The organism is Pseudactinotalea sp. HY158, from assembly GCF_009660225.1.
Lineage (GTDB): Bacteria > Actinomycetota > Actinomycetes > Actinomycetales > Beutenbergiaceae > HY158.
The window spans coordinates 3,213,663-3,271,333 of sequence record NZ_CP045920.1 but is presented as its reverse complement, the minus strand read 5'-3'; the positions used below and the strand labels follow the sequence as shown (position 1 = coordinate 3,271,333).

Annotated in this window: 50 protein-coding genes, 2 tRNA genes and 1 pseudogene (2 of these 53 cut by a window edge); 36 read left to right on the top strand and 17 right to left on the bottom strand. The window is 72.4% G+C overall.

Annotated elements, in window-relative coordinates; genetic code table 11:
- Positions 1–235: the 5' end (the start) of a LysR substrate-binding domain-containing protein gene (locus GCE65_RS14430; RefSeq protein ID WP_153878854.1), read on the bottom strand. Its footprint begins 725 nt before the window's first position; 235 of the gene's 960 nt are visible here — the first part of the coding sequence; its start codon is at positions 233–235; the stop codon falls past the left edge of the window.
- 393 nt (positions 236–628) lie between these two features.
- Between GCE65_RS14430 and GCE65_RS14425 the strand changes: the two genes are divergently transcribed.
- Positions 629–1,012, top strand: coding sequence for a hypothetical protein (locus GCE65_RS14425; protein WP_153878853.1), 384 nt, complete (start codon positions 629–631; stop codon positions 1,010–1,012).
- Positions 1,013–1,083: 71 nt separating this feature from the next.
- Here GCE65_RS14425 and GCE65_RS14420 read toward each other — a convergent pair.
- Both GCE65_RS14420 and GCE65_RS14415 read right to left on the bottom strand, forming a co-directional pair.
- Positions 1,084–1,156: transfer RNA gene (locus tag GCE65_RS14420), tRNA-Lys, on the bottom strand.
- Between the two features lie 97 nt (positions 1,157–1,253).
- Positions 1,254–2,585: a D-arabinono-1,4-lactone oxidase gene (locus tag GCE65_RS14415; RefSeq protein WP_153878852.1), complete on the bottom strand. Its 1,332-nt coding sequence runs from the start codon at positions 2,583–2,585 to the stop codon at positions 1,254–1,256.
- 84 nt (positions 2,586–2,669) lie between these two features.
- Here GCE65_RS14415 and GCE65_RS14410 point away from each other — a divergent pair, with 84 nt between their 5' ends.
- From GCE65_RS14410 to pstB, 9 genes are all read left to right on the top strand, one after another.
- Positions 2,670–3,863 (top strand): alanine racemase, encoded by a 1,194-nt coding sequence (locus GCE65_RS14410; RefSeq protein ID WP_228759978.1) that lies wholly within the window; start codon positions 2,670–2,672, stop codon positions 3,861–3,863.
- 297 nt (positions 3,864–4,160) lie between these two features.
- Entirely contained in the window at positions 4,161–4,784 is a 624-nt protein-coding gene (locus GCE65_RS14405; RefSeq protein WP_370460140.1) for a hypothetical protein, read from the top strand.
- Positions 4,784–5,767: a mycothiol synthase gene (mshD, locus tag GCE65_RS14400; RefSeq protein WP_153878850.1), complete on the top strand. Its 984-nt coding sequence runs from the start codon at positions 4,784–4,786 to the stop codon at positions 5,765–5,767. Before GCE65_RS14405 ends, mshD begins: the two co-directional genes overlap by 1 nt.
- A gap of 79 nt (positions 5,768–5,846) precedes the next feature.
- Positions 5,847–8,066, top strand: coding sequence for an RNA degradosome polyphosphate kinase (locus GCE65_RS14395; protein ID WP_227993639.1), 2,220 nt, complete (start codon positions 5,847–5,849; stop codon positions 8,064–8,066).
- A gap of 23 nt (positions 8,067–8,089) precedes the next feature.
- Positions 8,090–9,049 (top strand): NUDIX hydrolase, encoded by a 960-nt coding sequence (locus tag GCE65_RS14390; protein WP_228759977.1) that lies wholly within the window; start codon positions 8,090–8,092, stop codon positions 9,047–9,049.
- Positions 9,050–9,186: 137 nt separating this feature from the next.
- On the top strand, positions 9,187–10,335 hold the full coding sequence (gene pstS, locus GCE65_RS14385; protein WP_228759976.1) for a phosphate ABC transporter substrate-binding protein PstS: 1,149 nt from the start codon (positions 9,187–9,189) through the stop codon (positions 10,333–10,335).
- A 19-nt stretch (positions 10,336–10,354) separates the two neighbouring features.
- Positions 10,355–11,335, top strand: coding sequence for a phosphate ABC transporter permease subunit PstC (gene pstC / locus GCE65_RS14380; protein ID WP_153878848.1), 981 nt, complete (start codon positions 10,355–10,357; stop codon positions 11,333–11,335).
- Entirely contained in the window at positions 11,335–12,303 is a 969-nt protein-coding gene (pstA, locus tag GCE65_RS14375) for a phosphate ABC transporter permease PstA (protein WP_153878847.1), read from the top strand. The genes pstC and pstA overlap by 1 nt, the downstream gene beginning before the upstream one ends.
- 11 nt (positions 12,304–12,314) lie before the next feature.
- On the top strand, positions 12,315–13,094 hold the full coding sequence (gene pstB, locus GCE65_RS14370; RefSeq protein WP_153878846.1) for a phosphate ABC transporter ATP-binding protein PstB: 780 nt from the start codon (positions 12,315–12,317) through the stop codon (positions 13,092–13,094).
- 57 nt (positions 13,095–13,151) lie between these two features.
- Here the strand turns inward: pstB and GCE65_RS14365 are convergent, their stop codons facing one another.
- From GCE65_RS14365 to GCE65_RS14355, 3 genes are all read right to left on the bottom strand, one after another.
- The gene (locus tag GCE65_RS14365; protein ID WP_194165047.1) at positions 13,152–13,589 is read right to left on the bottom strand and encodes a septum formation family protein; all 438 of its coding nucleotides are present in this window, start codon (positions 13,587–13,589) and stop codon (positions 13,152–13,154) included.
- A 193-nt stretch (positions 13,590–13,782) separates the two neighbouring features.
- Complete coding sequence (locus GCE65_RS14360) at positions 13,783–14,775, bottom strand: inorganic phosphate transporter (RefSeq protein ID WP_153878845.1); 993 nt, start codon at positions 14,773–14,775, stop codon at positions 13,783–13,785.
- A gap of 9 nt (positions 14,776–14,784) precedes the next feature.
- Positions 14,785–15,423 (bottom strand): DUF47 domain-containing protein, encoded by a 639-nt coding sequence (locus GCE65_RS14355; RefSeq protein ID WP_153878844.1) that lies wholly within the window; start codon positions 15,421–15,423, stop codon positions 14,785–14,787.
- Between the two features lie 437 nt (positions 15,424–15,860).
- Between GCE65_RS14355 and GCE65_RS14350 the strand changes: the two genes are divergently transcribed.
- From GCE65_RS14350 to GCE65_RS14305, 11 genes and pseudogenes are all read left to right on the top strand, one after another.
- Positions 15,861–16,592 (top strand): hypothetical protein, encoded by a 732-nt coding sequence (locus GCE65_RS14350; RefSeq protein WP_152909644.1) that lies wholly within the window; start codon positions 15,861–15,863, stop codon positions 16,590–16,592.
- 165 nt (positions 16,593–16,757) lie between these two features.
- Positions 16,758–17,348, top strand: a complete 591-nt coding sequence (locus GCE65_RS14345; protein WP_152909645.1) for an FABP family protein — start codon at positions 16,758–16,760, stop codon at positions 17,346–17,348.
- Between the two features lie 2 nt (positions 17,349–17,350).
- A complete protein-coding gene (locus tag GCE65_RS14340) occupies positions 17,351–18,487 on the top strand; it encodes a folate-binding protein YgfZ (RefSeq protein WP_153878843.1) in 1,137 nt (378 codons plus the stop codon).
- 156 nt (positions 18,488–18,643) lie between these two features.
- Positions 18,644–18,922 (top strand): annotated as a pseudogene (locus GCE65_RS16715) (DUF2516 family protein); the annotation flags it as partial.
- Between the two features lie 129 nt (positions 18,923–19,051).
- Complete coding sequence (gene dtd / locus GCE65_RS16710) at positions 19,052–19,474, top strand: D-aminoacyl-tRNA deacylase (protein WP_152909648.1); 423 nt, start codon at positions 19,052–19,054, stop codon at positions 19,472–19,474.
- 57 nt (positions 19,475–19,531) lie between these two features.
- Positions 19,532–20,449, top strand: a complete 918-nt coding sequence (locus GCE65_RS14330) for an Fpg/Nei family DNA glycosylase (RefSeq protein WP_153878841.1) — start codon at positions 19,532–19,534, stop codon at positions 20,447–20,449.
- A 94-nt stretch (positions 20,450–20,543) separates the two neighbouring features.
- Positions 20,544–23,066 (top strand): ATP-dependent Clp protease ATP-binding subunit, encoded by a 2,523-nt coding sequence (locus tag GCE65_RS14325; protein WP_153878840.1) that lies wholly within the window; start codon positions 20,544–20,546, stop codon positions 23,064–23,066.
- Positions 23,067–23,358: 292 nt separating this feature from the next.
- On the top strand, positions 23,359–24,702 hold the full coding sequence (locus GCE65_RS14320) for a DEAD/DEAH box helicase (RefSeq protein ID WP_153878839.1): 1,344 nt from the start codon (positions 23,359–23,361) through the stop codon (positions 24,700–24,702).
- A 155-nt stretch (positions 24,703–24,857) separates the two neighbouring features.
- The gene (locus GCE65_RS14315; RefSeq protein ID WP_153878838.1) at positions 24,858–25,526 is read left to right on the top strand and encodes a uridine kinase; all 669 of its coding nucleotides are present in this window, start codon (positions 24,858–24,860) and stop codon (positions 25,524–25,526) included.
- A gap of 5 nt (positions 25,527–25,531) precedes the next feature.
- Positions 25,532–25,813, top strand: coding sequence for a hypothetical protein (locus GCE65_RS14310; protein ID WP_153878837.1), 282 nt, complete (start codon positions 25,532–25,534; stop codon positions 25,811–25,813).
- Positions 25,814–25,945: 132 nt separating this feature from the next.
- Positions 25,946–26,869 (top strand): MIP/aquaporin family protein, encoded by a 924-nt coding sequence (locus tag GCE65_RS14305; RefSeq protein WP_228759975.1) that lies wholly within the window; start codon positions 25,946–25,948, stop codon positions 26,867–26,869.
- Positions 26,870–26,963: 94 nt separating this feature from the next.
- On the opposite strand, the gene glpK is transcribed toward GCE65_RS14305, so the two are convergent.
- The 3 genes from glpK to GCE65_RS14290 all read right to left on the bottom strand — a co-directional run bounded on the left by glpK (position 26,964) and on the right by GCE65_RS14290 (position 31,097).
- Positions 26,964–28,478, bottom strand: a complete 1,515-nt coding sequence (gene glpK, locus GCE65_RS14300) for a glycerol kinase GlpK (RefSeq protein WP_153878836.1) — start codon at positions 28,476–28,478, stop codon at positions 26,964–26,966.
- Positions 28,479–28,526: 48 nt separating this feature from the next.
- Complete coding sequence (locus tag GCE65_RS14295) at positions 28,527–29,276, bottom strand: MIP/aquaporin family protein (RefSeq protein WP_152909656.1); 750 nt, start codon at positions 29,274–29,276, stop codon at positions 28,527–28,529.
- A gap of 87 nt (positions 29,277–29,363) precedes the next feature.
- A complete protein-coding gene (locus GCE65_RS14290) occupies positions 29,364–31,097 on the bottom strand; it encodes a glycerol-3-phosphate dehydrogenase/oxidase (RefSeq protein WP_228759974.1) in 1,734 nt (577 codons plus the stop codon).
- Positions 31,098–31,204: 107 nt separating this feature from the next.
- Between GCE65_RS14290 and GCE65_RS14285 the strand changes: the two genes are divergently transcribed.
- From GCE65_RS14285 to GCE65_RS14275, 3 genes are all read left to right on the top strand, one after another.
- Entirely contained in the window at positions 31,205–32,179 is a 975-nt protein-coding gene (locus GCE65_RS14285) for a sugar-binding transcriptional regulator (RefSeq protein WP_152909658.1), read from the top strand.
- Between the two features lie 56 nt (positions 32,180–32,235).
- Positions 32,236–32,754 (top strand): amino-acid N-acetyltransferase, encoded by a 519-nt coding sequence (locus tag GCE65_RS14280; protein WP_228759973.1) that lies wholly within the window; start codon positions 32,236–32,238, stop codon positions 32,752–32,754.
- Positions 32,755–32,830: 76 nt separating this feature from the next.
- A complete protein-coding gene (locus tag GCE65_RS14275) occupies positions 32,831–33,076 on the top strand; it encodes a hypothetical protein (RefSeq protein ID WP_152909660.1) in 246 nt (81 codons plus the stop codon).
- Here GCE65_RS14275 and GCE65_RS14270 read toward each other — a convergent pair.
- Together GCE65_RS14270 and GCE65_RS14265 are read right to left on the bottom strand one after the other, a co-directional pair.
- On the bottom strand, positions 33,073–33,648 hold the full coding sequence (locus tag GCE65_RS14270; protein WP_152909661.1) for a hypothetical protein: 576 nt from the start codon (positions 33,646–33,648) through the stop codon (positions 33,073–33,075). The genes GCE65_RS14275 and GCE65_RS14270 overlap by 4 nt on opposite strands.
- A 1-nt stretch (position 33,649) precedes the next feature.
- Positions 33,650–34,669, bottom strand: a complete 1,020-nt coding sequence (locus GCE65_RS14265) for an A/G-specific adenine glycosylase (protein ID WP_370460135.1) — start codon at positions 34,667–34,669, stop codon at positions 33,650–33,652.
- Between the two features lie 52 nt (positions 34,670–34,721).
- Here GCE65_RS14265 and GCE65_RS14260 point away from each other — a divergent pair, with 52 nt between their 5' ends.
- Positions 34,722–35,399: a hypothetical protein gene (locus GCE65_RS14260; RefSeq protein WP_153878834.1), complete on the top strand. Its 678-nt coding sequence runs from the start codon at positions 34,722–34,724 to the stop codon at positions 35,397–35,399.
- Positions 35,400–35,402: 3 nt separating this feature from the next.
- Here GCE65_RS14260 and disA read toward each other — a convergent pair whose 3' ends face one another.
- Entirely contained in the window at positions 35,403–36,482 is a 1,080-nt protein-coding gene (gene disA / locus GCE65_RS14255) for a DNA integrity scanning diadenylate cyclase DisA (RefSeq protein WP_228759972.1), read from the bottom strand.
- A 73-nt stretch (positions 36,483–36,555) separates the two neighbouring features.
- Between disA and GCE65_RS14250 the strand changes: the two genes are divergently transcribed.
- From GCE65_RS14250 to radA, 3 genes are all read left to right on the top strand, one after another.
- Positions 36,556–37,422 carry a 3-methyladenine DNA glycosylase gene (locus GCE65_RS14250; protein ID WP_153878833.1) on the top strand — a complete coding sequence of 289 codons (867 nt, stop codon included), beginning with the start codon at positions 36,556–36,558 and terminating at the stop codon, positions 37,420–37,422.
- Positions 37,423–37,658: 236 nt separating this feature from the next.
- Positions 37,659–40,916, top strand: coding sequence for an HNH endonuclease signature motif containing protein (locus tag GCE65_RS16900; RefSeq protein ID WP_305071542.1), 3,258 nt, complete (start codon positions 37,659–37,661; stop codon positions 40,914–40,916).
- Between the two features lie 107 nt (positions 40,917–41,023).
- Positions 41,024–42,445, top strand: coding sequence for a DNA repair protein RadA (radA, locus tag GCE65_RS14240; protein WP_152909667.1), 1,422 nt, complete (start codon positions 41,024–41,026; stop codon positions 42,443–42,445).
- A 34-nt stretch (positions 42,446–42,479) separates the two neighbouring features.
- Here the strand turns inward: radA and GCE65_RS16895 are convergent, their stop codons facing one another.
- Positions 42,480–44,633 (bottom strand): M3 family metallopeptidase, encoded by a 2,154-nt coding sequence (locus tag GCE65_RS16895; RefSeq protein ID WP_228759971.1) that lies wholly within the window; start codon positions 44,631–44,633, stop codon positions 42,480–42,482.
- A 34-nt stretch (positions 44,634–44,667) separates the two neighbouring features.
- Between GCE65_RS16895 and fdnG the strand changes: the two genes are divergently transcribed.
- From fdnG to nrfD, 3 genes are read left to right on the top strand one after another with little or no spacing between them, the layout of a single operon-like run.
- Positions 44,668–47,901 carry a formate dehydrogenase-N subunit alpha gene (fdnG, locus tag GCE65_RS14230; RefSeq protein ID WP_153878832.1) on the top strand — a complete coding sequence of 1,078 codons (3,234 nt, stop codon included), beginning with the start codon at positions 44,668–44,670 and terminating at the stop codon, positions 47,899–47,901.
- A complete protein-coding gene (locus tag GCE65_RS14225) occupies positions 47,901–49,013 on the top strand; it encodes a 4Fe-4S dicluster domain-containing protein (RefSeq protein WP_153878831.1) in 1,113 nt (370 codons plus the stop codon). The genes fdnG and GCE65_RS14225 overlap by 1 nt, the downstream gene beginning before the upstream one ends.
- Positions 49,010–50,122, top strand: a complete 1,113-nt coding sequence (nrfD, locus tag GCE65_RS14220; RefSeq protein WP_153878830.1) for an NrfD/PsrC family molybdoenzyme membrane anchor subunit — start codon at positions 49,010–49,012, stop codon at positions 50,120–50,122. The genes GCE65_RS14225 and nrfD overlap by 4 nt, the downstream gene beginning before the upstream one ends.
- Positions 50,123–50,293: 171 nt before the next feature.
- Here the strand turns inward: nrfD and GCE65_RS14215 are convergent, their stop codons facing one another.
- The 3 genes from GCE65_RS14215 to selD form a co-directional block, all read right to left on the bottom strand.
- Positions 50,294–50,563 carry a hypothetical protein gene (locus tag GCE65_RS14215; RefSeq protein ID WP_153878829.1) on the bottom strand — a complete coding sequence of 90 codons (270 nt, stop codon included), beginning with the start codon at positions 50,561–50,563 and terminating at the stop codon, positions 50,294–50,296.
- A gap of 5 nt (positions 50,564–50,568) precedes the next feature.
- Positions 50,569–50,790, bottom strand: coding sequence for a hypothetical protein (locus tag GCE65_RS14210; RefSeq protein ID WP_228759970.1), 222 nt, complete (start codon positions 50,788–50,790; stop codon positions 50,569–50,571).
- Positions 50,791–50,859: 69 nt separating this feature from the next.
- Positions 50,860–51,885, bottom strand: coding sequence for a selenide, water dikinase SelD (selD, locus tag GCE65_RS14205; RefSeq protein ID WP_153878827.1), 1,026 nt, complete (start codon positions 51,883–51,885; stop codon positions 50,860–50,862).
- 118 nt (positions 51,886–52,003) lie between these two features.
- On the opposite strand from selD, the gene GCE65_RS14200 reads away from it, so the two are divergent.
- From GCE65_RS14200 to GCE65_RS14185, 4 genes are all read left to right on the top strand, one after another.
- On the top strand, positions 52,004–52,243 hold the full coding sequence (locus GCE65_RS14200) for a hypothetical protein (protein WP_153878826.1): 240 nt from the start codon (positions 52,004–52,006) through the stop codon (positions 52,241–52,243).
- A 41-nt stretch (positions 52,244–52,284) separates the two neighbouring features.
- Positions 52,285–52,380, top strand: a tRNA-Sec gene (locus GCE65_RS14195).
- A 35-nt stretch (positions 52,381–52,415) separates the two neighbouring features.
- On the top strand, positions 52,416–53,843 hold the full coding sequence (selA, locus tag GCE65_RS14190) for an L-seryl-tRNA(Sec) selenium transferase (RefSeq protein ID WP_228759969.1): 1,428 nt from the start codon (positions 52,416–52,418) through the stop codon (positions 53,841–53,843).
- Complete coding sequence (locus GCE65_RS14185; RefSeq protein ID WP_153878824.1) at positions 53,840–55,852, top strand: selenocysteine-specific translation elongation factor; 2,013 nt, start codon at positions 53,840–53,842, stop codon at positions 55,850–55,852. The genes selA and GCE65_RS14185 overlap by 4 nt, the downstream gene beginning before the upstream one ends.
- 21 nt (positions 55,853–55,873) lie before the next feature.
- Here GCE65_RS14185 and fdhD read toward each other — a convergent pair whose 3' ends face one another.
- Positions 55,874–56,701 (bottom strand): formate dehydrogenase accessory sulfurtransferase FdhD, encoded by an 828-nt coding sequence (fdhD, locus tag GCE65_RS14180; protein ID WP_152909678.1) that lies wholly within the window; start codon positions 56,699–56,701, stop codon positions 55,874–55,876.
- Positions 56,702–57,022: 321 nt separating this feature from the next.
- On the opposite strand from fdhD, the gene fdhA reads away from it, so the two are divergent.
- On the top strand, positions 57,023–57,671 hold the 5' portion of the coding sequence (gene fdhA, locus GCE65_RS14175) for a formaldehyde dehydrogenase, glutathione-independent (protein WP_152909679.1). It continues 563 nt past the right edge of the window; only the first 649 of its 1,212 coding nucleotides appear in the window; the start codon lies at positions 57,023–57,025; its stop codon lies off the right edge, out of view.

Below are 57,671 nucleotides of genomic sequence, written 5' to 3'. Positions count from 1 at the left end.
TCCGCGCCTGGCTCAGGAACACCGCGCCGGACGGCGTGAGCCGCACGTGATGGGTCGTGCGCTCGACCAGCACGACCCCGAGCAGGCGCTCCAGCCGCTGGATCTGCTGGCTCAGGGCGGACTGCACGATGTGCTCGCGCGCGGCGGCGCGGGCGAAGTGGAGTTCCTCGGCCAGCGTCACGAAATAGCGCAGCTGGCGCAGTTCGATCCCACGATCCCCGCCGCGAGTGCTCATCCGAACATCTTCGTCGCGGCCCGGTGCCGTGGCAATGAGCCCGGGCCCGGGCGAGTTCGCTCTCGACCCTGAGCACGAGCTGCCCGTCACGCGGCGAGCGGACCCGTCCAGCGAACATCGGACCGTTCCCGGCGCCGGGGCATGCGCCCTGTGAGCCGATTGTGAGCGCCGGCCGGTACCGTTCGATGCCACGGCACCGTCGGCGCACCTACAGCGCCGCCCCGATCACCGGATCGGGCTGCCCGCAACCGCGCGAGCGGGGTGCGGGGGCGAATGCCGATGACACGGGAGGTCACGATGGGGCGAGGGCGCGTCGCGGGGTTCGTATGCGCGATGGTCGTGCTGGGAGGATGCTCGGGGGCCGACGCGCCCGAGGAACCGACCGCTGACACGGTGGACACGGCAGCGGCAGGGGATGCGGCCGGGCAGACCGAGCCGCCCGAGTCGGGCGAGGGCCCGCTCCGGGCCGGGCTGGCGGACCTCGGGTGGGAGTGCGAGGACCAGTCCTTCGACGCGGAGCTGCTGTCGGACGCCTTCTTCTGCTCGATGGACGAGGAGTTCTTCCTCGGCGCGGGGAACTTCCTCGAGGCGGGGGCCATGCAGGACTACCTCGACGAGGTCGTGATCGCGCTGCACTGCGAATCCTTCCCCGAGGACGAGGTCATCCACTGGGGGATCAAGGACTCGTGGCTCTTCGACGGCCACGACGGCACGGTCCCGGTGATCGCCGAGTCCCTCGACCAGCTGGGCGTGGAGCAGTTCAGCACACCGTGCTGAGGCCGCCGATCGCCCGGCCCCGCTCGAACGGCGAAGGCCCGCCGAGGCCGAATAGCCCCGGCCGAATGCGGTAGGCCCCGCGGGGCTCGAACCCGCAACCCACGGATTAAAAGTCCGTTGCTCTACCCATTGAGCTAGAGGCCCGCGGCCCACCCCGGAATCCGCCGGTGCGGCCACCCGAGAAGTGTAGTCGCTCGCGGCTCGCGGGCGAACGCGCGCACCCGGGCCGCGAGCGTCGTCCTCACGCCGTGTCGAACACCCGGCCGGTGTACCGGTTGGCGAAGACGCCGTGCGGATCCACCCGGTCGCGCACGGCGAGGAAGTCCCCGAACCGCGGGTACAGCTCCGCGAGGTCGGCGCGGCGGAGCCAATGGATCTTGCCCCAGTGCGGGCGCCCGCCGAAGTCGGCCATGATCGCCTCGACCGCCCGGAAATACTCGCGGAACTCCAGGCCGAGGTTCTGGTGGACGGCGACGTACGCCGTGCGCCGTCCAAAAGCCGTGGACAGCCACACGTCGTCGGCGGCGGCGAAGCGCACCTCGATCGGGAACGGCACGGCCGCGCGCCGTCGATCCAGCCACGCGCGCACCCGGGCGAGCGCCGGCGCGAGATCGGCGGCCCCGATCGCGTACTCCATCTCCCGGAAGCGCACCCGCCGCGGGGTCACGAACACCGCGTGGCTCGGGGCGGTGTAGGTGCGCTCGCCCAGGGCCCGCGCGGCGATCCGGTTGACCCACGGTGTGAGCCCGGGGGCGAGGGTGCACAGCTCGTTCGTCGCCGCGAACAGGCCGTTCGAGAGGAGCTCGTCGTCGAGGAGTCGGCGCGTCGTGGGCAGCGGCAGATCGTCGGCCGCGGCCAGGTTGTTCGCCTTGGTCAGGGCGAGGTCGGTGTGCGGGAACCAGTAGAACTCGAAGTGATCGTTCGAGCGCACGGGCCCGTCGGGATCCGCGAGACCCTCGAGCACGGCCGCCAGGGGCCGCGGGGCCTCGTGCGCGTGGAGCACGAAGGCGGGCACGGCCCGCAGCGTGAGCGCCGTGATCACGCCGAGCGAGCCCACCCCGAGGCGCGCGGCCTCGAACAGGTCGGGCTCGGAGTCGGGCGTCGTGTCGCGGATCGCCCCGTCGGCGGTGACGATCCGCACGTGCTCGACCATCCCCGCGAACCCGGTGAAGCGCTCGCCCGTGCCGTGGGTGCCCGTGCTCACCGCCCCCGCGAGGGTCTGGGCGTCGATATCGCCCATGTTCGCCAGCGCGAGGCCCCGCTCGGCGAGCTCGACACAGAGCCGCCGCAGCGTGATCCCAGCGCCGATCCGCACGGGCCTCGACCCGTCGGGGGACGGCGGTCCCACCCATTCGATCCGGTCGAGGGCGCTCAGGTCGACCGACGTGCCCGTGGTCACCGCACAGTCGGTGAACGAGTGGCCGGAGCCGACGGCGCGCATCCGCCGGCCCCCGGCCGCGGCCTCGCCCACGAGGCGGGCGAGGTCCTCGTCGGTGCGGGGGCGGGCCACCGCCCGCGGATGTGCCGCGGCCGTCGAGGCCCAATTGCGCCAGCGCGTGTCCGTCGTGGTCATGGTGGCGTCCAGTCTGCCGGAATCCCGCATCGGCAGGGGAGGAATTCCAGCGCGACGATGCGCGGCGTGGGCGACAATGAGCCCATGCCGCCCGCTCCCACCCCCGCGCCGTGGGCTCGGGTCACCCGCGACCTGCCGGCGCCGCTCGCCGTGGTGGACCTGCCCACGTTCGACCGCAACGCCGAGGATCTATCGCGCCGTGCCGGCGGCGTGCCCATCCGCGTGGCCTCGAAGTCCGTGCGCGTGCCCGAACTGCTGCGCCGCATGCTCGAGCGCCCCGGGACCATCGGCGTCATGGCCTACTCGCTGCGGGAGGCGATCTGGCTCGTGCGCGCCGGCCTGACCACCGACGTGCTGCTCGGCTACCCGGCCGTGGACCCGGCCGCGCTCGCCGAGCTCGCCGCCGATCCCGGGTTGCGCCGGGCGATCACGTTGATGATCGACGACGCAGCTCACCTCGACCTCATCGCTCGCGCCGCCGCGGGCGCGGCCGGGCAGGACCTGGCCGCGCAGCCGGTGCGGGTGTGCCTCGACATCGACGCCTCGCTGCGGATCGGACGCGTGCACATCGGCGCCCGGCGCTCCCCGCTGCGCACGCCCGAGCAGGCGCGCCGGCTCGCCGCGGACGCCCACGGGCGGCCCGGGATCGCGGTGCGCGGCCTCATGTTCTACGAGGCGCAGGTCGCCGGGGTGGGCGAGGCGGGCTGGCGGGGGCCGATCGTGCGCGGGCTCAAGCGGCTCTCCCTCGCCGAGCTGGCCACCCGGCGCGCGAGCGTGGTCCGCGCGGTCGAGGAGGTGACCGGGCCGGGTCTGCTCGTCAACGGCGGCGGCTCGGGGTCGGTGGCGCAGACGACCGCCGATCCGGTGATCACCGAGGTGACCGCGGGCTCCGGGCTGTTCGTGCCCACCCTTTTCGATCACTATGCGGCGTTCACCCCGCGCCCGGCCGCGTTCTTCGGCCTCGACGTGGTGCGCCGTCCGGCGCCCGGATATGCGACGGCGTTCGCCGGTGGCTACATCGCCTCCGGTGCCGTGGGCAGCGACCGCTGGCCGGCCCCGCTCGCGGGCCGGCTCACCGGTTCCGAGGGTGCCGGTGAGGTGCAGACCCCGCTGCGATTCGGGGTCGGCCGTGAGCCCGCGATCGGGGACCGGGTGTGGTTCCGGCACGCCAAGGCGGGGGAGGCCATGGAGCGCTTCGACCGGGTGCATCTGGTGGACGGCGCCGACCTGCTCGCCACCGTGGCCACCTATCGCGGCGAGGGCCTCGACTTCGGATGACGGATCGAGCAGGGCGGTGGCCTTGATTCCCGCGTCGAGCAGGGTCGTCGGGTTGAAATGTGTCGGCGGACCAACGATTCGGCCCTGGTCGCCGGCGGATAGGGCCGCGGATGGGGCGGGAAGAAGGACCCTCCGCCGACTCCCCGTGAGCCGGCTCAGAGGGTCGCCAATGCCGGTGCGCCGCGGTTCGCGGCGCGGATTCGGCCGCGTCTCCCGCGCTGACGGATCGTTGGCGCATCCCCGACCGGAGAACTATCGTGGGCGGGGTCTTTCCCACCCGAGCTCGAAAGGATGCCCGTGACCGCACGGTTCCGACGCCCCGCGATGCTCTCCGCCCAGCGCGCCGAGGAGATCGTCGGCGACGTCGACCCCGCCAGCCGATCGGAGGCGGCCCACGCCACCGCCGTCGCCCTCGTGGTGCGCGGGCGCGCCGCGGCCCACGACGACGACCTCGTGGCCCGGCTCGTGGAGCTCGTGGACAACGAGGGAATCGACGACCTGGCGATGCTCTGGTCGAACGCCCCGGCCACGACCCTGCCCGGTGCCCTGTGGCGGCTCTATCAGCTGCGGGAGTGGACGAGGAACGACGCCCACCGGGTCGCCGAGCACTTCCGCCTCGGCTCCCGCGCCGCCCAGGTCGACGAGGTGGTGGCGGGAGTCGCACCGCTGCCCGGGCCGAGCGAGGTACGCGACCTGGCGGACGCCGTCCTCACGGGCGTGTACCGGGGCGACTTCGCGGTCGCGCTCGAACGGGCGGGCGCCTTCTGCCGGGTGCTCGCGGCCGGCTGCGCGCTCGACGCCGACACCCTGACCGACGACGCCGAGGCCTCCCGCCTCACGCGCCAGGGCGCCACGCTGCAGGCCGTCGCGGAGGAACTCACGGTGGCCGCCGGCCTGTGGCGGGCGGAGAAGCTCGATTGATGGACCCGAGGCCGCCGACACCGCCGACACCGCCGACGCTGCACACCGGCGTGCCCGACGCGGGCGCCGTCCGCGCCCTCGCCGCCGCCGCGAGGCAGGCCGACGGCATCGACCCCTACGACGAGCAGACCCTCCTCAACCTCGACTCGGGCGCGGTGACCCACCTCCAGCTGGCCGGCCCCACCGGATCCACCGGACCGGTGGGTTATGCCCAGATCGACCGGGGCTCGGCCGAACTCGCGATCCATCCGGACTACCGCCGCGCCGGCTGCGGTGCCCACCTGCTCGCGGCCGTGCTCGAGGCCGGTCCGCCCGAGCTCGCGATCTGGGCCCACGGGAACTTCCCGGGCGCCGCCGCGCTCGCCGCCCGGCGCGGCCTGCGCGTCACCCGGGAGCTGCTCTACCTCACCGCCGAGCTCACGCCCACGGTGCCCACAGTGTCCGAGGCGCCCACGGTGCCCACAGTGTTGACAGCGCCCACAGCGCCCGAGGTCCCGGCGGGGATCGAGCTGGCGACGTTCGCGCCGGGCACCCGCGACGAGGCGGACTGGCTCGCCCTCAACGCGGCCGCCTTCGCCGACCATCCCGAGCAGGGGCGCCTCACGGCCGCCGACCTGCACGCCCGCATGGCCCAGCCGTGGTTCGACCCGAGCCTGTTCTGGCTCGCGCGCGCGCACGATACCTCCGCCCTCCTCGGGGCGATGTGGGTCAAGCCCGCTGTGCCGAGCGGGCCCGCCGAGCCCGATGAACGGAGTGGGCAGAACGTCGGGGGAACGGCCGAGATCTACGTGCTCGGGGTGCACCCCGAGGCGCAGGGACGGCGCCTGGGCACCCTGCTCACGCGCGTCGCCATGGCCGAGGCCCGCCGGCGCGGGTATGCGCGCATGGACCTGTACGTCGAGCGCGAGAACCACCCGGCGGTCGCGACCTACGCCCGCCACGGCTTCGTCACCGCCCAGCGCCACGTGCAGTACTCGCGCTGACCCGGCCCTCGCGCCGACCCGGCATTCACATTCGGCCGATCCCGTGCACGTCCCCAGGATGTGGTGCGAGCATTGGGCCATGACCGAGATCGCGACCGATGACGTGCGCGCCGAGACGGACCTGCCCGAGGGCCGCTTCGGCGACCGGGAACTGAGCTGGCTGGCCTTCAACGAACGAGTGCTCGAACTGGCCGAGGACTCAGGCCTCCCGCTGCTCGAGCGGGTGCGCTACCTGTCGATCTTCGCCTCGAACCTCGACGAGTTCTTCATGGTGCGCGTGGCCGGCCTCAAGCGCCGGATCGCCACCGGCATGGCCGTGACCGCGGCCTCGGGCCTGCAGCCCCGGCAGGTGCTCGAGGCGATCGGCGAGACCGCCCACCAGCTCACCGACCGGCACGCCCGGGTGTTCGCGGCGGACGTGGCGCCGGCGCTCGCCGCCGAGGGGATCACCCTCGTGCGCTTCGACGACCTCGCGGGGTCCGAGCAGGACCGGCTCCACAAGTACTTCCGCAAGATGATCTTCCCCGTGCTCACCCCGCTCGCGGTCGACCCGGCCCATCCGTTCCCGTACATCTCCGGGCTGTCGCTCAACCTCGCCGTCGTCGTGCGCAATCCCGGCACGGGGCGGGAGCACTTCGCCCGCGTCAAGGTGCCGCCGCTGCTGCCCCGGTTCATCGCGGTCGACGCCCGCGGCCGCCCCCACGACCCGGCCGACATCGAGGGGGAGGAGAGCTCCTTCGTGCCGATCGAGGACGTGATCGCCCACTTCCTCGACTACCTGTTCCCCGGCATGGACGTCGTGGAACACCACGTCTTCCGGGTCACCCGCAACGAGGACCTCGAGGTGGAGGAGGACGACGCCGAGAATCTGCTCAAGGCCCTCGAACGGGAGCTGCTGCGGCGCCGCTTCGGCCCGCCGGTCCGCCTCGAGCTGGCCCGCGGGTTCACCCCGAAGGTGCGCGACATGCTCGTCTCCGAGCTCGGCATCGTGGAATCGGACGTGTACGAGCTGCCCGCCCCGCTCGACCTGACCGGCCTCAATCTCATCGCCGACCTCGACCGGGCCGAGCTGTCGTTCCGGCCGTTCGTGGCCGGCACCGCCCGCGGCCTCTCCCAGGTCGAGAGCGCGAACCCCACCGACGTGTTCGAGGCCATCCGGGACGGGGAGATCCTGCTCCACCACCCGTACGACTCCTTCGCCACGAGCGTGCAGCAGTTTCTCTCCCAGGCCGCGGCCGATCCGCAGGTGCTGGCCATCAAGCAGACCCTGTACCGCACCTCGGGCGACTCGCCGATCGTCGACGCCCTGATCGACGCCGCCGAGGCCGGCAAGCAGGTGCTCGCGGTCGTGGAGATCAAGGCCCGATTCGACGAACAGGCGAACATCTCCTGGGCCCGCAAGCTTGAACAGGCCGGGGTGCACGTCGTCTACGGGATCGTCGGCCTCAAGACCCACTGCAAGCTCACCCTCGTGGTGCGCCAGGAGGCCGACGGGCTGCGCCGCTACTGCCACATCGGCACCGGCAACTACAACCCGAAGACGGCCCGACTGTACGAGGACTACGGCCTGCTCACGTGCGATCCGGACGTCGGCCAGGACCTGACCCGGCTGTTCAACCAGCTCTCCGGTTACGCGCCCAAGGCGAAGTTCCACCGGCTGCTCGTGGCCCCGCGCTCCGTGCGCTCCGGGCTCATCGAGCGGATCGAGCGGGAGGTCGCGCACCACCGCGACGGTCAGGAGGCGTGGATCAAGTTCAAGGTGAACTCGATCGTGGACGAGGAGACGATCGACGCGCTCTACCGGGCCTCCCGGGCCGGGGTTCCCGTCGACCTCCTCGTGCGCGGCACGACCGCCCTCGAGGCGGGCGTCCCGGGCCTGAGCGAGAGCATCCGGGTGCGCTCGATCCTCGGCCGGTTCCTCGAGCACTCCCGCGTGTTCGCCTTCGCCCGCGGCGGCGACCCCGAGGTGCTCCTCGGCAGCGCCGACCTCATGCACCGCAACCTCGACCGCCGCATCGAGGTGCTCATCCGGGTGGTCGATCACGAACACGTCGCCGAACTCGTCAGCCTCATCGACGTGGCCATGTCCCCCTCGACCGCCAGCTGGCACCAGTTGTACGACCCGGAGGGTCCGCCCGATCGCCCGGGCCGGAACGGTCGGATCTTCTGGCGCCGCGCGGACCGCGACGCCGACGGCAACCGGCTCGCCGACCTGCAGGAACTGCTCATGTCCTCCCACCGGCCCATGATGCGCGCGACGTACCGCTCCGCGGCGCCGCACCGGTCGACGGGCCGCTAGGGGTGTCCGGCGCCAAGAAGCCCGTGCACGCCGCGGGCGCCCTCCTCTGGCGGCTCGCCGGCGGCCACCTCGAGGTGCTGCTCGTGCACCGGCCCGGCTACGACGACTGGTCCTGGCCCAAGGGGAAGCTCCACAAGCACGAGACGCTGCCCGCCGCGGCCGTGCGCGAGGTCCGGGAGGAGACCGGGGTCGAGGCCGTGCTCGGGCGGCCCCTGCCGACCGTGCGCTACGTGCTCGGCGGCGGCACCCCGAAGGTGTGCTGGTACTGGGCCGCCACCCCGGCCGCGGGGATCGACCACTCCACCGCCGTGCCGACCACCCCGGAGGAGGTCGACGAGGCCCGGTGGGTCGAGGCGGTGCAGGCCCTGGAGATGCTCACCCGCCGCGCCGACCGGGCCCCGCTCATGGCCCTGCTCGAGCTGCACGCGGACGGCACGCTGGCGACCTGGCCGGTGCTGCTCGTGCGGCACGGACGCGCCCGGCGCCGATCCGCCTGGCAGGGCGGGGAGGACACCCGTCCGCTCACGGCGACCGGGCAGAATCAGGCGCGATCGCTCGTGCCGATCCTGTCCGCCTACGGCACCGCCCGCATCCTCACCTCGCCGTGGGCGCGGTGCGCCCTGACCGTCACCCCCTACTCCGAGGCCGCCGGCGTGCCGGTGGCCGTGCTCGAGGAACTGACCGAGGACGGCGCCCGCCACGCACCGGACCGCGCGCGGGCCGTGCTCGAGTCGGTGCTCTCGCTACGACAGCCGGCGACCGTCGTCTGTACGCATCGACCGGTGCTCCCGGTGGCCCTCGCCGCGCTCGCCGCGCGGGCCCCGGACCCGGTGGCGGCCCGGCTGCCCGCCGCGGATCCGTATCTGCGCACCGGCGAGGTGCTCATCGCCCACATCGGCCGGCCCATCCGCCGGAACCCGGCCAAACCGGGCCGCAAGAAGCCGGCCGTCGTGGCCGCCGAGCTGTACCGCGGGCGCAGCTGAGGTTCGTTCACCCACTGTTCACCCGGGCGTCAGCCCGGCGTCACCGGCGCGAGGATCCGGCGTCACGTGGGGTTCCTAACGTGGGCCGTGGCCGCGGAGTTCGCGGCCCACGACCTGAACAGATTGGGACAACCACCGTGAGCATTGCTCCGATTCGACGCTCGGCCCGCCGGGCGGGTGCCGTCGCCGGCTCCGTCATCGCGGCCGCGCTGGTCCTGACCGCCTGCGGGCCCGCGAACAACGGCGGGAACACCTCGGCCGACGGCGCGGCCCCCGGCGGCGGCGCCGCCTCCGAGCTCTCCGGCATGATCGCCGGCTCGGGCGCCTCCTCGCAGGAGAACGCCGCCCTCGGCTGGATCGCCGGGTTCACCGAGGCGAACCCGGACGTGACCGTCAACTACGACCCGACCGGGTCCGGCACCGGGCGCGAGCAGTTCCTCAACGGCACCGTGCAGTTCGCCGGTTCCGATGCGGCGCTCAGCCCCGAGGAGCTCGAGGAGGCCGGTGCCCGGTGCCTCGGCGGCGAGGCCCTCGAGCTGCCGCTGTACATTTCCCCGATCGCGATCGTGTTCAACCTGCCCTCCCTCGGGGCGGAGCACGTCAACCTCGAGCCCGAGACCATCGCCGGCATCTTCGCGGGCGAGGTGACCAACTGGAGCGACCCGGCCATCGTGGCCGCCAACCCGGAGATCGAGCTGCCGGACCTGGAGATCGTGCCGGTCAACCGTTCGGACAAGTCCGGCACGACCGAGAACTTCACCGACTACCTGGCCGCCGTCGCCCCCGACGTGTGGACCCACGGCCCGGTCGAGGAGTGGCCGATCGCCGGCACCCAGTCCGGTCAGCAGACCTCCGGGATGATCGACGTCGTCTCCGCCGCCGAGGGAACGATCGGCTACGCCGACGCCTCCCGGGTCGGTGACCTGGGCACCGTGGCGGTCGGCGTCGGCGGCCAGTTCGTGCCGCTGTCCGCGGAGGCCGCGGCCAAGGTCGTCGACGTCTCGCCCCCGACCGAGGACGCCACCGACCTGCGGCTGACCATCGAGCTCGCCCGGGACACGACCGAGTCGGGCTCCTACCCGATCGTGCTCGTCTCCTACCTCATCGCCTGCTCCACGTACGAGGACCCGGCCCAGGCCGCCAACGTGGCCGCCTACCTCACCTACGTCGCGAGCGAGGCGGGTCAGGCCCGCGCCGCGGAGCCCGACGTCGCCGGCTCCGCGCCGATCTCCGCCGACCTCCGCCAGAAGGTCGAGACCGCCATCTCAGCAATCAGCGCGAACTGATTCGCGTACTGGAGTTCTCGTGACCTCAGCAACTCCCCGCCTTTCCCCGCCGAGCCCGGCCAGTTCCGGGCTCGGCGGGGAGAGCCGTTCCGGCCGCTTCGGAAACCGCCTCTTCGCGGCGATCTCCACCGGGGCCGGCGTGACCATCCTCATCGCGCTCGCCGCCGTGGCCGCCTTCCTGCTCGTGCGGGCCTGGCCCGCGTTCACCGCCTCGCCCGGCGAGGTCGCCGACGCCACCCAGGGCGCCGGCTTCTGGGGCTACGTCGCCCCGCTGGCGTTCGGCACCGTGCTCTCCTCCGCGATCGCGCTCGTCATCGCCGTGCCGCTGAGCATCGGCATCGCGCTGTTCATCTCGCACTACGCCCCGCGCCGGCTGGCGTCCGGCCTCGGGTACCTCATCGACCTGCTCGCCGCGATCCCCTCGGTCGTGTTCGGGCTCTGGGGGATGGCGTTCCTGCAGCCGCTCATCAGCCCGGTGCTGGAATGGCTCAGCTCGACCCTCGGGTTCATCCCGATCTTCGCCGGCTACCAGGCCCCCGCCCGGAACGTGCTCACCGCCGGCATCGTGCTCGCGGTCATGATCATGCCGATCATCACCGCGACGATCCGCGAGGTGTTCCTGCAGGTGCCGCGGCTGCACGAGGAGGCCTCCCTCGCGCTCGGCGCCACCCGCTGGGAGATGATCCGCCAGGCCGTGCTGCCCTTCGGCAAGTCGGGCATCATCTCCGCCTCGATGCTCGGCCTCGGGCGCGCCCTCGGGGAGACCATGGCGGTGCTCATGGTGCTCTCGCCCGGCTTCGCGATCAACTTCTTCCTCCTCAAGCCCGGCCAGCACAGCTCGATCGCGGCGAATATCGCCGCCCAGTTCCCGGAGTCCTCGGGGATCGCGGTCGACGTGCTCATCGCCACCGGGCTCATCCTGTTCATCCTCACCTTCGCGGTGAACCTGCTCGCGCGCTGGATCGTCGCCCGCCGCGCCCAATTCGACGGAGCGAACTGATGACCGCGCCCGCAACCGCCGCCGAATCCCGCGCCTCCGCCGCCGACGCGGGCCGGACCCGCCCAGACCCGGCCGGGTCCGGCCGCGTCCGCCGTCCGATCCCCGAACCCACGCCGGTGCCGATGGCCCATCGCCGCCGCAAGGACCGCCTCGCCACCATCGCGGTGTGCGGGGCCTTCGTGCTCGCCCTCATCCCCCTCGTCTCGCTCGTGTGGATCGTGGTGAGCAACGGGATCTCCCGCTTCGGCTGGACGTTCCTCAACACCGACATGGTCGGCGTGTACGGGTCGATGGTCTCCGGCGGCGTCTACCACGCGATCATCGGCACCCTGCAGGTGACCGGGATCGCGGCCGTCATCTCCATCCCGCTGGGGATCTTCACGGCCATCTACCTCGTGGAGTACGGGCGCGGCCCCCTCAAGCGCGGGATCACCCTGCTCGTCGACGTCATGACCGGGATCCCCTCGATCGTCGCCGGCCTCTTCGCCTTCGCGCTGTTCACGATCCTGTTCGGCCCGGCCTACAAGGCCGCCGTCATCGGCGGCGTCGCGCTCGCGGTGCTCATGACCCCGGTCGTGGTGCGCTCCGTGGAGGAGATGCTGCGGCTCGTGCCGAACGAGCTGCGGGAGGCCGCCTACGCCCTCGGCGTGCCGCGCTGGCTCACGATCGTCAAGGTCGTGCTGCGCACCGCCATCGCCGGCATCACCACCGGCATCATGATCGCGATCGCGCGGGTGATCGGGGAGACGGCGCCGCTGCTCGTGACCGTCGGCCTCGCCGCGGGCGTCAACTGGAACGCCTTCGAGGGCCGGGTGGCCACGCTGCCGGTCTACGTGTACCGCCAGTACGCCCAGGGCGGGGCCTCGATCGACCGCGCCTGGGCCGGAGCGCTCACCCTCATCGCCATCGTCATGCTGCTCAACCTCCTCGCCCGGCTCGTCAGCCGCTACTTCTCCCCCCGAACCTGAAGGAACCCATCGTGACCCGTCGCATCGAGATCAGCGACCTCGACGTCTACTACGGCCCCAAGCACGCCGTCGCGGACGTGACCATGACCATCGAACCGAGTTCGATCACCGCCCTGATCGGGCCCTCCGGGTGTGGCAAGTCCACGTTCCTGCGCACGATCAACCGGATGCACGAGGTGATCCCGGGCGCCCGCGTCGAGGGGTCCATCGTGATGGACGGCGTGGACCTCTACCGCAGGGACGTCGACCCCGTGGACGTGCGCCGACGCATCGGGATGGTGTTCCAGCGCCCGAACCCGTTCCCCACGATGTCGATCGCCGAGAACGTGCTCGCCGGGATCCGGCTCAACAGCCGCCGGATCGGCAAGTCCGACGGCGAGGCGCTGGTCGAGTCGGCGCTCACGGGCGCCAACCTGTTCAACGAGGTGAAGGACCGCCTCGACGCCCCCGCGTCCGCGCTGTCCGGGGGCCAGCAGCAGCGGCTGTGCATCGCCCGCGCCATCGCGGTGCGCCCCCAGGTGCTGCTCATGGACGAGCCCTGCTCGGCCCTCGACCCGATCTCCACGCTGGCGATCGAGGAGCTCATGAGCGAGCTCAAGGAGGACTACACGATCGTCATCGTCACCCACAACATGCAGCAGGCGGCGCGGGTGAGCGACCGCACCGGATTCTTCAACATCGCCGGCACCGGAGCGCCCGGGCGTCTGATCGAGCTCGACGACACCGCCACGATGTTCGCCTCACCGAAGGAACAGGCGACCGAGGACTACATCGCCGGCCGCTTCGGCTGAGTCGGAGGGGGCCCGGGGATCGAACCTGGTCCCGGGCCCCCTCGCCATCACTCGGGCCTACAGGCCGGAGTCGCGGAAGCTCTGCTCCACGGGATCCTCGGTCGCCGCGATGCACACGACCTCGCGGTCGTTCGCCTTCGTCCAGGTCTCCTCGTTCGGCGGGATCACCAGATAGGCGACCGCGGACTCCTCGGAGGGCGTGCCCACGTAGGCCTCGAAGGCGTCGTAGCACGCCTGGTCGGCCGCCTCCCCGACGGCGTCGTCGCCGGGGTAGTCGCCGTCGTCGAGGGCGGCGAGGTGGAAGACCTCCGCGTCGTGGGAGGTGTCACAGCCCACGGCGGGGATGTCGGTGATCTCGTCCTGCAGGTCACTGAGGTTCGTGCACGTGCCCACCGAGGCGGTGGCGACGGTGGAGCAGGCGGCGAGCCCGAGGCTGCCGGCCGAGACGAGCAGGGCACCGACGGTGGCGGCGCCGAGGCGACGGGGGAGGGACAACGGAGAATCCGATCGACTGGAGGAATAGAACGTTTCGACCCTAGCCAGATCGGCCCCCGACACCTACTCCGTCCACAGGGCAGGGGTACCCATGACGAGTCGCGCCCGGGCCGCCCCGCCCGCCCGCCCGCGGCGAGCGACGTCGTCCATACTCGAACGATCGGTGCGCAGGAGCGCGGGGTGCCGGCCCGGGTCAGAGGAAGAGGTGGATGATCCGGTACATGATCGCGGCCACGAGGGCGGCGGCGGGGATGGTGAGCACCCACGCGACGCCGATGTTGCGGGCCACGCCCCAGCGCACGGCCGAGAGCCGCTTCGTGGCACCGACGCCCATGATCGCCGAGGTGATCGTGTGGGTGGTGGAGATCGGGGCGTGGAACACGAACGCGGTCGTGTAGAGCACCGAGGCCGCCACCGATTCGGCCACGAACCCGCGGGCCGGGTCGAGCTCGATCACCTTGCGGCCGAGGGTGCGCATGATGCGCCAGCCGCCGGAGTAGGTGCCGGCGGAGATCGCGCCGGCCGCGGCGAGCTTGACCCACAGCGGGATGGAGGTGTCGTCGTGGAAGCCGCCGGCGACGAGGGCGAGCACGATGACACCCATGGTCTTCTGCGCGTCCTGGAGGCCGTGCCCGAGGGCCATCGCGGCGGCGGAGATCGTCTGGGCGATCCGGAAGCGGCGCTGGGTCTTCCCCGGGGCCGCGTTCCGGAACAGCCACAGCACCCCCACCATGACGAGGAAGGCGAGCCCGAACCCGACGAGCGGGGAGGCGATCATCGGGATGACCACCTTGTCGAGGATGACCGTCCAGTGCACCTGCGAGAACGAGGCGATCCCGGCGCCCATGAGGCCGCCGATGAGTGCGTGCGAGGAGGAGGAGGGCAGGCCCTTCCACCACGTGATGAGGTTCCAGACGATCGCGCCGACCAGCCCCGAGAGCACCACGACCAGGCCCTGATGGCCCTCCGGGGCGTTGATGATCCCCGAACCGATCGTCTCGGCCACGCCGACGCCGAGGAGCGCGCCGACGAGGTTCATCACCGCGGCCATCGCCAGGGCCGCCCGCGGGGTCAGCGCCCGGGTCGAGACCGACGTGGCGATGGCGTTGGCGGCGTCGTGGAAGCCGTTCGTGTAGTCGAACGTGAGGGCGATGACGACGACCAGGATGACAAGCGCGAGTTCCACGGCCGCCGGTCAGCTTTCCTTGAGGATGATCGTCTCGACCGTGTTGGCGACGTTCTCGAAGCTGTCGGCCGCCTGCTCGAGGGTGTCGATGACCGAGCGCAGCCGCATGAGCTCGACCACACCGGCCGGGCTCTCCTGGTACCGCGGATTGCGGAACAGGTCGGCGAGCAGGGCGCGGTAGAGCTTGTCGGCCTCGTTCTCGAGGCGGTTCACCTCGATCCAGTACTCCTCGAGGCCGGTCATCGTGCGCAGCTTCGGCATGGCGTCGGCGGTGAGCTCGGCCGCGCGCTGCAGCGTGGTCACCTGGTCGGTCACCGCATCGGGAAGCTCGTCGACCCCGTAGAGCACGACGATCTCCCCGGCCGCCTCCATGAAGTCCATGCAGTCGTCGAGGGCACTGGCGAGGTCGTAGATGTCGTCCCGGTCGAACGGGGTGACGAACGTCTGGTTGACCCGCCGCAGGATCGAGTGGGTGGCGTCGTCGCCGAGGTGCTCACAGTCCTTGAGCTGCTCGGCGAGCGGCCCGCGGTCGGCGGGCTCGCTGCCCACCAGCTGCGCGAGCAGGTTGGCCCCGGTCACCAGATGGGCCGCGAGGTCGGCAAAGAGATCAAAGAACGTGGCGTCACGAGGCGTGATTTTGAAACGCACCGGAGTCTCCGTCGCGAGGGAATGGCGAACGGCCCAAGGCTAGAGCACAAACGCGGGCCGCACATACCAACCGCGCCCGGGGCGGGGTGCCGTGGTGCGGGCGCCCCGAGAAGAACCCGACGCGCCCGGCCATGCCCCCGCACGTCGTGAGTTGCGGCACGTCGTCGGCCCGCCGGTGGCCACATCGCCCCGGATAGATGACGCCGGGCCGGCCAGCGCCTGACGGCGTGAAGGCCGCTCGAAGCGGCGAATTTTGGAGCCCGGGGCCGGTTTCGGCCCGACGTCGCGATCAGTCTACGCCGCAGAGCCGCGCCGGGCCAACTGTCGGGCCAACTGTCGCGTGCACCGGCGGGCCGGTGGCTCGGTAGCCTGAGCCCAGTCGACTTCCGCCCGAGAGGACTTGCCGATGAGGACCTGCCGATGAGGACCCGCCCATGATGAGCGGCAGCTTTCGCGCCGTCGTGGCCGCCACGGCCGCGACGGGCGTCGGCGTCACCACCCTGACCCCGCGGCCCCTCCTGACGATCACGGTCGCCGCGATCGCGGTCATCTGCGCCCTCGGCTGGCCGGCCCTCGTCGGCCTTCCCGCGCGGGCCGCCGCCACCGTCGTGCTGCTCGCCACGGCGGCGAGCTCGGTGCTCGTGGTCGAGCTGCTGCAGGATCTGGCCTGGCTCGCGGTCGTGGCCGCCGGGGCGGTGCTCGCGGCGTTCCTGGCCCAGCTGTTCCGGCGCGACGGCCGGCCCCGGCTGCTCGAGGAGGTCGCGGGCACGATCACGGGGGCGGTGATCGTCGCCTCCGCCGCCGGCTGGCTCGCGATCGGGCCGAGTCCCCGGTCCGAGGCGCTCGTGATCACGGCCGCCGTGGCGATCGCGGTGGCCTCGGTCGTGGCCCTCGTCCGGCTGCCCGCCACGTGGTCCACCGTGGCCTCCGTGGTGCTCGCCTGCGCCGCCGGGAGCGGCATCGGCTTCGCGGCCACCACCCTGTCGACCCTGGTCGGCGCGCTCGTGGGCCTCGCCGCCGGGCTGCTCGTGGCCACCGTGCACCGACTCTTCGCGCACTACCCCGTCTCGGGTCGGCTCCTGCCCGGCCTGGCCGCGGCGTTGAGCGTCGTCTCCGTCAGCGGCGTGCCGGTCTACATCCTCGGCCGGGTGCTGCTGCCGATCGGCTGAGGTCCGCTCCCCGGCATCGACCGTGGCCGCCCGGAGCCCGCCATGGGTACACTCGCGCCATGGTCGAAAACCTCTTCGTGGTCCTCGTGGTGCTGGTCGGACTCGGCACCGCAGCCTTCGCCGGGCTCGTGGTTCAGCGCCTCTACCGCCGCCGCTGAGGTCGCCATGGCATTCCAATTCCCCGAGGGACTCGCGCCCGAGGTGTATCCGCTGGCGTGGCTGGTCGGAAGCTGGCGCGGCCCCGGTTTCCTCGGCTACGAGGACATCCCCGAGCGCCCGATCGTGGTCGAGGCCACCTTCGGGCACGACGGCGGTCCGTACCTGAACTACACGGCCACGACCTGGCTGCTCGCCGGCGAGATCGACGGCCTCGAGACCACGGTGGACCAGGCCGACCTCGTCGCCGGCGACGTGTGGAGCGTCGAGTCCGGCTACTGGCGCGTCGCCCCCGCCGCCCCCGAGGACGCCCGCGAACTCACGGGCGAGGGGGATCCCGCCCGCACGCCCGTCACCCAGCTCGAGGTGCTCCTGGCCGAACCGACCGGGCACGTGAGCGTCTACCTCGGCGCCGTCGCCGGCCCCCGCGTGGACCTCGCCACCGACCTCGTGGCCCGCACCCGGACCGGCGCCGACATCACGGCCGCCAAGCGCATGTACGGCCTGGTCGGCGGCGAACTCATGTGGGCCACCGACCTCGCGGCCTTCGGGCACGAGATGGCGTCGTACTCCTCCGGCCGCCTGCAGCGGATGAGCTGACGATGTCCCAGCCATCGCCCCTGACCGGCCGGCCCGGTGCCGTGCGCGCACTCGCCCCGGACGAGGGCGTCGCCGCCCACTACGGCGAGCCCGTGCGGGAGCAGCGCGCGCTCGAGCGGGGCATCGCCGTCGTCGACCTGAGCCATCACGGGGTCGTGAGCGTCACCGGCGCCGACCGCCTCTCCTGGCTGCACACGCTCTCGAGTCAGCGCCTCGAGGGGCTCGCCCCGGGCGAGGCGACCGAGCTGATGCTGCTCGACGTCCAGGGGCATATCGAGCACGCCGCCGGCGTCGTCGACGACGGCGCGACCACCTGGCTGCTCGTGGACTCCGGCCGCGCCGAGGCGCTCGCCGCGTATCTCGAGAAGATGCGTTTCCGCTACGAGGTGACCGTCGAGTTGCCGGAGGTCGCCGTGCTCGGCACGAGCGCCGCGGGGCCGGCGCTCGCCGGTGCCCGCGGCGAGGATCTGGTGGTCTGGCGCGACCCGTGGCCGCGCACGGCCGAGGGGTCCACGCGGTATGGGCCTGCGGACGACGTCCACCCCGGTTCCGAGTGGTCGGCGGCCCTGTGGGTGGTCCCGTCGGGCGACGTGACGGCGGTCGTCGACGCGGCCCTCGCCGTGGGCGGCAGGCTCGCGGGCGTGTGGGCCTGGGAGGCGATGCGGGTGGCCACCTGGCGTCCGCGTCACAACCTCGATGTGGACGAGCGCGCCCTCCCGCATGAACTCGACTGGCTGCGCACGAGCGTGCACCTGCACAAGGGGTGCTACCGCGGCCAGGAGTCGATCGCCCGGGTGTTCAACCTCGGCAAGCCCCCGCGGCGGCTCACCTTCCTCCATCTCGACGGCTCGGAGCACGTCATCCCCGATCCCGGTGCCGAGATCATCGGGCCGCGGGACCGGGTGGTCGGCACGCTCGGCTCCGTCGTGCGCCATCACGAGCTCGGCCCGGTCGGCCTCGCGCTCCTCAAGCGCAACCTCGATCCCGAGGTCGACCTCGTGGTGAGCGGAATCGCCGCGGCGCAGGAGGTCATCGTCAACACCGGCGGCATCGGCACCGATCGCCCCGAGCAGGTCGACCGGTCCGGGCTGCGCCGCCGCGACCTCGGCGGCGCCCCGCACGACCTGCGCGGCAAGTAGCCGGGCGATTCGCGCGCGGCGTCACATCTCTGCCGCCGAACGCGGGATTCTGGCGAGGTCCCGGGCCGGAACCCGCAGGGAATGCCGCGGTCGGCCGCCGGCACCCGGCGCCGGTCGTCGCATTCGGCGTGACCACGTACGCTGGGCGACGTGGGAATGGTTCAATCCGCTCAGCTCTGGCTGCTGCTCGCGCTCGCACTCGTCGGCGTCGTCGTCGCCGGGTGGGCCTTCGTGCACGCCCTGCTCATGCACTCGGGTTCGTTCCCGGCGGCGGGCAAGCGCACGAAGACCTTCTGGCTGCTGATCACCGGCCTCGCCGCCGTGCTCGCCTTCCTCGGCATCCCGCCGCCCCTGGGGATCGGCGGCAACCTGCTCTTCTCCCTCGCCGGCCTCATCGGCGGGGGGATCTACCTCGCCGACGTGCGCCCCGCCGTCCACCGGGCCGGTGGCCGCAAGGGGCCGCGCCGCCCCCGCCCCCGCGCGGCTTCGACGAGGGCCCGCCGAGTTGGCGCGGCTGGTGAGCGGCACGGCGGCGCCGACATGGGCCGCCGTCCGGGAGGGCTGATGCGGGCCGTGCTCCAGCGGGTCAGCTCCGCCTCGGTCACGGTCGAGGGGGAGGTCGCCGGCCGGATCGGCGCGGGCCTCGTGGCCCTCGTGGCCGCCGCGCCCACAGACACCGGCGCCGACGCCGCCACGGTCGCCCGCAAGATCGCCGAGCTGCGGATCCTGCCCGGCGAGACGTCGGTCGCCGATGCGGGCGCCGAGGTGCTCGTCGTGTCCCAGTTCACCCTGTACGGCGACACGAGGAAGGGCAGGCGGCCGTCCTGGTCCGGCGCCGCCCCGGGAGAACTCGCCGAGCCGCTCGTCGACCGGGTCGTGACCGAACTGCGGACCCGCGGCATCACCGTGGCCACGGGGATCTTCGGTGCCGACATGAGCGTGTCGCTCACCAACGAGGGGCCGTTCACCGTCCTGGTCGACACGTAGCCGTCGACGGCTGGAAGGTCCCCGCTCCGCCCTCGCACCGTGCGCCACCATGGAGCCATGCCCGAAGGCCACACGATCCACCGCATCGCCCACCGGCTCAACGGCGCCTTCGCCCGTGCGCCGGTGCGCGTGAGCAGCCCGCAGGGCCGGTTCGCCGCCGGTGCGGCCGAACTCGACGGGCGGGAGCTGGTCGAGGCGCAGGCCTGGGGCAAGCACCTCGGGGTGGAGTTCGCGGCCGACCGGTGGCTGCACGTGCACCTCGGCCTCATCGGGGCGTTCAGCGTCGACGGGATCGCCTCGATCGCCGCGACCGGCTCGATCGCTACGACCGGCTCGATCGCTGCGACCGGCGGGATCGGCGGCGAGGCCCGCGAGCCGGAGGATCCGCCGGTGACCGGCCAGGTGCGCCTGCGGATCCTGTCCGGAGGGGAGCCGGGGGTGCGGCACGTCGCCGACCTGCGCGGCCCGATGATCTGCCGGCTCGTCACGCCCGAGGAGATCGAGCGGACCGTCGCGAGGCTCGGACCCGACCCGCTGCGCCCCGACGCCGACCCCGAGCTCGCCTGGGCCCGGATCCGGCGCAGCGGCAAGCCGATCGCCGAACTGCTCATGGATCAGCACGTCCTCGCCGGCGTCGGCAACGTGTACCGCGCCGAGGTGCTCTACCGCCACCGGCTCAGCCCGTTCACCCCGGGCGACAAGCTCCAGCGCCGCTCCTGGAACCTCATCTGGGACGACCTCGTGCGCCTCCTCCCGCTCGGGGTGGCCACCTCCCGGATCGTCACGATCCCCGAGCAGGTCGCCGAGGTGGAGGCGGCCCTCGCCGCGGGTGGCGAGGTACACCTGGAGAGCCGGGCGAGCGCCGTCTACAAGCATGCGGGCGAGCCCTGCGAACGGGACGGCGCGCGGATCCAGATCCGCGTGCTGGCGGGGCGGAACCTGTTCTGGTGCGGCCGCTGCCAGCGGCGCGGGTGAGCGAACCTCTGCGCCCGCGGCGAACAGAGGCAGGTTCGCCCGCGCTTCATGGTTAGCCTTATCGGAACGCCGAGACCGGCCAAGGAGCGCTGCCATGTTCGAAAGATTCACAGACCGAGCCCGTCGGGTCGTCGTCCTCGCCCAGGAAGAGGCGCGGATGCTCAACCACAACTACATCGGCACCGAGCACATCCTGCTCGGCCTCATCCACGAAGGTGAGGGGGTCGCCGCGAAGTCGCTGGAGTCCCTCAACATCTCCCTCGAGGCCGTGCGCTCGCAGGTGCAGGAGATCATCGGGGAGGGGCAGCAGTCCCCCACGGGGCACATCCCGTTCACGCCCCGCGCCAAGAAGGTGCTCGAGCTCTCCCTGCGCGAGGCGCTGCAGCTCGGCCACAACTACATCGGCACCGAGCACATCCTGCTCGGCCTCATCCGTGAGGGCGAGGGGATCGCGGCCCAGGTGCTGACCAAGCTCGGGGCCGACCTCACCCGGGTGCGCCAGCAGGTGATCCAGCTGCTCTCGGGCTACCAGGGCGGCAAGGACACGGTCGCGGCCGGCGGACCCGCCGAGGGCACGCCCTCCGGCTCGGCCGTGCTCGACCAGTTCGGCCGCAACCTCACCCAGGCCGCGCGCGACAACAAGCTCGACCCGGTGATCGGGCGGGCGAACGAGATCGAGCGGGTCATGCAGGTGCTTTCGCGCCGCACGAAGAACAACCCGGTCCTCATCGGTGAACCCGGCGTGGGCAAGACCGCCGTGGTCGAGGGGCTTGCGCAGGACATCGTCAAGGGCGATGTGCCCGAGACCCTCAAGGACAAGCAGCTCTACACCCTCGATCTCGGCTCCCTCGTGGCCGGCTCCCGCTACCGCGGCGACTTCGAGGAGCGCCTCAAGAAGGTACTCAAGGAGATCCGCACCCGCGGCGACATCATCCTGTTCATCGACGAGATCCACACCCTCGTGGGCGCGGGGGCGGCCGAGGGCGCGATCGACGCCGCGTCGATCCTCAAGCCGATGCTCGCCCGCGGTGAGCTGCAGACCATCGGCGCGACCACGCTCGACGAGTACCGTAAGCACATCGAGAAGGACGCGGCCCTCGAGCGTCGCTTCCAGCCGATCCAGGTGTCCGAGCCGGACCTGCCGCACGCCATCGAGATCCTCAAGGGCCTGCGCGACCGCTACGAGGCCCACCACCGGGTCACGATCACGGACGGCGCGCTCGTGGCGGCCGTCAACCTCGCCGACCGGTACGTGAACGACCGGTTCCTGCCGGACAAGGCGATCGACCTGATCGACGAGGCGGGAGCGCGGTTGCGGATCCGCCGCATGACCGCCCCGCCGGAGCTGCGTCAGCTCGACGACCAGATCGCCGAGGCACGTCGCCAGAAGGAATCGGCGATCGACGACCAGGACTTCGAGCGGGCGGCCCGCCTGCGCGACGAGGAGAAGTCGCTCACCGCCAAGCGCGGCGAGAAGGACAAGGCCTGGCGCAGCGGCGACATGGACAACGTCGCCGAGGTGAACGAGGAACTGGTGGCCGAGGTGCTCGCCGCCTCGACCGGCATCCCCGTGTTCAAGCTGACCGAGGAGGAGTCCTCGCGGCTGCTGCGCATGGAGGACGAGCTGCACAAGCGCGTCATTGGTCAGAACGACGCGGTCAAGGCACTCTCGCAGGCCATCCGGCGCACCCGCGCGGGCCTCAAGGACCCGAACCGCCCCGGCGGCTCGTTCATCTTCGCCGGCCCCACGGGCGTGGGCAAGACCGAGCTCGCCCGGGCGCTGGCCGAGTTCCTCTTCGGCGACGAGAGCGCCCTCATCCAGCTCGACATGAGTGAGTACGGCGAGAAGCACACCGTCTCGCGGCTGTTCGGATCCCCACCGGGATACGTCGGCTACGAGGAGGGCGGCCAGCTCACGGAGAAGGTGCGGCGCCGACCGTTCTCGGTCGTGCTGTTCGACGAGGTGGAGAAGGCGCACGCCGACATTTTCAACTCGCTCCTGCAGATCCTCGAGGAGGGCAAGCTCACCGACTCCCAGGGCCGCGTGATCGACTTCAAGAACACCGTGATCATCATGACCACGAACCTCGGCACCCGGGACATCGCGAAGGGCCTGCTCACCGGCTTCCAGGCCGGCGGCGACCTGAGCACGAACTACGACCGCATGAAGCTCAAGGTCAACGACGAGCTCAAGCAGCACTTCCGCCCGGAGTTCCTCAACCGTGTGGACGACACCATCGTGTTCCCGCAGCTGAGCCAGGAGGAGATCTACCAGATCGTCGATCTCATGGTGGCCAAGCTCGCGACGCGCCTGCGGGATCAGGACATGGACATCGAGGTGACCGAGCCCGCCCGCAAGCTCCTCTCCGAGCGCGGCTACGACCCGGTGCTCGGTGCGCGGCCGTTGCGCCGGGCGATCCAGCGCGAGATCGAGGACCAGCTGTCCGAGAAGATCCTCTACGGGGAGATCTCCCGCGGTCACACCGTGGTCGTGGACGCCGAGGGCGAGGGCCTGCTCGGCACCTTCACGTTCCGCCAGGTGCCGCGCGAGCAGCAGGCCGAGGCGAGTCCCGAACCGGCACCCGCGGCCGTCGGCTCCAGCTCCGACGGCGTCTGAGGCCCACCCGGCCGAGTCGACGGCCCCCGCATCGGCCCCATCTCGGGGCGGTGCGGGGGCCGTCGTCTGCGTGTAGACGGCGCCCGGTCGGCGCGGGTGGGGACGTGGCGGATGCGGTGGACGTACGGTGATCCTCCCCTCCTTTTGCGCACGATCCCCCGGCCATGGGGCACACTGGGAGGACAGCGCACCGCTGATGCCCGGCATCGCGGCTCTTTTCGCTGCTGCGACACAGTGCAGCCAAGCTGAGTGAACGTCATAGCGCTGACCTTCGTCCTCGAGAGGCCGGTGCATGACCACGCACACCCCTGACTTTTCCCAGCTCGGCGTGCCCGCAGGGCTCGTCAAGTCCCTCACCGCTTCGGGTATCACCTCCCCGTTCCCGATCCAGACCGCCACCCTGCCCGACACGCTCGACGGGCGGGACGTGCTCGGCCGCGGCCGCACCGGCTCGGGCAAGACCCTCGCGTTCTCGCTGCCGCTCGTGGCCCGGCTCACCGAAGGCGGCCGTGCCCGCGCGGCCCGACCCCGCGGCCTCGTGCTCGCCCCCACCCGGGAGCTGGCGACCCAGATCGCCGCGACCATCGAGCCGCTGGCGAAGGCCGCCGGTCTGAGCCACACCGTGATCTTCGGGGGCGTGAGCCAGGTGTCGCAGGTCAAGGCGCTGCGCGGCGGAATCGACATCGTCGTGGCCTGCCCCGGGCGGCTCGAGGATCTCCTCGGCCAGCGCGAGATCGACCTCGGGGCGGTGGAGATCGCCATCCTCGACGAGGCCGACCACATGGCCGACCTCGGGTTCCTGCCCGTCGTGCGCCGGCTCATGGATCGCATCCCCCGCGGCGGCCAGCGCATGCTGTTCTCCGCCACCCTCGACCGGGGCGTCGACGTGCTCGTCAAGCGCTATCTCGACGACCCGATCACCCACGCGGTCGACAGCGCCGAGTCGCCCGTGTCGGCGATGACCCACCACCTGTTCGAGGTGCCCGACGTCGGCGCGAAGCGCGACCTCGTCCGCACCCTCGCCTCCGGCCTGGGCCGGTCGCTGCTGTTCACCCGCACGAAGCACCAGGCCAAGAAGCTGGCCCGCCAGCTCACCGCCGACGGCATCCCCGCCGTCGACCTCCACGGCAACCTCTCCCAGAACGCCCGCCAGCGGAACCTGGCCGCGTTCAGCGCGGGGGAGGCGCGGGTGCTCGTCGCGACCGACATCGCCGCCCGGGGCATCCACGTCGACGACGTCTCCCTCGTCGTGCACGTCGACCCGCCGGCCGAGCACAAGGCATACCTGCACCGGTCCGGACGCACGGCGCGCGCGGGTGCCGGGGGCGTCGTCGTCACGATCCTCACGCCCGATCAGCGCCGGGACGTCGCGGCGCTCACCCGGGCCGCGAAGATCAAGGCGCAGGTGATCCGCCCGACGGACGAGCAGGTCGGCGCGATCGTCGGCCCGGTCGCCCCCAAGGTCAAGCCCGCGCCGGTCGCCCAGCAGCAGCAGCGGCCCCAGCAGACCCGCCGCTCGCAGCCGCGGCAGCAGGGCGCCCCGCGCCAGCAGCGCGAGGGGCAGTCCGGCAGTCGTCCGGCCCGCGGCGGACACCAGTCGCGCCGCCGGTCGGGACAGCCGAGCCGCAGTCGCTGAGCCGACCAGAAGGTTGTGACTCGCCCCTCCAGGAGGGCGCGACCATAATTAACTCCGGCTAAAGTTATGGTCCGCGCCCGTCCTGGTCGCGGGCCATAACTTTCTGCTCCGGCCCGCGCGCCGGCTGCCGCCGTCGGTGGGACATAATGGCGCCCATGCCGAGCGGGCCCGCACTCTTCCCCCTCCCCGAGGGGAGTCGTCACCCGCTGAGGCGGATCGTGCTGCTCACCGGCCCGTCCGGCTCCGGCAAGAGCTCGCTCGTGCGGCGCCTCGGCCTGCCGACCGTGGCGCTCGACGACTTCTACCTCGACGTGGACCACCCGGGCCTGCCGCACCGATTCGGGATCGTCGACTGGGACGACCCGGCCTCGTGGGACGCCGGCGGTGCCGCCGAGGCGCTCGCGACCCTCTGCCGCACGGGCGAGGTCGAACTGCCCGTCTACGACATCCCCACCTCCCGGCGCACCGGGGCGCGCCGGCTCGTGCTCGACGGGGAACGCATCATCGTGGCGGAGGGGATCTTCGCCGCGGAACTGGTCTCCCGCCTCGCGGAGGAGCAACTGCTCGCGGACGCGATCTGCCTCGCCCGCCCGCGCGTGGCCACGTTCTGGTTCCGGTTGCTGCGCGATGTCGCGGAGTCGCGCAAGCCGCCGCTCACCCTCGTGCGCCGCGGCCTGGCGCTGTGGCGTGCCGAACCCGCGCTCATCGCCCGCTGGGTGGGGCTCGGATGTCGGGCCGTGTCGCCGCGCGCCGCCGAACGCGTGATCGCCGATCTCGGCGCCCGCCCTCCCCGCGGCGGGCCCCGCGGCGGGATGGCAGGATAGCTCCCGTGTCCAGTCCCCAGCGGCCCCAGCACCCCCAGCGGCACCCGTCGCCCGGGCGCCCTCGCAGGTCGCGGCGCGGCGATGCCGCGGCCGTCACGTTGCTCGTGGTGGGAATCGTGCTCGGACTCGTCGGCTACCGGCTCTGGTCGTTCGCCCGTGCCTCGGCGGGAACCGCGTACCCGATCACGATGACCGCGGGGGAGTACCTGCTCTTCGGCGGCGGCGCGGTCGCCTGTCTCATCGGCGCCGTCGTGCTCATCGCGCACGGACGACGCAGGTCGCGGTGAGCGGTCCGGTCACCCGGAATATCCGTTCGTCTCTCCCTAGTGCAATCGCCGCGCCGCGGGGGTAAACCTGAAGCACCACTCTCATCGAGGAGGTGCATGGCAGTGGCTGAAGAAACGATATCTCCGCTCCTTGTGACGGACCGCCGGACGCGGCTCTATCAAGGGATCTGGGGCAAGTGCCTCGCGGAGTTCCTAGGAACAGCAGTCCTGGTACTGCTGGGTTGTGGTTCCGTGGCGGTGGCCGTCGTCGGCCTGCCCGGTACGGGCCGCACGGCCGGGCCGACGATCTTCTTCCAGGGCTCCGGCGACTGGTTGATCATCGTCTGGGGCTGGGCGTTCGCGGTGGCATTCGGCGTCTATGTCTGTCAGGGCGTCAGCGGCGCCCACATCAACCCTGCGGTCACCCTCGCGTTCGCGATCCGCCGCAGGTTCCCCTGGAAGCACGTGATCCCGTATTGGATCGCGCAGACCCTCGGCGCGATCGGCGGTGCGGCGATCGTGCTCGGCCTCTACACCAACGCGATGAACACGTTCGACCAGCAGTCGGAGACCTTCAACGCGACGGGGCATACGATCCCGACGCTCTCGATCTTCTCCACGTTCCCGGCGCCGTATTTCCACGGTGGCATCTGGGGCCCGCTCGTCGACCAGATCGTCGGTACCGCGATGCTCATGCTTGCGATCGCCGCGGTGATCGACATCCGCAACAAGGCCGTCAAGGCCAATCTCGGGCCGCTCATCATCGGGTTCTCGGTGGCCGCGATCGGCATCTCGATCGGCTCGAACGCCGGGTACGCGATCAACCCGGCCCGCGACCTCGGACCCCGGATCATCGCGTGGCTCGGCGGCTGGGGCGAGTTGGCGTTCCCCGGGAACGGACCCTGGTTCGACACCTACTTCTGGATCCCGATCGTGGGGCCGCTCATCGGCGGCATCGTCGGCATCCTCGTCTACGACCTGTTCATCGGCGACGTGCTGCACGCCATGGGCCGGGCGAAGGAGCGCCCGCCCGTCGGCCGGGTCGCCGAACGCCCGGTCGTCGACGACGACGAGTGAGGAGCGCTCGTCACGACGTTGGAGGCCCGGATGCGCTTCTGGTCGGCGCATCCGGGCCTCCGGTCGTTCGGGTGGGCTCGTCGGGGCGGGAGGGTCAGCTCACGTCGTCGTCGACCCAGTCGAAGGTCTTCGTCACGGCCTTCTTCCAGTTGCGGTAGAGGCGCTCGCGCTCGGCCTCCTCCATCCGCGGCTCCCAGCGCTTACCCTCGGCCCAGTTGTCGATGACGTCCTGCTCGCCGTTCCAGAAGCCGACGGCGATCCCGGCCGCGTACGCTGCGCCGAGCGCCGTCGTCTCGGCCACCTCGGGCCGCACCACGGGAACGCCGAGGATGTCGGCCTGGAACTGCATGAGGGTCTCGTTGGCGATCATCCCGCCGTCCACCTTGAGGCTGCTCAGCTCGACGCCGGAATCGGCGTTCATCGCATCGAGCACCTCTCGGGTCTGGAAGGCGGTCGCCTCGAGCACGGCCCGGGCGATGTGGCCCTTGTTCACGTACCTCGTCAGGCCCACGAGCGCGCCGCGGGCGTCCGCGCGCCAGTACGGCGCGAACAAGCCGGAGAATGCGGGCACGAAGTAGGCCCCGCCGTTGTCCTCGACCGTCGTGGCCAGATCCTCCACCTGCGGTGCGTCCGTGATGAGGCCCAGGTTGTCACGCAGCCACTGCACGAGCGAGCCGGTCACGGCGATCGATCCCTCGAGCGCGTAGACGGGCTTCTGATCGCCGATCTTGTAGCAGACCGTGGTGAGCAGGCCGTTCTCGCTCGGGATCTTCTCGGTACCGGTGTTGATGAGCATGAAGTTGCCGGTGCCGTAGGTGTTCTTCGCCATCCCGATCTCGAAGCACGCCTGCCCGAAGGTCGCGGCCTGCTGGTCGCCGAGAATGCCGGCGATGGGGACCCCCGGGACCATGCCGCCCTGGCGGCCCTCGCCGTAGACCTCCGAGGAGGAGCGGATCTCGGGAAGCATGGACATCGGGATGCCCATGTCCGCCGCGATCGAGGAGTCCCATGCCAGGGTGTCCAGATCCATGAGCATGGTCCGGGAGGCGTTCGTCACGTCGGTCACGTGGACGCCGCCGTCGACCCCGCCCGTCATGTTCCACAGGGTCCACGTGTCGGTGTTGCCGAACAGGAGGTCGCCGGCCTCCGCCTTGGCGCGGGCGCCCTCGACGTTGTCGAGGATCCACTTGACCTTCGGGCCGGAGAAGTACGTGGCCAGCGGCAGCCCGACCGTGGCTTTGTACTTCTCGGCACCCGCGTCGCCGCCGAGCTCCTCGACGATCTTCTGGGTGCGGGTGTCCTGCCAGACGATGGCGTTGTACACGGGCTCGCCGGTGGTCCTGTCCCAGACCACCGCCGTCTCCCGCTGGTTCGTGATCCCGACCGCCGCGAGGTCGCGGGCGGTGAGGTTGGCGCGGGTCAGTGCCAGGCCGGTGACCTCACGGACATTCCGCCAGATCTCCATCGGGTCGTGTTCGACCCAGCCGGCCTTGGGAAGGATCTGTTCGTGTTCGATCTGGCCGGTCTCGACGATCTGGCCGGAGTGATTGAAGATGATGGCACGAGAGGAGGTCGTGCCCTGGTCGATTGCTAGGACGTAGTCCGCCACGGGAAAACCTTTCACTTCGTCGGATGGGGCCGAGGGGCCCCGGTGTATCTACAGCGGGAGCATCGGGATGAGTGGCGCGGCGAGAACCCCGCCGAGGATCCCCCCGATGACCGGGCCGATGATCGGCACGGTGAGGCCGTACCGGAAGTTGGAGGTGCCCTTGTTCTTGATGGGCACGAGCGCGTGGATGACCCGCGGGCCGAGGTCACGGGCCGGGTTGATGGCGTATCCGGTGGGACCCCCGAGGCTCAGGCCGATGGCCAGCACGATGAAGCCGACGATGAGCGGTGCCAGCGCACCCGCCGGCTGGGTCTTGAGGGAGATGATGCTGAACACGAGCACGAACGTGCCGACGATCTCGGGGATGAGGTTCCAGCCGAGGTGCTCACGCTCGGCGATGGTCGAGAACGGGGCGAGCTTGAGGAGCTTGTTCTCCTCCTCGTCGAAGTGCATCTTGTACGTGAGCCACACGATGAAGGCGCCGATCATCGCCCCGGCGAACTGGCCAGCGAAGTAGACGAGCACCTTCGCGAAGGTCATCCCCTCGGCCATGCCGAGGCTGTCGTCGGCGACCAGGAACCCGAGCGTCACTGCCGGGTTGAGGTGCGCGCCGGAGTTGGTCGCGGCGTAGATGCCGAAGGTCACGCCGAATCCCCATCCGAGGTTGATCGCGAGGAAGCCGCCGCCGAGGGCCGTTCCCTTCGATCCCACCAGGACGTAGTTCGCGACCACGCCGCACCCCAGGAGAATGAGGATCATCGTGCCGATCAACTCGGGGACGAAGATATCTGTGAACATTCTGAACTCTTTCGTTCTCGGGAAGGTTGATGAACTGCTTCATTGCAAGGCATCGGGGCGGGCGTCGTCGCCGGCCCCATCGAGGCGTCAGCCGTCCAGGGGCACCATCGGACTCGGGTCACCGGCCGTCCCCCGTGCTGCGGAGCCCTCGGCGTCCGAGGACGTCGCGGCCGCCGCCGCCTCGGACTCCCGCCGGGCGAGGAAGGCGTCTCGCTCCCGTGCCCGGCGCTGTTCGTCCCATCCGAGGATGGGCGAGATGAGGTCGAGGATCTCGTCGATGGCGCCCACGCCGCCGTCGGCGACCTCGTAGTCGAGCCTGGTCCGGTGCAGCAGCACGTCCTCCAGGTGCAGCACCATCTCGGCCCGGGCCGCATAGGCGATCTCCGCGCGCAGGTAGCTCGGCGCGTGCGTGAGCGGGGTGGCGAGGTCGGGCCGGGCCTCGACGAGCTCGACGATCTCGGTGAGATTGGAGCCGTATCGGCGGAGCAGGTGGTCGACCATGTGCTTGGTCCAGCCATAGGTGCGGGCGTATCCGCGGGCCGTGCGCCGGATGGAGGGCAGGCGGTCCGCGCCACTGAGCGGAACCCGATCGGTGATCGACGGGTTCGTCGCCGCCGCGGCGCCGAGGGCGAAGTCCACGGCGTCCTTGGCCATGACGCGGTAGGTCGTGAGCTTGCCGCCGGCGATCGCCACGAGCCCGGGCGCGGGTGAGGCGACCGTGTGTTCGCGGGAGACCTTCGTGGAGGAGCCGTCGGCCTTGGCCACCGGCTGGAGCAGCGGCCGGAGCCCGGCGTAGACGCCGGCGATGTCCTCATGGGTGAGGGGGCGATCCAGCACGGCGTTCACGTGATCGAGCAGGTAGTCGATATCGACCTTCGTGGCCACCGGGTTGCGCGGGTCCTGCGTATACGGGGTGTCGGTCGTGCCGATGATCCAGTAGTCCGGCCACGGGATGACGAACAGCACGGACTTCTCGGTGTGCAGGATCAGCCCCTTCGTGCCCTGGATGCGCTCCTTGGGGATGACGAGGTGAATGCCCTTGGACGCGAGGACCTGCAGGCCGCCCTCGGCTCCGCTCAGCCCCTCGGTCTCCTCGGTCCACACGCCGGTGGCATTGATGACCGTGCGCGCCTGGATGTCGTGGGTCGCGCCGGTCTCGAGGTCACGCACCCGCGCCCCCGTGACGACGTCGCCCGCGGACTTGAGCAGCGCCGTCACCTGAGTGCGGGAGGCGGCGAGTGCGCCGTGCTCGGCGGCGGTGCGCACGAGCGTGAAGACGAGGCGGGCGTCGTCGACCTGGGCGTCCCAGTACTGAACCGCGCCGACCGCGGCGTCCTCGCGGAGAGCGGGGAACTCCTCGAGCATCCGCGTCTTCGAGACGTGCCGGTGATAGGGGAGGGCGCGTCGCCTCTTCGAGAGGGAGGCGAGGATGTCGTAGAGAACGACCCCGGTGCCGATGTAGGCGCGTTCCCAGACGCGCCGCCGGATGGGGTAGAGGAACGGCACCCGGTGAACGAGGTGGGGTGCGACCGTCGTCAGCAGCAGGTCCCGTTCGGTCAGCGCCTCGTGCACGAGCGAGAAGTCGAGCATCTCCAGATATCGCAGGCCGCCGTGGACGAGCTTGGACGAGCGGGACGACGTGCCGGAGGCCCAGTCCTGGGCTTCGACGATGCCGGTGCGAAGCCCCCTGCTCGCGGCGTCGAGGGCGATTCCCGCGCCGGTGACGCCACCGCCGATGACCAGGACGTCCAGGCCGTGTTCGTCGCTCATGGACGCCAGGGCGTCCGTGCGGGTTCGTGCTGTGAGTGGGGTGCTGGCCACGATGCCTCTCCTGTGTCGAAGGTCACGATATGAACGATTCTTGTCGCCGGGGAGAAGATGCGCAAGCATCATGCACAGACGTGCATGATGATCGACGAGGAGAGCGCATGCGTGACCTGGATCAGGCCTATCGCGCCGCCACGATGTACTACCTGCAGAACCAGAAGATGGAGGTCATCGGGGCCACGCTCGGGATCTCGCGTTCCACGGTGTCGCGGCTGCTCACCGCGGCGCGCGCGGCGGGCATCGTCGAGGTGAGCGTCACCGCGCCCGCCCAGGAGGTCCAGAGCCTCGGGCACCGCATCGCCGCCACCTACGGGGTGCGGGTCCACGTCGTGCCCGTCCGGCGTCGCGCGGGCGAGCTGCAGCGGCTCGACCAGGTCGCCGTCGTCGCCGCCCACCTGCTGCAGCAGTGGTTCACGGACGGGATGCTCATGGGGGTCGCCTGGGGCACGACCATCAGCGCGGTCGCCCGGCACCTGACCCCGCGCTCGACCCGCGACACCGCGGTGGTGCAGCTCAACGGCGCCGCGAACACCTCGACCTCCGGGGTCACCTACGCCACGGATCTCATCGGCGCCCTCGCGAGCGCGTTCGACGCCACGACGTACTACTTCCCGGTGCCGGCGTTCTTCGACTTCGAGCAGACCAAGCAGCTCATGTGGCGCGAGCGCAGCGTGCGAAAGATCCTGCAGGTGCACGAGCGGGTCGACCTCGCCCTCTTCGGAGTCGGCTCCCCGGAGGCGGCGGTACCCTCCCACGTCTATACCGCCGGATACCTGGACCGGACGGATCTCGACCAGCTCGAGCGTGAGCGGGTGGTCGGCGACGTGTGCACGGTGCTCCTGCGGGAGGACGGCAGCTATCGGGACATCGCGCTCAACGCCCGTGCCTCCGGCCCCACGCCCCAGGAGCTGCGCCGGATCCGGCGGCGGGTCTGCGTCGTCGTCGGAGAGACCAAGGTGCGCGCCCTCGTCGGCGCGCTCAACGCCCGGGTGGCCACCGACCTCGTCATCGACCAGACCACCGCTCAGGCCCTCCTCGACTACCTGGCAGAGCCCGGACGCCCCGGCGGGCGGTGAGGTGATCGCCCCCACGAATGACTGCGCCCACTCCGCCGCGGGGGCATGATGGTTCGGTGGAGCAGACCCGCCGAGCCGCCGACGTCGCGATCCGTCCCGCCATGCCGGCGGACGTGCCGGCGATCGCCGGCCTCGTGACCCCGTACGCCGCGCGCCGGATCCTGCTCGGCAAGGACCTCGTGGACTACTACGAGGCGGTGCAGGAGTTCCACGTGGCCGAACTCGCCGGCGAGATCGTCGGCTGCGGCGCCCTGCACGTCATGTGGCGCGACCTCGCCGAGGTGCGCACCCTCGCCGTGCACGAACGGATGCGGGGGACGGGCGTGGGCCACAGGCTGCTCGTGCGGCTCATGGACAGGGCGCGCGAGCTCGACCTGGACCGGCTGTTCTGCCTCACGTTCGAGGTCGACTTCTTCGGTCGGCACGGTTTCGAGGTCGCCGCGGGGGAGGTGGTGGATCCGCGCACCTATGCCGAACTGCTGCTCTCCCGCGACGACGGGGTGGCCGAGTTCCTCGACCTCGCCCGGGTCAAGCCCAACACCCTCGGCAACACCCGGATGATTCGCTCGCTCTGAGTGGCCCGCGCGCCCGGCGCCCATTGACGCCCGCGTCCGCGCGGGTCAATCATGAGATGAGGAGCGAGGAGTCGTCATGAGGCACGCAGGATCGCGATACAGCGAGGAACCGGCCGAGTCGGACAGCGGTGACGTGACCGAGGGGCTGGGCCGCCAGTTCGAACTCGATCAGCTCAAGCACGAGCGCGCCGAGCGCGCCGAACTCGACGAGCATCCCGATGCGAGCGGCGAGGTGACCGAGGGGCTGGGCCGTCAGTTCGAACTCGACCAGTTGCGCCACGAGCGCGCTCAGGAGTCGCGGCTGAAGAAGGGCGGCAACTAGCGGCCGGCGCGCCGGATCCGCTCGCGCAGCGGCAGTTGAGGCGGCCCCGCGAGCCGCGCCGGCGCAAGCAGGTCACGCCGCACGAAGCCGAGCACGACCGGAACCTGGACGGCGACCGCGCTCGCGACGAGCGCTCCCACGAACCCGGCGGAATCGATGAGCACCCAGATCGTGACGGCCACGATGCAGCCGGCCACGACGAGCCGCGGCAGCCAGGCGAGTCGTCGCTGCGTCGCGGCGAGCACGGCGGCGACGCCGCGGGGATCGGGCGAATCGCGCAGCACCTCCAGGTGCCCCCGGCCGCACACGATCGCGCCGACGAGGGCGAGCGCCGCGGCCCAGGCCGTGACGATCTGACCGGCGGTGATCATCGGGCCGGTGCGCTGCGGCCCGGCCAGCGCGATCGCCGCGAGGGTCACCAGCGCGAGCAGCACGACCATGCCGATCGACAGGAGTAGGGCCTGTAGGAGCGCGCGGGCGCCGCGGGCGAGCACGACGTCGGCGGGGATCTCGTCGAGCCCGGGAACCTCGGGGCGCTCGGGCCCGGCGGGGCGGTCGGGGGTGGGGATCACCCTAGGAGGGTAACCGGTACCCGCCCGCGACCTGCGCCACGAGCCCGTCGGCGAGGAGGGAGGCGAGTGCGCGCTCGTGCTGTCCCGCGGGAGCCGCCGCCGGCACGCCCGCCGCGAGCTCGGCGGCCGTGCGCTCGGGAGACTCCCGCAGCTGCGCCATGATCCGGCCACGCGCCTGCCGGTCGCTGCCGGCCCAGCTCTGCCGGCGCCGCCGGAACACATCCGCGGGATAGCCCGCCTCCCGCCATGCGCACGACGTGAGCGGGCACGCGGAGCAGTCCGGGGCGGCGGCCGTGCACACGAGGGCGCCGAACTCCATGACGGCCGCGTTCCACGTCGCCGCCGCGGCCGGGTCCGCCGGAACGAGCGCGGCGGCGCCGCGCTGCTCGTCGCGGCGCAGGTGCGGACGCGGGAGGGCGAGCCCGCCGGTGACCCGGCCGAGCACCCGCCGCACGTTCGTGTCCAACACGACGCTGCGCCGTCCAAACGCGAACGCGCTCACGGCCGCGGCCGTGTACGCGCCGACGCCGGGCAGGTCGAGCAGATCCGCCTCCGCCGCCGGCACCCGCCCGCCGTGGTCGCGCGTGATCGCCGCCGCGGCCTCGAGCAGCCGCAGCGCGCGGCGCGGGTAGCCCAGGTGACGCCAGGACCGCAGCACCTCGGCGGGGGTGGCCGCGGCGAGATCGGCCGGCGTGGGCCACGCGCGGATCCACTCCCGCCAGATCGGCTCGACCCGGGAGATCGGGGTCTGCTGGCTCATCACCTCGCTGAGGAACACGCCCCAGGCGTGGTCGGCGCGCGGGCCGCCGGCCGCCCGCACCCCGGCCGCCGAACGCCACGGCAGCGGCCGGGCGTGCGCGTCGAACCAGTCGGTCAGCGCCCGCACGAGTGCGGACGACGCGGCGGGAGTCGCGGGGTCGGGTGCGGCGACTCCGGCTCGATCGGTTCGATCGGTTCGATGGGGCGGCCGGGGCGGCCGGGCTGGATGGGGTGGACGGAGCGGGGCGGTGGGCTCGGACACGTGCCCAGTGTCGCTCATCGGCGGGCGCGGGTGGGTGGGCTAGGTTCGGTGCGTGAGTGGATCCGGCCGCCGTACGCCTCCGACGTCCGCGCGGGGCGGGGCGCCCTCCGGGCGGCCCGATGCCGCGACGTTCCGACGCCGCCGGCTGACCGTCGGCCTCCTCGCGCTCGTGCTCGTCGCGGGCCTCGTGATCGGGGGCCGCGCGCTGTGGGGGATCGTCGGCGGGGACCGGGCCGGCTCCGCGGACGCCGGGGGAAGCACGCCGGCCACCCCGACCGGTCCGACCGAGGAGGAGCTCGCCAATCCGGTGGCCTGCGCGGCCGGGGCGCTCGAGGTGAGCATCGACCTGACCGGTGACACGCTCCGGCACGGGGCGGGCTCCGACTTCCCGATCACCGTGACCAATTCCGGGCAGGTGCCCTGCCTCGTCGACCTCGGCTACGCGGGCCTCGAACTCGCCCTGTTCTCCGGGGGCGATCGAGTCTGGACGACGGCCGACTGTCACGGCGAGCGGCCCGAGCATCAGGAGTACCTGTTCGACCTCGGCTACAGCCAGACCACGACCATCCCCTGGCAGGGCCGGCGCAGCGCGCCCGACTGCGCGAAGGATCAGAACTTCGCCGATGCGGGAACCTACCGGGCGCGGGTGACGCTCCACCCGGTCTCCCGGGGCGAGGACGCCGGCCCGGCCGCGCCGATCACCCAGACCCGGGTGTTCGGCCTCGAATGAGCCTCAGACGAACCGTTCGAGCAGGCTCGACTCGGCCTGGCGGCTGAGACCCTCGCGCACGGCCCGGGCGCGCTGGGCGCCGATGCCGTCGACCGTTTCGAGGTCGTCGATCGAGGCGGCGAGCATCTTCTGCAGGGTGCCGAAGTGGGCGACCACCGCCGTGACCACGGAGGTGGGTAGCCGCGGGATCCCCATGAGCATGCGGTAACCGCGGGGGGCGATCGCGGAGTCGAGCGCCTCGCCCTGGCGGCCGCCGAGCCCGAGCACGCGGGCGATCTGGGTCAGGTCGATGAGCTGGGCCGAGTCGAGCGCGGCCAGGTCGGCGAGCACTCCGGACTCCGACCGCGCCGAGCGGGAGTCGACGTAGTCGCGCACCACGAGCTCCAGGCCCGGGCCGATCCCGGTGATCATCTCGTCGAACTGCAGCGCGAGCAGCCGCCCGTTCGTGCCGAGTTCCACCACGTAGTCGCCGATCTCCACCGAGATCCGCCGCACCATCTCGAGCCGTTGGGCCACCGCGGCGACGTCCCGGACCGTGACGAGATCCTCGATCTCGAGGGCCGACAGCGCCCCGGAGACCTCGTCGAGGCGGATCTTGTACCGCTCGAGGGTGGCGAGCGCCTGATTCGCCCGCCCAAGGATCGTGTCGGAGTCCTCGAGTACGTACCGCTGATGCCCCACGTACAGGGCCACGATCCGCATCGAGGCGGAGACCGAGATGACCGGCAGCCCGGTCTGCTTCGCCGCGCGCTCCGCGGTGCGGTGCCGGGTGCCGGACTCGCTCGTCTCGATGGCGGAGTCGGGCAGCAGCTGCACGGCCGCGCGCAGGATCCGGTTCCGGCCGGGGTCGAGCACGATCGCGCCGTCCATCTTCGCGAGCTCCCGCAGCCGCGTGGAGGAGAACCCGACGTCGAGGTGGAAGCCACCGGTCGACATCGCCTCGACCACGTCGTTGAAGCCGAGCACGACGAGGGCGCCGGTGCGGCCGCGCAGGATCCGCTCGAGGCCGTCGCGCAGCTCGGTCCCGGGCGCGACCGAGGCGAGCGTCTCCCGCAGCAGGGGCGCCAGCGCAGACTCCGACACTGCCAGTCCTCTTCTCCTCGGCCACCAGACCCGCCCACATCATACGTTCCGGCGACGCTGTTACCGTGCCGCCATGAGCACGATCCTCGACCGGGAGCAGTGGCCAGCCCGCGAACGGGCGCATGAGGCGCGCATCGACGACCTCACCCGCGGCCATCGGGAGCGCGCGGGGCGAGGCGAGCCGCATCCGGTCGAGGACTTCCTCTTCCACTACTACCGCAACCCGCTCGGGCACCTGCGCCGGTGGCATCCCGGCGCGCGGTTCGTGCTGGCCGGCGCCGAGGAGCGGGCCGGCCGCCGGTTCTATCGTATGGACGACGACGCTCACCTGGGCGTTGACGTCGCCTCCTTCGCCGCCGAGCGGGAGGGGGTGATCGCCCGGGCCCGGCTCGTCCTCGCCCGCACCGCCTCCCGGTCGGCCCAGCTCGCCTGCTTCGGCCTGCACGAATGGGCGATGGTCTACCGGGCGGGGGAGCGGCCGGAGGCGGTTCGGCACCCGTGGCCGCTGCGGCTCGGGGTCGGGGGCACCGAGGACGTGGTCGAGTCGCACACGATCCGGTGCACCCACTACGACGCCTACCGGTTCTTCACCGAGCCCGCCGCGCCGCGCAACACGGTCACGCCCACCCGGGAGCGGCAGCCGGCGCTCGAGCAGCCGGGCTGCCTGCACGCCGGCATGGATCTGTATCGGTGGGCGTTCAAGCTCGTGCCCGTGGTGCCGAGCGAGCTCGTGGCCGACTGCTTCGACCTCGCGCGCCGGATCCGCGTGCTCGACATGCGCGCCTCGCCCTACGACCTGCGCGACCTCGGCTACGAGCCCGTCGCGATCGAGACCCCTACCGGCAAGGCCGTATACGTCGCCGCCCAGCGCGAGTTCGCGGCCGAGGGGGCGGGGCTGCGTGCCCGGCTGCTCGCCGAACTCGACCACGCGGGGCTCTGAGCCGGTTCCCGCGATCTGGTTGCGATCGTTCCTCTCCGCCTCCTCGACCCCGCTCTCGTCAGAGGGCCTTCGGATGCTCACGGGTCCAAGTCCGCTCGACACCGCGGCTGGCCGGCCCGACATCTCTCCGATGTGTTTCACAAGTGGCCCGGTGGACCGGTGCCTCGCTGGCCCGGCTGTGTGCCTGTGCGGTTGGGGCCGGGGGAATGTCGGTGGTCGCTGAGACCATGATTGGTATGGAACTTCAGCAGCTGGTGGGCGAGGTGGGCGATGATGCCGGCCTGGTCGCTCGGCTGCGTCAGGGCCGCGATACCGTGGATCGGGTCAAGGTGGAGCAGCTCGCGTTGGCGGCGACGTGGGTGCAGTGGCATCCGTTCGTGATCGCCGATGACTATGACGGCGATGAGGACCTGGCCGGTGCGCCGCGGCTCGTGGCCGAACGCGCCCGTGCCCGCAACGCGATCTGGGAGCAGGAGGGCCACGTGGTCACCCCGGCCACAACCGGATCCGGCACCGGGGCCGTGGCCGGCGCGGGTGCCATGGGCTCTGATTCGATGGATGCCCCGGCGACCGCCACCACGTCGCCCTCCTCCAGCGAGTCCGCCACCGGCGGTGACGCCACCGCCGCGTGTGCCGATCCCGCGCCCTCGGCCAGTGGCACGCTTGCAGGTGCTTCCTCCTCTCCCGCGGCCGGCGAGCCGGCCACCTCCAGCTCCGCGGCCTCCGGCTTCACCACCTCTGAATCCGCCACGACCGGATCCGGCTCCGGGGCCGGGGTCTCGGGGTTCGTGGCCTCGGGTGGTGAGCACGGGGTCGATCCGGGCACGGGGGTGCGGGGGTTGTGGACGGTGGAGGAGTTCTCGATCTCGACGTTCGCGACCGCGGCCGGGATGGGTCTGGGCGCGGCCGAGCGGCTGCTGCTGGAGGCCGAGCAGTTGCGGGTGCGGCTACCGCGCCTGTTCGCCCGGACCATGGCCGGGCGGACGCGGGTGTGGCGGGCCCGTACCCTCGCCCGGGCGACCCTGTTCCTCTCGGAAGAGGCATGTGACTACGTCGATGCCCAGCTCGACCTCGTGCCCTTGAACTTCGGGCAGGCCCAGCTCGATGGCCTGATCAAGCGGGCCCTGATCGAGCACATGCCCGAGGAGTACGAAGACCTCGAGGAACGCTTCGCCGCGCCCCCGGCACGAGACGTCGTGTTCACGCACGCACGCAACGGGACCGGGGACACCAGCGTGCAGGCCGTCCTGCCCGTCGTGGAGGGCCGCATCCTCGAAGACGTCATCGACCACCTCGCCGCCACCCTCACCGCCCAGGGCTGGAAGCTGACCGCGGGCGAGCTGCGCTCCTACGCGATGGGCGACCTCGCCCGGCTCCGCTACGACGGCCAACACCCCCTCACCCCACCCGAGACCCCCACCAGCGAGCCGAACAGTGGGTCGAACGGTGGGTCGAACGGTGGGCCGCCCGGTGCCCAGCTGCCCGACAGACCGCCCGATGGGCCGAACGATGGGCCGGCAGGGCCGAGTTGGTGTGGGGATCCGAACTGCACCGGCAACCGCCACGACGACGCCCCGGCCGGCACATCGGCCGCATCGGGTGCTCTGAGCGCCACGCTCGAGGCCGGGCCGGCCGGTCCGGAAGGCCCGGTGACCACGGGCGTCCCGGTGACGATGGGCGTCCCGGTGACCACGGGCGCCCCGGTGACTACGGGTGGGGCGGGTGTGCCGCGTGGCAAGATCTTGATGTACCTGCACGTCCAGGCCCGTGACCTGTTCCCCTTCGGCATCCCGAACACCGGCCCACCACCACCGCCGACACCCGGCGCCGGTAGCGCTGGCGCGGATCACGGCGATGACGCCGCCGGCAGGCCCGCCACGCGCGCATCCGGGCCACCGACCGGGCCGCCCACTGGGCCGACTGGGCCGCCGACTGGGCCGCCGACTGGGCCGTCGACTGGGTCGTCGTTGGGGATCGATCCCGGCCGGTTGCGGCGGACGCCGGTGCGTATCGAGGCCCGCGGCATCCCGGCCGGCACGTTCATCAGCGCCGCTGAACTCGCCCCGATCTTCTACCGCCCATCCGCGCTCACCCCGCACGGACGCCCCTGCACCGGGGACTGCCTCACCCGGCCCACCGGCCCGCCCACAGGCCCGCCCGACGGCCCGCCCGCGGGCCCGATCCTCGACCGGCGCAGGCACCGATCTGGCAGCAGCCGAGCTGGCGGCATTGAGGGGACAGCCCTGCCCGGAACCGACGGGACCGACAGCACAGGTGTGTCCACTGCTCCCGGAACCACCGTAGTCGCCGCCGAGGCCGGCGAGACCGTACGGCCCGGAACCGACGGGACCAGCGGGACCGACAGCACAGGTGTGTCCACCGCTCCCGGATCCACCGTAGTCGCCGCCGGGGCCGGCGAGACCGTCCGGCCCGGGGCATCGGTCGACCGCCCCGGCTCCGGTGCTGCCGGTGCTACGGGTGCTGTCGGTGCTACGGGTGCTACGGGTGCGGCTGGTTGCGGGTTGGCGTGTTTCGCGCCGGAGATCATCGTGCGGCCGGTCCTGGACCTGGACGAGCCGCTCGCCACGGACTGCTACACCCCGTCTGAGCGGCTGCGTGAACAACTCGTCCTGGCCGAGGATCGATGCGCCTTCCCCTGGTGTACCCGCACCGCCCGCGCCTGCGACCTGGACCATATCCAGGCCTGGCACACCATCCGGCCCCGCACCGGCCCGAACGCCGGCGCCGAGGTCGCCACCGGCGGGGCGACCTGCCCGTGCAACCTCGCCCCGCTGTGCCGCGCGCATCACCGGCTCAAGACCCACGCCCGCGCCGACGCCGCGTCCCGCGGCCGACACGCGGCCTGGACCTACGTCAAATTCGATACCGGCACCTACCTGTGGACCGGCCCCCACGGCCTACGGCTCCTACGCACCCCGTGGGGCACCTACGACACCCAGAACACCGGCACCCACGAAGCAGACGAGCCGGGTCAGACGAGCAAGACGAGCGACCACCGTGACTCGAACGACCCAAACGGCGTGGGCGGCCCGACCCGCTCGAACGGTCCTACCGGCGTGGGCGGCTCGAACGGCTCGACCGGTCCGACCGGCGTGGGCGGCTCGAACGGTCCGACCGGCCCGACCGACGCGACCGGTGCGACCGGTGCGACCGGCGCGACCGGCGCGACAAGCGTGGGTGGCGTGGGCGGCGCGACCTGTGCGACCGGCCCAACCGGCCCAACCGGCCCAACCGGCCCAACCGGCCCAACCGGCTCGACCGGCGCGAGCGAACGGTCCGCGAACGGGTCGATGTCCCCGCAGCGGGAACGGGCGAACCGGGCCCACTGGTCCGAGGCCACCCTCGAGAACCGGGACATCCTCGAGGCTTGCAACCACGACATCATCAAGAGAGCCGACCAGGCCCGCGCCGCCAGACGCCGGGCAGAAGACGCCGCCGCCGACGACTGCCGACCCGACGAACCACCCTTCTGACGCGAGACGGTCGGGTGCCCGTGCGGGCGAGCGCCTTCCTCACGTCTGTCGCTGTGGATCCTCGGCGTTCCACCGAGGATGTCGGCCGCGCCGGATAGCCTGCGGCCATGAGTTCCAAGTCCACCAAGTCGGCCACCGCATCGGCGACCAGGCCCCAGTTCCAGTGCAGCGAATGCGGGTGGACGACGAGCAAATGGGTCGGGCGGTGCGGTGAATGTCAGGCCTGGGGCACGGTGGCCGAGACGGACGGACCCTCGAGCGCCCGTACGGCGAGTGTGGTCCCGACCCTCGCGGCGGCCGCGCTGCCGATCGGCGAGGTCGACGCGAACCTCGCCCGCTTCCGCAGCACCGGCGTGAGCGAGGTCGACCGGGTACTCGGCGGCGGGATCGTGCCCGGCGCCGTCATGTTGCTCGCGGGCGAGCCCGGGGTGGGCAAGTCGACGCTGCTGCTCGACGTCGCCGCCCGCTGCGCGGGCACGGGCCGCAGGGTCCTCTATGTCACGGCTGAGGAGTCCGCCGCGCAGGTACGCCTGCGGGCCGACCGGATCGACGCCGTACACGAGCGGCTCCTCCTCGCGGCCGAGACGGACCTGGGCAAGGTGCTCGGGCAGATCGAGGCCACCCAGCCCGAGTTGCTCGTCGTCGACTCGGTGCAGACCCTCGCCTCCGCCCAGGTCGACGGCAGCGCGGGCGGCGTCGCCCAGGTCCGGGAGGTGGCCGCCTCCCTCATCGGCGTCGCGAAGCGCACGAATATGCCCGTCATCCTCGTGGGCCACGTGACCAAGGACGGCTCGATCGCGGGGCCGCGCGTGCTCGAACACCTGGTCGACGTCGTCTGCCAGTTCGAGGGCGACAAGCACGCCCAGCTGCGGATGCTCCGGGCGGTGAAGAACCGCTACGGCGCCACCGACGAGGTGGGCTGCTTCGTCATGAACGAATCGGGCATCCACGGCCTGGCCGACCCGTCGGGACTGTTCATCTCGGGGCGGCGCTCGGGCGTCACCGGCAGCTGCGTCACCGTCACCCTCGACGGCCGCCGTCCCCTACCCATCGAGATCCAGGCGCTGCTCTCCCACAGCAGCACCCCGCAGCCGCGGCGCGCCACGCACGGGGTCGACGGTTCCCGGGTCGCCATGACCCTCGCGGTGCTCGCCACCCGATCGATGAAACCCGTCGCCGGTCTGGACGTCTACGTCTCCTGCGTCGGCGGCGCCCGCGCCCACGAACCCGGCGCCGACCTCGCGGTCGCGCTCGCCGTCGCCAGCTCGCAGGACAACGAACCGCTGCCCGAAGGGCTCGTCGCCCTCGGCGAGGTGAGCCTCACCGGTGAGCTCCGGCCGGTGCTCGGCACGGGCCGGCGGATCGCGGAGGCCCGCCGCCTCGGGTTCACCCGCGCGCTCGTACCGGTCGGAAGCGACCTGGGCGGCGCCCAACTCGCCGGGATCCGTGTCAAGGAGATCGCCCACCTGGACGACGCGCTCAAGTACACCGGGCTCTCCGCCGGCTACCGCGGGCCGCGGCGGGTCTAGGAGCCCTGGCCGAGCCGCTCGGACAGGCGCCCGATCAGGCCAGCCAGCGCTCGAACGGGGCGAAGGAATAGGGCCGGCCGAGGAAGTCGGCCACCAGGTCGGCCGCGTCCTTCGACCCGCCCGGGGCGAGCACCGTCTCCCGGTAGCGGCGGGCGGTGGCCGGATCGAACAGGTCCGCCCCGCCCGTACCGCCGTGCCCCGCGCCGCCCCGGCCGTTCTCGCCGTCCTCGCCCGCGAAGGCACTGAACAGGTCCTTCGCGATCACGAGCGACCACATGTAGGTGTAGTAGCCGGAGGAGTAGTCGTCGAGGTGCCCGAACGAGGCCGCCTGGTGCGTTCCCGGCAGGTACTCGAACAGCGAGTACTCGCCCTGCAGGCGGGCGGTGTGGGCCGTGAGGTCGGCGACCTGCTCCGTGTGGAGCGAATAGGACAGGGCCGCGTAGAACATCTGCGTGCGGGCGTCGAGGCCCTGGCCGAAGTCGTCCGCAGCCCGCATCCGCGCGACCAGCTCGGCCGGGATCGTCTCGCCCGCGGCGTTCCGAGCGAACGTTGCCAGCACGCGCGCGTCCCACGCCCACTCCTCGAGCAGCTGACTCGGCGCCTCGACGAAGTCCCACTCCGTGGCGACCCCGGAGAACTCGACCCATCGGCCGTGACCGGCGAACACGTGATGGAGCAGGTGACCGAATTCGTGGAACAGCGTGACCACGTCGTCGTGATCGAGGAGCCCGCGCCCGAAGTTGCAGCCGAGCACGCCCTCCGGCAGCTGCCGCCCCGCCACCCCGGACACGAGCTCGAACTGGGCCGCGTGACTGAACTTGCCCTCGCGCGGGTGCAGGTCGAGATAGATCCTCCCGAGCAGCCGCGGATCGCCGACGGCGCCCGCTCGCCCATCCGCACCCGCTGCCCCGTCCCGCTCGTACACGTCGTAACAGGTCACGTCCTCATGCCAGATCGGGGCGTCCGGCACCGGCCGATACTCCACCCCGAACAGCCGCCCGGTCACCTCGAGCAGCCCGGCGCGCACCCGCTCGAAGTCGAAGTAGGCGCGCACCTCCTGGGCGTCGACGCCGAAGCGTTCGCGGCGCACGAGCTCGGTGTAGAACGCGGCGTCGGCGATGCCCACGCCGGTGGCCGCCGGGTCGTCACGGCGCAGTCGTTCGAGCACGACGTCGCGGTCACGGCGCCCGGGTTCCAGGGCGGCCGCGGCGATCGCCCCGATGAAGTCCGCGATCGCGGGCCCCGAGCCGATCATCTTCACCTCGGCGTCGTAGTCGGCCCACGAGGCGTAGCCGAGCAAGTGCGCCTGCTCCCGGCGCAGCGCGAGGATACGCCCGAGCACCTCCTCGTTCACCGGCCACGCCCGGTTGAGGTAGGCGAGCCGCAGGTCGCGGCGGGCCTCGGCATCCTGGGCGAACATGAAGAACGGCACCGAGTCCGGATAGTCGGTCGTGACGCTCACGAGACCGTCGGCCTCCGCCGGGTGGTCGGCGATCCAGTCCGGCGGCAGCCCCGCCAACCGGTCGGGATGGACACGGATCGATCGGGTGTCCTCCCGGATGTTGCGGGCGAACTCCTGCCCGGCCGACACGAGATGCTCCGAGATCGCCGCGATCCGGGTCCGCTCCGGGCCGGCGAGCCCCACGCCGCCCCGGCGGAAGTCCCGGCGCACCCGCTCGAGCAGCCGGCGGGCAACCGGGTCCAGCCCGGAGCCTGTGCCCCCGCCGGCTCCGCTCTCGTCGTCGGTGCGACCGGCCCCGTCAGCCCTGCCGGCCCCGTTGGCACTGCCGGCCCCGTCGGCACTGCCGGACCCGTCGGCACTGTCGGCTCTGTCAGCCCTGTCAGCCCCGTCTGCGCCGTCGGCGAGGTGGTCGACGATCGCGTACAGCTCCGCGTCGAGCATGAGGGCCGTGGTGAACCGGTCGACCCGCTGCACCGCACCCTCACCCGCCGCGCGTACCTCGGCGAGCGGATGCAACTCGCTCAGGGTCGATGCGGGCGCCTCGGCGCCCGCGAGCAGGATCGACAGCTCGTTCCACTCCTCGAGCAGCTCCGCGGCCGTTTCGGGAGGCGAGGCCTCGAGCCGGGCGACGATCGCTGCGGCGCCGGTGAGGGCGTCGTCCGTACGCCGTTGCAGCCACGCGGCGGTCTCGGCGGGCGCGGGAAGATCCAAGGGGTGCGGGCTCACCCGGATCAGCCTATCCGTGCCTATAGTGGATCGCATGGCACGCTGGAGTCCCCTGGAATGGCCGGTCTTCCGGCAGGCGCGCTCCGGGGACGTACTCGGCCGCGGAGCCGCGGTCACCTCCGCCGCCACCCGCGGCACGCGGGCGCGCACGGCGACCGCCGACCGGGTCGTGCAGAGCGTGTGCCCCTACTGCGCGGTGGGGTGCGGGCAGCGGGTGTTCGTCAAGAACGAGAAGGTCATCCAGATCGAGGGCGACCCCGATTCGCCGATCTCGCGCGGGCGGCTGTGCCCCAAGGGCGCAGCGAGCGAGCAGCTCGTCAACTCGCCCGGACGGCAGACCGAGGTGCTCTACCGGGCGCCGGGCGCCGCGGAATGGACCCGGCTCGACCGGGACACCGCGCTCGACATGATCGCCGACCGGTTCCTCGCCTCCCGCAGGAACACGTGGCAGGAGCGCGACCCGCAGGGGCGGATCCTGCGCCGGACGATGGGGATCGCGGCCCTCGGCGGGGCGACGCTGGACAACGAGGAGAACTACCTCATCAAGAAGCTGTTCACCGCCGCGGGCGCGATCCAGATCGAGAACCAGGCGCGCATATGACACTCCGCCACGGTTCCCGGTCTGGGAACCTCGTTCGGTCGCGGCGGCGCCACGCAATATCTGCAGGACCTGGCTCATGCGGACTGCATCGTGATCCAGGGATCCAACATGGCCGAATGCCACCCCGTGGGCTTCCAGTGGGTGGCCGAGGCGCAGGCGCGGGGTGCGAGGGTCATCCACGTCGATCCCCGGTTCACTCGCACCTCGGCGCTCGCCGACAAGCACCTGCCGATCCGGGCGGGCAGCGACGTCGTGCTGCTCGGCGCGGTGATCAACCGGGTGCTCACCGACGAGTCGTATTTCCGTGAGTACGTGACCGCCTATACGAATGCCTCGACCATCCTGCGGGAGGACTTCCGCGACGCCGAGGACCTCGACGGACTCTTCTCCGGCTACGACGCCCGCACCGGCTCCTACGACAACGCCACGTGGGCCTACGCAACGGACCCGGAGACCGGCGCCGAGCTGCACGATCCGACGCTGACGGATCCGCGCTGCGTGTTCCAGGTGCTCAGGCGCCACTACTCCCGCTACACCCCGGAGGCGGTCGAGGCCTCGTGCGGCATCGGCCCGGCGGACTTCGACTACCTCGCGCGGGCCGTGATCGAGAACTCCGGGCGGGAACGCACGACCGCGTTCGTGTACGCGGTGGGCTGGACCCAGCACACGCTCGGGGCCCAGTTCATCCGCACCGCCGCGATCCTGCAGCTGCTGCTGGGGAACATGGGCCGGCCCGGCGGGGGCATCATGGCGCTGCGCGGGCACGCGAGCATCCAGGGATCCACCGACATCCCGACCCTGTTCGACATGCTCCCCGGCTACCTGCCGATGCCGCTCGCGGGCAGGCACGACACGTTCGCCGACTACACCGCCTCGTTCGCCGCGAAGGATCAGAAGGGGTTCTGGGCGAACGGCGACGCGTACGCCGTCAGCCTGCTCAAGGCGTGGTGGGGCGAGTCGGCCACGGCCGGCAACGACTGGGCCTACGACTACGTGCCCCGGCTCACCGGCCCGCACGGCACCTATCAGACCGTGGCCGCGATGCTCGCCGACGAGGTCGAGGGGTACTTCCTGCTCGGGCAGAACCCGGCCGTCGGCTCCTCGAACGGGCGGATGCAACGGATGGCGATGTCGCATCTGAAGTGGCTCGTCGTGCGCGACCTGAACATGATCGAGTCGGCGACGTTCTGGCGTGATTCCCCGGAGATCGAGACCGGCGAGCTGCGCACGGGCGACATCGACACCGAGGTGTTCTTCCTGCCCGCCGCGAGCCACGTGGAGAAGGCCGGATCGTTCACCCAGACCCAGCGGCTGCTGCAGTGGCGGCACAAGGCCGTGGCCCCGCCGGGGGAGTGCATGAGCGAGCTCGAGTTCTTCCACCAGCTCGGTAAGCGGCTGCGCGACCGGCTCGCCGGCTCGACCGACGAGCGCGATCGGCCCCTGCTCGAGCTCACCTGGGACTATCCCGCGGATGCCGACGGCGAGATCGACTCGGGCGCCGTGCTCGCGGAGATCAACGGCTGGCACGTGGACCCCGCCGCCGAGGCCGGTTCGAAGCGTCGCTACCTGTCGACGTTCAACGAGATGCGCGCCGACGGCTCGACCGTGGGCGGCTGCTGGATCTACACGGGCGTGTACGCGGGCGGCGTCAATCAGGCGGCCCGCCGCAAGCCCGGCGACCAGCAGCCCACGACCGCCCTCGAATGGGGCTGGGCGTGGCCCTCGAACCGACGCATCCTGTACAACCGGGCCTCGGCCGACCCGCAGGGGCGGCCCTGGAGCGAACGCAAGAAGTACGTGTGGTGGGACGAGGCGGCAGGTCGCTGGACCGGCGTCGACGTGCCCGACTTCATCCCGGATCGTGCCCCTGGTGCCACGGGTGATCCCGATGACCCGGCCGCGGGCGGGCCGGGCGCGATCGCCGGCGACGACGCGTTCATCATGAAGCCCGACGGCAAGGGCTGGCTGTTCGCCCCGACCGGGGTGGTCGACGGGCCGCTGCCCACCCATTACGAGCCGCAGGAGTCCCCGGTCGCGAACGCGCTGTACACCCAGCAGCGCAACCCGGGCCGGGTCACGTTCCCCCACAAGGACAACCTGAGCGCACCGAGCGCGGACGAGCCGGGCGCCGGCGTCTACCCGTTCGTGTTCACCACCTACCGGCTCACCGAGCACCACACCGCCGGCGGCATGAGCCGCACCCTGCCCTACCTCTCGGAGCTGCAGCCGGAGATGTTCTGCGAGGTCTCACCCGAGCTCGCGGCCCTGCGCGGGCTCACGAACGAGGGCTGGGCCACGATCGTCTCGGCGCGGGCGGCGATCGAGGCCCGCGTGCTCGTCACGCGCCGGCTGCGTCCGCTGCAGGTCGCCGGGCGCACCGTGCACCAGGTCGGGCTGCCCTATCACTGGGGCGTCGGCGGGGATGCGATCGTCTCCGGCGATGCGGCCAACGACCTGCTCGGCATCACCCTCGACCCGAACGTGCTCATCCAGGAGTCGAAGGCCGCGACCTGCGACATCGTTCCCGGCCGGCGCCCGCGCGGGGCGGCGCTGCTGCGGCTCGTGTCGGAGTATCAGAGCCGCGCCGGGGCCACGACCCACACGGGCAACGAGCCGCTCGGCGGGCCGGGCGAACCACCCACCGAACCACGAGAAGGGGGAGCGTGATGGGTCAGCTCTTCGGACACACCGATCCGGCGCCCGATGCGGGTTGGACGGACGCCGGGCCCCGCAAGGGATTCTTCACCGACACCTCGATCTGCATCGGCTGCAAGGCGTGCGAGGTCGCCTGCAAGGAGTGGAACCAGCTGCCGGCGGCGGGGGCGGGTGAGGGCGGAGGGCTGCTCGGCTCCTCCTACGACAACACCGGCGCGCTCGGGGCGGACACGTGGCGCCACGTCGCGTTCATCGAACAGGACTCCGGCCGCATCGCCGCCGCCCGCGAGTCCGGCCGCAGGCTCGTCGACCTCGGCATGCCCACCCTCTCGCCCGCGGCCGGCGGAAGTATGGACGGCGCCCGCTCGCCGCGGGTGGACGCGCTCGCCGCTGCGGGCGCGTCCGACGGGATCGGCGCGCCCGGTGGTGCGGGGGCGCATGCGGGCCTCGACGTGCTCGGCGGCACCGAGGGGTCCGCGCACCCCGATACCCCCGAGTTCCGCTGGCTCATGGCCTCGGACGTGTGCAAGCACTGCACCCACGCCGCGTGCCTCGACGTGTGCCCGACCGGGGCGCTGTTCCGCAGCGAGTTCGGCAGCGTCGTGGTGCAGGACGACGTGTGCAACGGCTGTGGCGCCTGCGTGGCCGCCTGCCCGTTCGGGGTGATCGAGCGGCGGGCCGACGGGGTGAGCGAGCCCGCGCGGCAGCGCCCGCAGGCCGAGGCCGTCGGCCATTCCCAGGGCGGCATCGCCCAGAAGTGCACGCTCTGCTACGACCGGCTCACAGAAGGCGAGCAGCCCGCCTGCGCCCAGACCTGCCCCACGGAGTCGATCCGCTTCGGCGAGCGGGACGAGCTGGTCGAGCGGGCACGGCGGCGGGTCGGGCAACTGCACTCCCAGGGCATGACCGAGGCCCGCCTCTACGGCGCGAACGAGAACGACGGCGTGGGCGGCACCGGCTCGGTGTTCCTCCTGCTCGACGAGCCCGAGGCCTACGGTCTCCCACCCGATCCGCGCGTGTGCACCGCCGACCTGCCCGGCATGTACGCCCGGGCCGGACTCGCCGCGGCCGGGATGCTCGCGGCCGCCGCGCTCGCGTTCGCCCGGCGCGGGGGCCGGGCATGACGGCCTCGGAGTTCGCCGGCTACCGGCCGCCGGACGAGCCGCGGCGTCGCCGGCGCAGGGACGGCGCCCGGCCGGGTTCGGGGCGCGGACGCGGCCCGCGTAGGCCGGGCGGGGCGGACGGCTCGCGGGAGATGCCGGTCGTGCCCGATGCGGAGTTCACCTCGTATTACGGGCGCCCGATCGTCAAGCCCGCCCCGTGGGGCGGCGACATCGCCGCCTACCTGTTCCTCGGCGGGCTCGCGGCCGGATCGGGCCTGCTCGCGGCCGGCGCCCAGCTCACCGGGCGGCCTGCGCTGCGCCGGGTCGGCCGGTTCGCCGCGATCGGCTCCGCCGGCCTCGGCACGGTCACCCTCATCCGCGACCTCGGCCGGCCCGAACGGTTCGCGAACATGCTCCGCACGATCAAGGTGACCTCGCCGATGAGCGTCGGCTCGTGGCTGCTCGCCGGCTTCGCCACCTCCGCGGGCGTGGCGGCCGCAGGCGAGGTGGACCGGATGAGCGCCGGCCGGCTCCCGCTCGGGCCGCTGCGCCCGCTGCTGCGCCAGGCCGACGGCGCCGCCGGGATCGTCGCCGGCGCACTCGCCCCCGGGCTGGCCGCCTACACCGGCGTGCTGCTCTCGGCCACCGCGACGCCGACCTGGAACGAGGCCAGGGACGAGCTGCCGTTCCTCTTCGCGGGTTCGGCGGCGCTCGCGGCGGGCGGGCTCGCGATGATCGCCACCCCGCGCGCCGAGGCCGGCCCGGCGCGGGGGCTCGCGCTCGCGGGCGTCGCCGCCGACCTGGCGGCGAGCGGGGTCATGGAACGCCGCGTCGACCCGGCCATCGCCGAGACCCTGCGCGGGGGCCGCGCCGGTGAGATGCTGCGCGCGAGCCAGGCCCTCGCCGTGACCGGTGGGATCGGTACCCTGCTCGCGGGCCGCAGCCGGACCGCGGCCGTCTGCTCCGGCGCGGCGCTCCTCGCGGCCTCCGTGCTCACCCGGTTCGGGATCTTCGAGGCGGGGATGTCATCCGCGCGGGACCCCCGCTACACGGTCGAGCCGCAGAAGCGCCGGCTCGAGCGGCGACGGGCAGCCGGAATCACCGACGATTCGATCACCACCGCCGAATGAGGAACAGCGACGTTCCCCACCCGGAATCTGTGCCGGTGCATGCCGCGGATGGAGCGGACAACGGCGAACTCGGGTGTCACGGACCGGTGGGTTCTGCTCCGGGGCGGCATTCGGTGCGCAGTTGCGCGTAGTCCGGGTCGCCAGACGGGCGGGATGCTCGCCCGCGGAGGGTCAGGCGTTGGTGTACCGCTGGCGCGCCGCCTCACCGCTCGTCCCGATCGCGTCGCCGACCTCACGCCAGGAGAGCCGTTGTTCCCGTGCGATCCGCACGGCTTCCGCGAGGTCACGTTCGGCGACGTCGCGTCGCCAGGCCGCGAGCTTGACTGCCATCACCGGTGGGAGCGGGGCACCCTCGTGACCGGGCTCCGGGTCGTAGCTCTCGAACGCGTCCGCGAACTTGTTGGCACGTGCCTTGATCTCCTCGAGGGAGCGGCGAGTCATGATGGTCACCTCAGAAACTTGGGTCGGGCCGGACGCATCGCGTGGGCGACTGCGATGATGCCATTCCATTCGATCACTCCGACTTCGACCAGAGTGCCGGTCTCGTCGGGGCCGATGAACATGGTCATCCCGTCGTCCTGCACGAAGTGTCGGACTGGGTAACGGAGCGCATGGAGCATTGCCGCGTCCTGGACGCCATGCCGGTGGGCAGGCTCCAGGATGATCAACTCCGACTCCACTTTCACAAGTTTACTTGGGGTTCACGGTTGTGCCAAGCGGTGCTGAGCGGTACGACCTCAGCGGATCTCGATACCCGCCCCGGCCACCGTGTGGCCGATGACCGGGTGGCCCGGCAGTTCCCCCACGACGAGCAGCCCGCCCGAGGTCTGGGCGTCGGCGAGCAGGAGCAGGTCCTCCTCGCTCACCCCCGGCCCGACCCGCAGATGCTCGCGCACCCAGTCGAGGTTGCGGCGCGTGCCTCCCGAGACGTAGCCCGCCGCGAGTGAGGACCGCACGCCCGGCAGCACCGGCACCGCGCCCGCCTCGATCACGGCCCCGACCCCGGAGGCCCGGCACAGCTTGTGCAGGTGCCCGAGCAGCCCGAAGCCGGTCACATCCGTCGCGGCCCGCGCACCCGCGCCGATCGCCGCCTCGGAGGCCTCCCGGTTGAGCGCCGTCATCGAGGCGATCGCCTCCGGGAACGACTCGCCCGTGGCCTTGTGCCGGTTGTTCAGGATCCCCACCCCGATCGGCTTCGTCAGCGTGATCGGCAGGCCCGGGGTGGCCGCGTCGATCCGCAGCAGCCGATCCGGATCAGCCACCCCGGTGACCGCCAGGCCGTACTTCGGCTCCGGGTCGTCGATCGAGTGCCCGCCGATGAGCGGGCAGCCCGCCCGCTGCGCGATCTCGAGCCCGCCGGCGAGCACCTCGCTCAGCAGTTCCATCGGCAGTCGCTCGCGCGGCCAACCCACGAGGTTGATCGCCACGACCGGCCGCCCGCCCATCGCGTAGATGTCGGAGAGCGCGTTCGCCGCCGCGATCATCCCCCACGCGCGCGCGCCGTCCACGACCGGGGTGAAGAAGTCGGCCGTCGAGAGCACCGCGAGGTCCGGCGCGACGAGCACGGCGGCCGCGTCGTCGCCGTCATCGAGCCCGACGAGCACGCCGCGCTCGTCCTGACCGGCGAGCGCGCGCACGGCCTCCTCGAGCTCCCCGGGCGGGATCTTGCACGCGCAGCCGCCGCCGTGGGCGAAGTCCGTGAGCCGCAGCGCCGCGGTCGTGTCGCTTTGGCCCGCTCCGAGGGTTTCTGGCGAGATCTCCATGTGATCGAGCATAGGACCCGAGCGCATCGGCGGCCGAAGATCGCCCCGCGCGAGCAAGCTCTTCGTATGCGCACGAGGATCACGCTCCGGCGGCCCTCGCGACGGTCTCGTCGAACGGGTGGATCGTCACCTCGGCCGCGCCGACCACCCGCGCCAGTCGTACCTGCCGCGCGGGATTTCGCCACGCCTGTGCGAGCGCTCCGGCGGGGATGTGGACGGCGCCGGCGAGTTCGCGACCGCCGACGTGATCAACGCCTCCGTCGTCCTGCTCTCACGCGCGGTCGAGGGGGTCCTCGTGACGAGCGACCCCGACGACATGCGCCGGCTCGACCCCGCGATCGATCTCGCGCTCTGCTGAGTCCCGCGCGCGCCGGCGCGGGCAGTAGGGTGAGGCGGCAGGGAGGCGTCCGGGCACCTGGTGGTCCCCGCGGTCTTCAAAACCGACGAGGCCGAGAACCTCGGCCTGGCGGGTTCGATTCCCGTCCGCCTCCGCCACATGATCGATGCTGCCGGGATGCGAGGGAGGCACCGTGCCGGATCCGCGCCGGGGCATCCCCCGCACCGATGCGCTCCTCGCCCTGCCCGCCGCGCGCGCCGCCGCCGATCGGCTCGGCCCGAACCGCGTACGGACGGCGGTGCGCGCCTCCCAGGAGGCGGCTCGCCGAGGCGAGCTCGCGCCCGAGGCGGTCGAGGCCGACACCCTCGCCCGGATAGCCGGCCTCGAGAGCCGGGAGGCGTCGTCCCTGCGCCCCGTGCTCAACGCGACCGGGGTCGTCGTGCACACGAACCTCGGCCGCGCGCCCCTGTCGGACGCGGCGCGCGCGGCCGTGGCCGCCGCGAGCGGGTACACCGACCTCGAACTCGACCTCCGCACGGGGCGGCGGTCACGCCGCGGCGAGGGAGCGCGGGCCGCGCTGCTCGCCGCGTGCCCGGCGGCGGGCGACGCGCTCGTGGTGAACAACGGGGCCGCGGCCCTCCTGCTGGCCGTCACCGCGCTGGCCGCCGGCCGCGATGTGATCATCAGCCGCGGCGAGCTCGTCGAGATCGGCGGCGGCTTCCGGCTCCCGGAACTGCTCACCGCCACCGGCGCCCGGCTGCGGGAGGTCGGCACGACCAATCGCACCCACGCCCGCGACTACTCCGGCGCGCTCGGCGCCGAGACGGGTTGCCTCCTCAAGGTGCACCCGAGCAACTTCACGCAGGCCGGCTTCGTCACCGACGTGCCGCTCACCGAGCTTCGCGGCATCGCGAGCGAGGGCGGCGTGCCGCTCGTGGCCGACCTCGGCAGCGGGCTGCTGCATCCCGAACCGGTGCTCCCCGGTGAACCCGATGTGACCTCCGCGCTCGCAGCCGGTGCCGACCTCGTGATCGTCAGCGGCGACAAGCTCCTCGGCGGGCCGCAGGCCGGCATCCTGCTCGGCCGGGTCGACCTGATCGACCGGCTCGCGCGCCACCCGCTCGCCCGCGCCCTGCGCGCCGACAAGCTCACTCTCGCCGCGCTCGAGGCCACCGTGATTGCGCTCACCGCGATGCCGGGCCCGGCCGCCGCCACGCCGGTGATGAGCGCCGTCCGCGCCGACCCGCAGCGGCTGCGGGACCGCGCCGAGGCGCTTGCGGCCGCGCTGCCGGCCTCCCTCGCGGCGACGGTCGTGCCCCACGACGGGCGGGTCGGCGGCGGCGGGGCGCCCGGGGTCGCCCTGCAGGGGTGGGCCGTGCGCCTGCCCGAGCGCCTCGCCCGGACGCTGCGCGCGAACGATCCTGCGGTGCTCGCCCGCACCCACGACGGCGCGTGCCTCCTCGACCTGCGCTGCATCCCCGAGGCGGACGACGACGTGCTCCAGCGGGTGGTGCGCGCCGCGCTCGCGGCGCCGGAGGTGTTGCCCGCCCCGGCGCCCGACCTGCCGACCGGGCCGTCGACCGAACTGCCCCACGTGCCCGCCGGCGGCGAGGCCCGATGACGAGCCACGTCGTAGCCACCGCCGGGCACGTCGACCACGGCAAGTCCGCGCTCGTGCGGGCCCTGACCGGCATGGAGCCGGACCGGTGGGAGGCCGAGCGGCGCCGCGGCCTGACGATCGACCTCGGCTTCGCGTGGACCACCCTCGCGCCCGACTGCGACGTCTCGTTCGTCGACGTGCCCGGCCACGAGCGCTTCCTCGGCAACGCGCTCGCGGGGCTCGGTCCCGCCTCGGCGGTGTGCTTCGTGGTCGCCGCCGACGCCGGCTGGCAGCCGCAGTCGAGCGACCACCGGGACGTGATCGCCGCCCTGGGGATCGAGCGCGGGATCGTCGTGCTCAGCCGGGCCGACCGGGCCGATGCCGACCGGATCGCCGAGACCGAGCTTGCGGTGCGCCGCGAGCTCGCCGGCACCGGCCTGGCCGGTGCCCCGCTCGTGGTCACCTCCGCGGTGACCGGGCAGGGGCTCGACCGGCTCCGGACGGAGCTGCTCGGATTACTCAGGCTGCTCAGACCGCTCGAGGCGCCGATGGAGTTTGCCGGGGATGCCACCGGAGGTGTGGACGGAGCCTCGGCGGGGGAGGGATCCGCCCCCGGCCATGGGCACGGGGGCACGCCCGGCGCCGCCGCCGGGCTGCGGCTCTGGCTCGACCGGGCCTTCACGATCACCGGGGCCGGGACCGTGGTGACCGGCACGCTCCAGGCCGGCGCGATCGGCGTCGGTGACCGGCTCCGCTGGCACGGCCACGCCGGTGGCCACGGGAATGGCCACGCGGAGCCGGTCGCGGTCACGGTGCGCGGCCTGCAGAGCCGCGGCGAGGAGCGGGAGCGAGTGACCGCCGTCGACCGGGTCGCGGTCAACCTCCGCGGGAACACCGCCGCCGGTGCCGCCCGCGGCGACGTGCTGCTCGGGCCCGGCGCGTGGGCACCGACCGACCGGCTCGACGTCCGCCGCACCTGGGGCCCGGGCCTGGCCGGCGCCGGGCCCGGCGTGCGCGTGCACGTCGGAACCGCGGTCGTGGCGGCCCGGCTGCGCCCCCTCGACGACGACTACGCCCGGCTCACCCTCGAGCGTGCCCTGCCGCTCCTGCCCGGGGACCGGCTGCTGCTGCGGTCCGCGCACAGTCGCGCCGTGCTCGCCGGGGTCACGGCGCTCGACCTCCACCCGCCCCTCCTGACCCGCCGCGGGGACGCCCGCCGGCGCGCGGCCTCCCTCGCCGCCGCCGATCCGCTCGCCGAGCGGCTCGCCGCCGCCGGTGCGATCGCGGTGGCCGAGCTCGTGGCCGAGGGGCTCGTCTGTGGTGAGCCGGGCGGTGGCCCCGACGGTGGCCCCGAGAGTGGCCCCGGAGGCAGCGGCTCCGAGAACAGCGGCCCTAGGAGTGGCTCCGGCGCGGCGCGGCCCCCGGAGGGGGTGCTCGAGATCGCCGGCCACTGGGTGAGCCGCGCCGCCTGGGACGGCCGGCTCGAGCGGCTCGGCGCGCTCATTGCCGCGGCCCGGGAACGCGATCCGCTCGGCCCAGGGCCCTCCCGCGGCGAGGTGTTCTCCGCGCTCGACCTCCCCGCCTCCGCCGAACGCGGGCTGCTCGACGAACTCATCGCCCGCGCCGGGTTCGTCCAGCAGGCGGGGCGGATCCTCGATCCCGAGCATGCCGGCGACCTCGGCGCGGCCGAGGCTGCGGTCGCCGAGATCGAGGCCCGGCTGCGCTTCGAGCCGTTCAACCCACCGGAGGCCGGCGACCTGGCCGCGGCCGGACTCGGGCCACGGGAACTCGCGGCGGCCGAGCGGGCGGGGCGGCTGCTACGGCTGGCGAGCGGCGTCGTCCTCACGCCGGACGGGCCGGCCCGGGCGATGGCGGTGCTCGCGCGGCTGCCGGGCCCGTTCACGGTGAGCGAGGCCCGGCGGGAGCTCGGCACGACCCGGCGGGTGGCGGTGCCGCTGCTCGAATACCTCGACACGCGCGGCTGGACCCGGCGGATCGACGCGGCCACGCGGATCGTCAACCGGTCGTAGCGGGCCGCCCGCCGGGTGGCGCTACCGGATCCGGTCGGGGTGGGTATAGACGTTCATGCTCTCCCCGCGCATGAAGCCCACGAGCGTCAGGCCCGCCTCCTCGGCCAGGTCGACCGCGAGCGAGGAGGCCGCCGAGACGGCCGTGAGCATCGGGACGCCGGCCATCGTCGCCTTCTGCACGAGTTCGAAGCTCGCCCGGCCCGAGACCTGCAACACCGTGCCCGCGAGCGGCAGCCGTCCCGCCAGCAGTGCCCAGCCGATCACCTTGTCCACGGCGTTGTGCCGGCCGACGTCCTCGCGCACCACGAGCAGCTCGCCGGTCGCGGCGTCGAAGAGGCCGGCCGCGTGCAGCCCGCCGGTCTTGGCGAACACCTCCTGCTGCGCGCGCAGCCGCTCCGGCAGCGCCCGCACCTCCGCGGCGCTCATGGCCGCCGGGTCGCCGGCGACCGAGAACTTCGAGATCGTGGCGATCGCCTCGATGCTCGCCTTGCCGCAGACCCCGCACGAGCTCGTGGTGTAGAAGGAGCGCTCCGAGCTCGCCGGGGGCGGTGGCACGTGCGGGGCGAGCGCGATGTCGAGCACGTTGTAGGTGTTCTCCCCGCCGCCGGAGCCGGGGCCGCCGCAGTGGATCGCGGTGAGCAGGTCGTGGGCGCGCCAGATGATCCCCTCGGAGGTGAGGAAACCGGCGGCGAGCTCGACGTCGTGGCCCGGCGTGCGCATCGTCACCGCCAGCGGCCGGCCGGCGAGCCGGATCTCGAGCGGCTCCTCGACCACGAGGGAGTCCTGCCGGCTGCGCGTATCGGAACCGGTGATCCGGCGGATACGTCGACGCGTCGTGATCCGACCCATGCCCGCCAGGCTACCCCGCCGGCCCGCGCGACGAAGGTCTACCGGAACAGGTTACGAACGGGTAACGTGACGAGCGTCACGCACGATGGTTCCCAGGGCGTCGAATCGTTCCGATGCCGCCGAGAGAGGAGCTGAGCGGCTATGCGCAGGCTTCCACGGGTTCCTCGCCGGTCGGGCCGATGCCCACGCGCCGCCGAGGGGCAGACGGCCGGGGACCACGCGCCGTCGGACGTGAGGGGGTGAGCGCAGGGGCATGGCACCGGCCGCGGCCCGTCGCCGCATCGCATGACATCACCACACCCGACAGCCGAAAGGACAGACATGTCGGACAATCGAGTCGTCAAGTTCAAGGGACCCCGCGAGACCGCGGTCGAGGGGATCGACTACCCCAAGCTGGAGATACCGCACGAGGTCGCGGACTGGCTCGGCATCCCCGTGGCCGCGCCGCACGCCGTGATCCTCAAGGTCGTCACGACCAACATCTGTGGCAGCGACCAGCACATGGTCCGGGCCCGCACCACCGCCCCGGTCGGGCAGAGCCTCGGCCACGAGATCACCGGTGAGGTGGTCGAGACCGGTGCCGACGTGCTGTTCGTCAAGAAGGGCGACATCTGCTCGGTCCCGTTCAACATCGCCTGCGGGCGCTGCGAGATGTGCAACGCCGGCAAGACCGGCGTGTGTCTCAACGTCAACCCGGCCCGCCCGGGTGCCGCGTACGGCTACGTGGACATGGGCGGCTGGATCGGGGGCCAGGCGGAATACGTCATGGTTCCGTTCGCCGACTTCAACCTGCTCAAGTTCCCCGACCGGGATCAGGCCCTCGAGAAGATCATGGACCTGACGATGCTCTCGGACATCTTCCCCACCGGGTACCACGGCGCGTACACCGCCGGGGTGACGACCGGTTCGACGGTCTACGTCGCCGGCGCCGGGCCGGTCGGCCTCGCCGCCGCGCACGCCTCGCAGCTGC

Coding starts and splice junctions, on each gene's coding strand:
- GCE65_RS14350 (WP_152909644.1), top strand. CDS start 15,861: ATGAGCGGCAGCTTTCGCGCCGTCGTGGCCGCCACGGCCGCGACGGGC.
- GCE65_RS14410 (WP_228759978.1), top strand. CDS start 2,670: ATGCCGCCCGCTCCCACCCCCGCGCCGTGGGCTCGGGTCACCCGCGAC.
- selD (WP_153878827.1), bottom strand. CDS start 51,885: ATGGAGATCTCGCCAGAAACCCTCGGAGCGGGCCAAAGCGACACGACC.
- pstA (WP_153878847.1), top strand. CDS start 11,335: ATGACCGCGCCCGCAACCGCCGCCGAATCCCGCGCCTCCGCCGCCGAC.
- GCE65_RS14315 (WP_153878838.1), top strand. CDS start 24,858: ATGCCGAGCGGGCCCGCACTCTTCCCCCTCCCCGAGGGGAGTCGTCAC.
- GCE65_RS14285 (WP_152909658.1), top strand. CDS start 31,205: ATGCGTGACCTGGATCAGGCCTATCGCGCCGCCACGATGTACTACCTG.
- GCE65_RS14325 (WP_153878840.1), top strand. CDS start 20,544: ATGTTCGAAAGATTCACAGACCGAGCCCGTCGGGTCGTCGTCCTCGCC.
- GCE65_RS14275 (WP_152909660.1), top strand. CDS start 32,831: ATGAGGCACGCAGGATCGCGATACAGCGAGGAACCGGCCGAGTCGGAC.
- dtd (WP_152909648.1), top strand. CDS start 19,052: ATGCGGGCCGTGCTCCAGCGGGTCAGCTCCGCCTCGGTCACGGTCGAG.
- GCE65_RS14225 (WP_153878831.1), top strand. CDS start 47,901: ATGGGTCAGCTCTTCGGACACACCGATCCGGCGCCCGATGCGGGTTGG.
- GCE65_RS14395 (WP_227993639.1), top strand. CDS start 5,847: ATGACCGAGATCGCGACCGATGACGTGCGCGCCGAGACGGACCTGCCC.
- GCE65_RS14320 (WP_153878839.1), top strand. CDS start 23,359: ATGACCACGCACACCCCTGACTTTTCCCAGCTCGGCGTGCCCGCAGGG.
- GCE65_RS14340 (WP_153878843.1), top strand. CDS start 17,351: ATGTCCCAGCCATCGCCCCTGACCGGCCGGCCCGGTGCCGTGCGCGCA.
- GCE65_RS16900 (WP_305071542.1), top strand. CDS start 37,659: ATGGAACTTCAGCAGCTGGTGGGCGAGGTGGGCGATGATGCCGGCCTG.
- GCE65_RS14415 (WP_153878852.1), bottom strand. CDS start 2,585: ATGACCACGACGGACACGCGCTGGCGCAATTGGGCCTCGACGGCCGCG.
- fdhD (WP_152909678.1), bottom strand. CDS start 56,701: ATGGGTCGGATCACGACGCGTCGACGTATCCGCCGGATCACCGGTTCC.
- GCE65_RS14185 (WP_153878824.1), top strand. CDS start 53,840: ATGACGAGCCACGTCGTAGCCACCGCCGGGCACGTCGACCACGGCAAG.
- GCE65_RS14295 (WP_152909656.1), bottom strand. CDS start 29,276: ATGTTCACAGATATCTTCGTCCCCGAGTTGATCGGCACGATGATCCTC.
- nrfD (WP_153878830.1), top strand. CDS start 49,010: ATGACGGCCTCGGAGTTCGCCGGCTACCGGCCGCCGGACGAGCCGCGG.
- GCE65_RS14250 (WP_153878833.1), top strand. CDS start 36,556: ATGAGCACGATCCTCGACCGGGAGCAGTGGCCAGCCCGCGAACGGGCG.
- GCE65_RS14330 (WP_153878841.1), top strand. CDS start 19,532: ATGCCCGAAGGCCACACGATCCACCGCATCGCCCACCGGCTCAACGGC.
- mshD (WP_153878850.1), top strand. CDS start 4,784: ATGGACCCGAGGCCGCCGACACCGCCGACACCGCCGACGCTGCACACC.
- radA (WP_152909667.1), top strand. CDS start 41,024: ATGAGTTCCAAGTCCACCAAGTCGGCCACCGCATCGGCGACCAGGCCC.
- GCE65_RS14345 (WP_152909645.1), top strand. CDS start 16,758: ATGGCATTCCAATTCCCCGAGGGACTCGCGCCCGAGGTGTATCCGCTG.
- GCE65_RS14215 (WP_153878829.1), bottom strand. CDS start 50,563: ATGACTCGCCGCTCCCTCGAGGAGATCAAGGCACGTGCCAACAAGTTC.